Origin of the sequence: Ruegeria sp. HKCCA5839, assembly GCF_013035585.1 — a bacterium.
Classification (GTDB): domain Bacteria; phylum Pseudomonadota; class Alphaproteobacteria; order Rhodobacterales; family Rhodobacteraceae; genus Ruegeria.
In genome coordinates this window covers 1-57184 of the sequence record NZ_WQIE01000002.1, presented here as the reverse complement: position 1 = coordinate 57184, position 57184 = coordinate 1, and the positions used below count along the sequence as shown (strand labels likewise).

Sequence of the window (57184 nt, the reverse complement as noted above, 5' to 3'; positions counted from 1 at the left end):
CCTGGTCGGCGGCCCGATCATCGGAGCGGTTTTGTCCGATGCCGCCCTGTTCGGCAGTTTTGCGACCTTGAAAACCCCGTTCTACGGCGCCTTTGTGCTGGTATTGATCGCAATCTTTTTGGTGATGACATTCTTCAAGGACACGCGGACCCAGCGCGAACCTTTTGTCTTCCGTCCGCGCGATATCACCGATAGCCTGATCGCCGTGCGGGGCCATCCCATGGTTCTGAAAATCCTGCCGGTCTATTCGTTCTTCATGATCGCAAATGTCACCTTCTATGTCTTTGTGGACAACTTCCTGACCAGCGCCTTTGGATATGGCGTGATCGGTGGCAGCATGGCGATGGTGGTGATCGGGTTTGCGCTGGCATTCTCGAGCACGTTCCTCGTCAAACCCGCGCAAGAGCGGTTCAGCAAACACGCAATCATTCATACCGCACTGATCGTGATGATCGTGTGCGGTCTGGCCTTCGCGTTCAGCCCCAGTGGCTTGATCAGCTATGTGCCGGTCTTTTTCTTCTATTTCCTGTTCGGTGTCGCCTATCCAACGATGCTGGGCCTGTTCTCCTCGAGCGTCAGCGAGGCAGATCAGGGCTGGGTCATGGGCGTGACCACTGCCGTCTTCTGTCTGGCAGGTGGCGTCATGTCATTGATCGGTGGCGGGTTGATGAGCATCGATATCCGCGTGCCCTATTACATCGTGGTGCTCGCCGCGATCTTTGGCCTGATCGGGATGCACCGCCGCTGGAAAGGGAAAGAGATCAAGGCGCTGTTAGCCTGATATCGTCTCAACCGTCAGATTGCCGTTGGTGTAAACGCAGATCTCTGCGGCAATTGCCATGGCCTCACGTGCCACCTGTTCGGCTGACTTGTCGCTGTCCATCATCGCGCGGGCCGCAGCGAGGGCAAAGTTACCACCCGAACCGATGGCCGCTACATTGTGCTCTGGCTCAAGAACATCCCCTGCCCCGGTAATCACCAGCAGGTCAGAGCCGTCCGTGACGATCAGCATCGCCTCAAGCTTTTGCAGGTACTTGTCGGTGCGCCAGTCCTTGGCCAGCTCGACCGAGGCGCGGGCCAGTTGGCCGGGTGTCGCCTCAAGCTTGGCCTCCAGTCGTTCCAGCAGGGTGAATGCATCAGCTGTCGACCCGGCAAACCCGGCAACCACTTCAAACCCGCCCGGCGACAGGCGGCGGACCTTGCGCGCCGTGCCCTTGATCACGGTCTGGCCCAGGCTGACCTGACCGTCACCGGCGATGACCACGTGGCCGTCTTTTTTGACACCGATGATCGTGGTGCCGTGCCAACCGGGAAAGTCGTTCTCTGCCATAAAAGCCTCCGTACTGTCTGCGCCCCTATATGGGCCGGGTAAGTGTTTGGTGCAACTGTTCTTAAATCGCCCAAAAGATATGCACGCAGTGCAATACGGGCCTGCTGGAGTAGCAATTGTAAGACTCGGCACGGGGTCCTACATGAGGCTCACAACCGACACAGGGTCGGCTGTTTCAACAGAATAGGAACGCGCAAATGGCCACTATCGCAAAAACCCATGCGCCGCTCGGAGCAGTCAACAACCTGCACGGAGCCGGCTTTTTCACCCAAGTTCTGACCAACATCCTGCGTTGGAATGATGAACGCAACACACGCAAAGCGCTGTCTGCTTTGACCGACGCTCAGCTGGACGACATCGGCTTGTCCCGTGAGGACGTCGCCAAGTTCTGAGCTTTTTCAGACAGAAGATAGAGATCAGCCGCTCCTATGGGCGGCTTTTTCTTTTTCAGCTTTGTTTGTATTTCCCGACCAGGCTGGGCACAAACGCCTCGATCGCGGCCGTGGCAATCACATGTTTGGCTCCTGTAGCCTCATCCGCGACATCCAAGCCGCCTAACACGGCGGTCACTTCGGCCCTGCCCCGCGGCAAATCGGCGGCCACTTGCGCACAATCGACCAGGTCCGGGTTTTGAACACCGATGGTCACGCAAACGCGCATCTCAGAATGGTCGATGCCCAGTTTCGAAAACAATGTGATCGAGGAATGGTGCAAAGCATCCTGAACCGCGCGCCGCGCCGCTTTGGTATAGTCTTGCCCATACAGATCATTGCCTGTGCCCATTTCCAGAATGATGCGCTGTTCACTCATGCCGCAGGCTCCATGTCGAAGGAAACGATCAGGGCTGCATTTGCGATGACCGTAAGTCCATCGCGCCCGGGTTTTTCGATGTCCAGACCGCCTTTGGTGACGGTGATATTGGGCTGGCCATAGGGGAAGATGGCGGGCAACGCACCTGTGTCCACCTGATCGGGCTGCTGCACGCCAATTTCGGCGTCGATGATCATCGCCTCTTTGGGAAAACCAAACAGTTCAGCCATATTGACCGAGTTGTGCCACAGCGCGTCTTTGATCGCCCGCACTGCTGCTTCGGTATAGTCCATGCGCCGCAACGACGTGCCCATCCCAAATTCCACAAGAACCCGCGTTTTTGCCATTGGTTGCTTTATCTCCGCACTAAAAAAGGCGCCCCGATATGAGGCGCCTTTTGGATCAACTGTTACCTCCAGTTCAGATGGATTCTTCGATCCAGCTTTGCAGCGCAGCTTTCGGAGCAGCGCCCGCGCGGTTCGACACCACCTCACCGTCTTTGAAAATGAACAGCGCCGGAATGCCGCGTACACCCATTGCAGCGGCAGAGTTTGGGTTGCTGTCCACGTCGACCTTGGCGATTTTCACCTTGTCGCCATACTCGGCTGCCAGCTCTTCCAGAGCGGGGCCGATCTGTTTACAGGGTCCGCACCATTCGGCCCAGAAATCGACGACCACAGGTACGGTCGCGTTTTTAACCTCGGCGTCGAAGGTGTCATCGGTTACGGCTACGGTCGACATCTCATGTCTCCTGAATGGGATTGGGTTGGGGACAGAACGTAGGTGCGCGGTTTTCCAAGGTCAAGGCATCTCCGACCTGGCCAGCGCATCGCTCACAGTCTCGTGTGGCAACCACATAAGCTGCGCGGTTCGAGTCCATAGGATTGCAGTTCGAATTGTGTGATCGGGATAGATCTGCGACAGCGCCGCAGCATAGGCCCCCATTTGCCGCAAATGACCTTCAGGGCAGGATTCATGGCGATCCGGGACCGTGGCGTTTGATTTGAAGTCGATCACCTGAACCTCTGACCCGGTTACGATCAGGCGGTCGATGATCCCGTGGATGCGGCGACCGTTGATTTCAGCCGTCACCGGGACTTCGGCCAGTGCATTCCCAGCAAAGACAAGCTCCAGATCAGGCGCGGTCAACACGTTTGAAACCTCGGACAACAGCTCTTGCCGCTCGGTCTGTGGCAGGTCCGGCAAAAGCTGCGCGCAGATCTGAGGCCAATCAGCCTGCTCTGCTGTCGGCAAATGCTCAAGCAACAGATGCACCTGCGTTCCGCGCAGTTTGGCAGCCTCTTCATCTTGGCCAGCATCTCCGGACAAAGCTTTTGCGCCACCTAGGTCCGAGGGGCTGAGTGTTTCTAGCGGTGCGATGGCTTTGACCGCGGGGCGCAGGAACAGATCGGGCAATGCTTCGGATGTTTCAGTCGCCGTTTCCACCGTCTTCAGCGGGGGACCATCCCAATCTCCATGCGACAAGCGCTGGATGTCCAATCCGGGAACTTGCGTTGCGCCAGCGCGCGCCATTGCTGCCTCTACTTGCTCATACCAGCTTGTACCATCTTTCCCGACATCGCCTGCTGCGGCCACGATCAACCACTTTTCGGCCCGTGTAAGAGCCACATAGAGCAATCGAAGGCGTTCGTTTTCCTCACGTTCCCGTGCCTCAGCCCGTGCCGCAGCGATCCGCGTCGGTGATTGGTCTGCAGGAACTTTCCAAAACGGCACATCGCCCGATACCATGATCTCGGCATCGCGCGGCGCTTGTCGTTTTCCGGTATCCGGCAGGATCACAATCGGGGCCTCAAGACCCTTAGAGCCATGAACGGTCATCACCCGGATCATGTTCCCGACGCCGCTCATCTGGCGTTTGATCTCAAGATCATCGGTCTGCATCCAGACCAGAAACCCGGTCAGGCTGGGGATATCCGTGCGTTCATAGGCCAAAGCCTGCGACAGCAGCGCGTTGATCCCGTCTTCGGCCTCGGCCCCCAACCGCCCAAGCAGTTTACGCCGCCCGTCATGACGGGTCAGGATGCGTTCGATCAGGTCATAGGGGCGCAAAAAGTCGATTTGACCGCGCAGATCGTTCAACACAGTCATGGTTTCGGGATATTCCTCCCCTCGCCGCCGCAGCGCGGCCCAAAGGAAGGTTTCCTCTCGTCGATGGGCCAGATCGAACAATTGCTGCTCGGACCAGCCAAACAACGGGGATTTCAGCACTGTCGCCAGTGACAGGCTGTCCTCGGGCGTGGCCAGAAAATTCAGCAGCGCGGCCAAATCCTTGACTGCCAGTTCTGCACCCACTTTCAGGCGGTCGGCCCCGGCAATCGGCAAACCGATGGTTTTGCAGGCCCGAATGATCTCGGCAAACAGGTCCGACCTGCGCTGCACAAGGATCAAGAAATCCCCCGGCTGCACCGCGCGCCGTACGAATGTGCCGGGGGCGTCGCCATCATCGGGGATCGTTTCTTTCTGGTCGATCATCGTTTTGATCGAGCACGCGACCTTTTCCGCCAATAGAACCGTATGGTGGCGCGCACTTGGACGGTCGACGGGATCTGTCCAGTCGCTATCCTCTTGGTCTTCGACCTTTTCGATCACCGGCCACAGGTCAACACGACCCGGCAAATCTGCCTTAAACGCCCGATGCAACGCATCCTTGTGAAACCCCGCCTCGGTCTGGTTTTCAAACAGGATATCGACCAGAGATAGGATCGCGCTGGAAGACCGGAAGGAGTATTCCAGCGTTAAATCCCACAATTTAGAGCCTGATTCAGCCAGTTTCCGCCCGAATTCCTGCTGCATCCGGTCAAAGGCCTGCGGATCGGCGCCCTGGAAGGAATAGATCGATTGCTTTTTGTCCCCGACCACAAAAATCGTGCGCTCAACGCCGGACCTGGCCCCTTCCCCGCTGGTGAATTCTTGCGCCAGTTTCTCGATCACGTCCCATTGGTCGGGGCTGGTGTCTTGCGCCTCATCCACCAGAATATGGTCGATGCCACCGTCCAGACGGTACAGTACCCATTCCGCGACCGCCGGATCGTTCAGCACCTGTCGCGCGCGCAGGATCAGATCGTCGAAGTCCAGCCAACCGCGCAATTGCTTGCGCCGCTCGTATTCCGGCAGGAACGCCGCTGCAAAACGGCGCAGAACATAGGTCTTGCGTGCAGCAGAAAAAGCGAGCTCCATTTCTCGCGCGCCTGCTACTCGTTCCATCAAACTGTGAAAACCAACAAGATTGGCACCCAATGCGGCTTGTGCATTCTTGGTAGGAACCGACTTTGTCTTAGCTTCTGGGCGATAGATTTTTTCTTTCTTGTACAGAAACAAAGAGTAGAGCTTTTCAACATCAGTTCTGGTTGGGTTTCTCCAGGATATGATCGACAGTTCATTCGCCAGATCAACCATAGTTTTGGACTGGGATCTGAGAACTTCGCTAACTGAAGAAATCAACTCCACCTCGCCGCCCAGAAAGACCTGATCCAGCAACGCCCGATCGTCGAACCCGTTGGGTAGATCGAACAGCGCCAGAATGTCGGGCCAATCCAGCTCATGGGCGAACAGGTTGCGTTTCTGGGTCACCGCAGCGGTCAGCCCGTCAAACCCGGTATCGGTGACAAACCGTGCGACATCTTCGATCAGGGCTGCGTGGTGGCCTTCGGCAAAATCCTCGATGATCTCTTCGCGCAACAACGCGGCCGCGCGGTCCTCCATCTCGGAAAACTGCGGGCTGACACCGGCCTCAAGCGGGAAACGCCGCAGCAGCGCGGCGCAGAAAGAGTGGATGGTTTGGATTTTCAGCCCACCCGGCGTCTCAATCGCGCGCGCAAACAGGGTTCTTGCCTGTGCAAGTCGCTGGGGATCGATCGCACCGGTCACACCCAGTTCGGTCAGTTGCGACGACAGCGCCCCGTCGTCCAGCATCGCCCATTCGCCCAACCGCTTGAACAGACGGTTCTGCATCTCGCTGGCGGCGGCTTTGGTGTAGGTCAGGCACAGAATGTGCTGCGGCTGCACCCCGTCCAACAACAGGCGCGCCACGCGGTCGGTCAGCACGCGGGTCTTGCCCGAGCCCGCATTGGCCGCCAACCAGGTCGAGGCATCAGGCCGCGCTGCCTGAACCTGCCGTTCGGTGGCTTCGTTGCGGGCGCTCATGTCAAATCCTCGGGATAAGTGTCCGAGGTTCGATCCCATTCACCGAACCGCGCAAGATGGTCATAGTCGCCAAAATCGCTGTCCTTATGCAGCATGCGGCGGGATGAAAAGCCTTGATCATGCTCTAAATAGGCGGAAATCAGTTGTTTTAGCTCGGCCAATACCTTATCGGCAGGTTCTTTATCAAAAGGCGCCGGGACCTCTTTGTAGGTTCCGCCCATGCCGATAAAGACCGCCTGAGCAACAGCTGTTGGATCGAACCCATCCAAACCGCCTTGCTCGGCCACGGCGGCCTCAATCAACAGCTGTTTGTCAAATTTCGACTGTTGGCTTTCGGTCGGTGGTGCGCCGGTTTTGTAATCGATGATCCGCATCGCGCCCCGACTGTTGATGTCGATCCTGTCGGCGCGTCCAACCAGCGTGAAGTCCAAAGGATTGAGCTTCAGATTCATCCGTGCCTCAAACGCGACCGGGCCGCCGTCGCTCCGACGCGCGGTTTCGGCGCGCAGGAAATCCTCGGCTATCCGTTCAAGACGAGCCAGCCACAATTTCCGCGCCGTGGGCCAGGCGACATGCGTATCCAACAGGTCTGAGGCACGTTTCAAGAAGTTCTCACGGCTCAGCAGCGCCGCATCAAAAACGCTGTCTTTAACGAAATGTTCCAGAATCTCATGAATGACGATGCCGCGCAGCAATGCGTCGGGCGCCTGCACCAAAGGATCCAAAGGCCGAAGCCGTAGCACATGTTTGGCGTAGATCGCGTAAGGGTCGCGGATCAGGCGTTTGATTTCCGTCACGCTCAGCTGTCGGGGGCGGGCTGCAACCGGGGGGCGGGGCGAGGGGCGCGGTGCGGGGTCAATCTCTGGCGCCTCTTCCAAGATTTCGGACCACCGCAGCCATGTTCGCCCACGCGCACGCATGTCTTCCAGCGCCTTGTCACCGTTTTGCGCGGGCAGCCCGCTGAGCAGGTTTGTCAGACGGTTCAACCAGCGCGAGGGAACAGTTTCGGCGTCGTCTGACCGCGCGGCGCGGGTCAGCCAGACCTCTGGCGCGCCGATGGCTTGCTGGAAATCATGGGCGGACAGGCCGATCCGACGTTCGGGCAGCAACAGACCGGCCTTATCGCGCATCTGTCGGTTCAACCACGGGTCGGGCGCTGGGGCTTCGGGCCAACTGCCCTCGTTCAACCCGCCCAGAATCAGCAGGTCAGCGCCGTGGACACGCGCTTCGAGCGTGCCCCAGATCATGATATGCGGATGTGGGGCGTCGCGGTCGCGAACTTCTTCTGCCGCCAGCAAAGCACCCAGAAGGTCGGCAAAGTCATGGGCAGTCATCGCGCCACCATGCTGCGCCTCATCTGACAAGCTGGTCAAAACCTTAAGCGCCTTTTGACCTGTGTTCTTGTCCCACAATGTACCGGTTTCTGCCGAAGGCCCGGCCGAGATCGCTTCTGCCAAAATGCGCAGGCGCGTTACCCATTCTGCCAGTAGGAGCGTGCCAGAGATATGCTGGTCGCAAAACTGATCCGCCACCCATTGCGCCCAGTCGCCCGCCTGTTCCTGCCGCGCGGCAAAGGCCAGCAGGCTTTCGCGATCCGGGAAGGGCGGACCGTTGCGGCGCAGGTCCAGTTCGAGGTCGCGGGTGTGCAACAGATGCGCTCCGCGCGCGTCACCGTCATGACAAAGCGGGTGTTTGAGCAAGGTCAACAGCGCCTCGGCATCCAGACGGCGGGCAAACAAGCCCGCCACATGGCGCAGAAACCGACCCGGGGGCGACAGCTGCAAGGGCAGGCCCGCGCTGTCATCGGGCAGGATATCCCACCGGTCCAACGCGGCGCTGACCTGACGGGTCAACATTCGGTCTGGCGTGATCAGCGCAGCGGTTTGACCATCTTCGGCGGCTTGACGCAGGCGCAGGGCAATGGCCAGGGCCTCGGCACGCGGCGATTGTGCCTCGACCAGGGTCATGGCGGATGTTGCGGTGTCCAGATCTTGCAGCTTTGGCCCTTCGGACATCCAGGCATCGGTGATCGGGGCAGGGCGAAGCGCCAGCGATACCAACCGGTTGCGCGCGACAGAAGGGGGTGCGTCCTCGGTCCAGCGCGCGATCTGATCTGAGGTCAGATCCAGCACCTGCATGATCTTGCGGAACCGGTATTGCGGGTGATCTTCGCCGGTCAGCGCCTCATCCAATTGATCCCAGACCGCTGCGGGCTGCTCGAAATCGAAGCCCGGCAGGATCAAAGCGCCTTGCGGCAGTTGCGCCACGGCCTGCATCAACATCAAGGTTGTGCCCCGAGACCCGGTTGACCCGGCCAGGATCACCGGGTGCTGTGGGGGAGCCTTGTGCCACCGTTCAATCAGGCTCTCGACAACCCGACGTTGCCGCGCTTGCGCATCCAGAGCGTTGTTATCGGTGGTCAAGAAATGATCCGCGATCCCGATAAAGGCCTGCGCGCGTGCCCAATGGCCCGACATGTCACTGACATCCAACTGCCGGATGGCATCCGCAGACACGCCTTCGCCCTGCATCTCATCAATCAGCGCGGCCAGGCTGTCTGACAGATCAAAGAGTGAGGACCGCGCGGCCAGATCGGGTTGCTGATCAAGCAGTTTCGAGATCAGTTGGGTCAGCTCCAACCGGCGGCGCAGCGCTGGAATGGCCGGGGGCAATTGCGCAAGATCGACGCTTTCCCCCAGATCGGTGACCAGCGACAGGCGCGGCAGCAGCGCCGGTGGCCCCTGATCAAACAGCTCGCGCACGCGTCGCGCCATACGTCTTGTGTTTACGATCACCTGCGCCCGGGCTAAATCTTCTGGCGGCAGCTTGGCCGTACGTGCACGCAGCCCTTCGACCAATGCGCGCGGGAAATCGACGCCCGGAGGCACCGCAAACACGCGCGCTTTGTCGGATGGGCTAAACATCTGCGATCAGGCTTTCGGCCAGAGCGATCCCTTCGGGGCGACCCACATCGCACCACCGACCGGGATATTTGACCGCGCGCAACCGGTCGCGCTGGTGCATCTGGTCCCATAGGCGGTTCAAGGAAAAGGCGGGCTCGTCAAACGCCTCAAGCCCATCGGTCTTGAGGATCTGAGCGCCTCCATAGACAACACCCGGCCCACGGGTAATCCGACCGTCGGGATCCAGGGTGAAATCGCCGGTGCCGCCATGGCCAAGGGTTTGTGCGATGGGGATGCACATCAACAGCGCGTCCATCTGATCAGGGTCCCACGCATCCCTCAGCAGGTGTAGCGGGTTTGGTCCGGCCCAGATCGCATCGGTGTTGAGCGTGTATACAGGATCGCAACCCAGAAAGGGCAGGGCGGCCCGCAGTCCACCACCGGTTTCCAGGATCATGGGCTCTTCCCGCGACAGCAAAACCCCCTTTGGTTCCAGATGGGCGGCAAGCTGATCCGCTTTGTAATGCAGGTTCGCGACTGTGCGGATCGGCTGAACCCCATCGACCAAGTTTAGGGCGTGATCAATGAGCGGACGCCCTGCAACCGGGATCAGCGGTTTGGGCCGATCCGCTGTCAAAGCACCCATCCGGGTGCCGAATCCAGCGGCAAAGAGCATGATGGCTTCGGGATCGGCGCTCATAGTGGTTTCAGTTTGGCCAGGTTTTGCGCAGTGGGCTGCGGTAGAGCCTTGCGCAGGATGTCGGCGACTGGGATCAGTGTGGGATGTTCCAGATTGCGCATCAAATGCGACCAGGTAATCGGGATCAGATCCACATAATGCGGCTTTCCATATTCGGTCGCCAGACGGGCAAAAACGCCCAAAATCCGCAGGTTGCGCTGTACGCCCAGAACCGCATAGGCGGTGCGGAAATCATGGCCGTCCATGCCTGATGCCGAGATATAGCGGTCGATCATGCGCATCTCAATCGCGGTCGAGACGGTTCGGCGGACATCCTGCAACAGAGACATCAGATCATAGGCCGGATGGCCCAGCATCGCGTTCTGGAAATCCAGTAACCCCACCCGCGCCACGCCGTCGCGCTCGGGCAGCCAGATGAGGTTCTCGGCATGGTAGTCGCGCTGTACCACGACCCGTTTTCCGCCGGTTTCGCGGTGCAAGATGTCGGCAAAGCGATGTTCAAACCGTGCCTTGGCGTCAGCTTCAAAACCGCCCGAAATGCCTTGCGCATATTTGGTAAAGCTCAACGCCGCTAATTCTGTCATTAAGGCAGGGTCGTAGCTGTCCAGGGACATGACCGGCTGTTTGTGCAGATGCACCAACACATCTGTTGCGGCCTCATAAAGGGGCGCTTCCAATGCCAGGTCTTTCTCAAGCACGCGGGCAAACAGATCATCGCCCAGGTCTTCAAGCAGAAGAAACCCGTACTGGCTGTCTTCCGCATAGATTTCCGGCGCGCTGAGTCCCACCGATCGGAGGTATTCATCCACCTTCACAAATGGGATCACATCCTCGCCCTTTTCGGGTGGCGCGTCCATAAGTACGGCTGTTTTGCCAGTGTTAGGGTCTGTCAGTCGCTCGTAACGGCGGTTCGAGGCGTCTCCGGCAAGGGGTTCGCGCTTTGCATTGGCCCATGGGGTTTGTGCAATCAGCGCTTCGGCCAGAATGGTTCGGTTGGTCATGGGATGAACTCGAGTTTGCGGGCCCATTTCGGGTCAGTCCATTTTAGGTTCAGATGCCGGATATCTTCGGCCTTTGTATCTGACCGAAAGCTGAGCGTCAGCGCCGAATTCGGGGTTGAATCACCCAGTTTCTCGGGCCATTCGATCAGGCAGATTGATGTTTCAAACGCGTCGATCAGGCCAAGCTCTTCAATTTCTTCGGGTGAACTGAGGCGATAGAGGTCCGAGTGCCAAACTTCACCCAAAGGCGTGTCATATACCTGCACCAGCGTAAAGGTTGGGGATGGCACATCTTCGGGGGTAACCATAAACGATTGGATCAACGCGCGGGCAAAATGGGTTTTGCCGCTGCCAATGGGGCCTTCCAGCAGCAGGGTGTCACCGGGTTTCAGAAACTGACCGATCTGAAGTGCTAGATCGCTCGTGTCTTCGGGTGATTTCAGCAGGATGGTCTTGGGCGCGGTCATGACGCCACAATGAACCTGTGCCAGACCGGCTGCAACCCGGTTCAGGCGCTGATTTTTTCAAGATCACGCTGTCGGATCCGCGCATTGGTGCGCGCAAAACAAATGATCGTGGCCCCGTTCTGCATCGGGCTGATGGTGCAGTTGACCTCTTCGCCTGTCCGCATTTGGAAATTGGCATTCCACTCGGCCCGGTTTTCGCGCGTTTCTATGAACTCGCGGATTTCGCCCAAGATGGGGGTTGCGGCACATTTTTCTTGCCAACTGCGCGTGACATCCAGGATTGTCGTCACCTCGAACCCCGTTTCGTCCAATTCGCCCCAAAGCTGGTGATAGGCATAGTTGGTGAAGGCCAGCGTTCCATCATCAGCAAATACCGCGACCCCATCGGCAAGCTTGTCCAGAATGGATTGAATCAGGTCCATTTCGGACCGGAACCTCCGGGTCAGAGTGATCTCGGCGGTGATGTCTTCGAACAGAAAGGCCACCGCCCCATCAGGATGGGGCCGACCACTGACCGAGTAGACCGAGCCCGAGGGCAGTGTCCAGGTTTCCTGGTAGTTGCCGTCCTGCGCCGCCTCAAGCAGGTCATTCATCTGCCGCCGCCAACTACGATAATTCTTTGGCTCTGGCATCATGTGCTGATCGCGCAGACGGTCGAAAAAGCTGGATAAGCTGGGGCGGCAGCTCAGGAAATCCGGGGGCAGGGTGGTCAGATCGATCAGGGCCGGATTGAACAGAGCCAACTGTCGGTTGCGATCAAAGATCGCCAACCCGATGGACAGCTGGGCAAATGTCTTGGTCATTGTCTGAACGAATTTCCGCTGCGTCGTCTCCGCCTCGACAATGGCGTTTATGTCGACCGCATAAAACAGATGACCCTGTTCATGCGCCACGCTGGTCAGATCGAGCCACAGCTTTGCGTTATGATCGGGTGTTTCAACACTAACCCGCGTTTTTCGCCCTGGCTTGAGGTCGACCCCTTCTTGGGCAAACAGCGGTTTGGTCAGATCGGTGTCTTGCCCGTTGATCTTTCGCGCCAGCCGAACATAAGCGGCGTTGCACCAACTGACCTGTTCCTGGTGGTCCAGCAGCCAGACCGGATAGGGCGCCATATCCATAGCCAACCGGATCGGGTCATTCACATCGCGGCGCACAGGCCCCGGTGCACCGGGAAGATCGCGCAGTCGCACACGAATAACCCCATCAATCCATTCGCAAAAAACCTCGCGGTCGATGGTGCAGTCAATGGCGGACACGACCAGGTTTCCGCGGCTGCGCACGATTTCAGGAACTTCGGGGAAAGCTGGAAAATCACGCCGCAGCAAGCGTCGAAGATCGTCCCAATTACTGACAGTTTCATACCCGGCAAGCGCAATATCAGAGTGGCCGATCAATCGGCTGCCTTCAAACAGAAACACGGGGTCGAACAGGGAATCCGAGGAAACCAGGCCAAAATCGTTGAACTTTGCCGGGCGACGGGGCCTGAGCCACTGCAACGCAAAACAGACGGCAAGGACACTGATAGCAGCCAGAAGGATCCAGTTGGCCATAACATTTCCATCTCAAATTCTTGCCGGCACTGTGCGCGCGAAATGGTTAACGACAGCTTAATTCAGATCTGGAACCGTTGGTTCTCACCGGAGGGAATCGGCGAGTCTCCCTGCTGTGCATCGATCAGCCGACGCGGCCATACGACTTTGACAATCGCACCTCTCCGGTCCTTCTTGTCAGTCAAATTCTGATAGGGATCCGCACCATTTGCGAATTTCAACTCGGCGCCGCTGCGCTCAAGCAAGGTCTTGGCGATAAACAGCCCCAGCCCCATGCCCTCGTATTCCGGTCGCTCCTTGCGGTCCGAGTCCGAGCGGCGCCTGCGCACAAAAGGATCGCCAATTCGGCCCATCATATGCGACGGATATCCCCGCCCGTCATCCATGATGTTCACCGAGATCCAGTTCGGGGTCCATTCCGCCTCAACCCACACGGTTGTGTTGGCAAAATCCACGGCGTTCTGGATCAGGTTGCGCAGCCCATGGATGATCTCGGGCTTTCGCAGGATCGACGGTTGCTGCACATCTCCGTTCTGGCCGGGCCCTTCGTCAAACTCGATCTGTTTACCACGATTCAGGTGCGGTTCGGCGGCCTCGTGAATCACGGTCGACAGCGGTGCCTGCCTCAGGTGCAGATCGTCCTTACCGGCGCGCCCCATATCGCGCAAAATGTCACGGCACCGATCGGCTTGTTCACGGATCAGGGCGGCGTCTTCCTTTAAGTCGGGTTTGTCATCCAATTCTTCGATCAATTCGGAACTGGCCAATTTGATCGTTGCCAATGGTGTTCCCAGCTCATGGGCAGCTGCTGCAACCACACCGCCCAGATCGGTAAGCTTCTGTTCGCGGGCAAGGGCCATATGGGTAGCGGACAGCGCCTCGGACATGGATTGAACTTCGGTGCTGACGCGGTGCGAATAAGCACCCAGAAAGACAATCGCGATGACAATTGCAGACCAGTTTCCAAACAACAGGATCTCTGGCATCTCAAGCACCAACCCCAGCTCGGTCCGCAAGGGCAGGTGAAACTGTGCCAGTAGCGTGCTGAGCACCACCGCCACCGCGCCCACAATCAGGGTCGAGCGTGTGCTCATGACGCTGGCCGAGATGGTCACGGGACCAACAAGCAACAGAGCAAACGGGTTGTTCAAACCACCGGTCAGATACAACAAAAAGGACAGCTGCAGCAGATCGAACAAGACCATCAGGAAGTTTTCGAACTCTGAAAGCCGCTTGTTCTCGGGAAACAGCATGATCGCGGTCAGATTGCCCAGCACCGACACACCGACTGCAAAGTAACACAGGCCCAGCTCCAGCTTTACGTGATAGGTTTGCTGCGCCACGGTGATGGCAGTGATCTGGCCAATGATCGCGACCCAGCGCAGCAAAATCAGCGTGCGCAGCCGGATCCAGCTGCTGCGTTCCTGTCCGCGCCAGAGGCTGGTATTGGAATTTGCCATGCGTCGATTATGTCCTGTTGCAGCGGCTGGGTAACTTGATAGGTGTCTCAGCCGAAACGATCAACAACCCCTTGACCCTGGTACCGCTCATGATCCGCCTCTACGCCATTCTCGCAACCGTTGTTCTGGCCATTGGCATCGGCGCAATGTGGCTGCTGACCAGTGGCACAGGGTCCGACGACAAATTCGCGCAATGCCGCACCAGCCAGATCGCCGGGGGTACCGCAGCCATTGGTGGCCCGTTCGAGCTGTTGAATGCCAAGGGCGAGACTGTCACCGACACCGATGTGATCACCGAGCCAACCCTTGTCTATTTCGGTTACACGTTCTGCCCCGATGTCTGCCCCTTCGACATGTCGCGCAACGTGGATGCGGCTACTCTGCTGAATGAGCGCGGCCAGTCGGTGACACCTTTGTTCATCTCAATTGATCCTGACCGGGACACGCCCGAAGTGGTGGGCGACTATGCGTTCAATCTGGGTGGCAAGACTGTGGCGTTGACAGGGACACCAGAACAGGTTGATGCAGCCAGCAAGGCCTATAAGACTTACTACAAAGCGCATGACAAAAGCGATGAGTACTATCTGGTCGATCATTCAACCTTCACCTACCTGGTGACACCACAAGAAGGCTTTGTCGAATTCTTTGACCGCAACGCCTCGGCCGAGCAGATGGCGGATCAAGTCGCATGTTTCATCGACAAGCTGTAACGCGGTTTGACCTTTGTCATGGCGCTGCTATTACTTTTAGCTAAGCCAAAGGCGTGAAATAGCGGAAAGAATACACATGGCGGACAGCGCGCAACTTGAAATCGGCCCCGACAAATCCCTGCTTTTGGTTGATGATGATGAGCCGTTTCTGCGGCGTCTGGCCAAGGCGATGGAAAAACGCGGGTTCGAGGTAGAAACCGCATCCTCGGTCGCGGCAGGACGTGCGATTTCCACTGCCCGCCCACCGGCCTATGCGGTTGTGGATTTGAGGCTTGAGGATGGCAACGGGCTGGATGTGGTCGAAGTGCTGCGCGAAAAACGCCCTGACAGCCGGGTTGTCGTTCTGACCGGTTATGGCGCGATTGCCACCGCCGTGGCCGCCGTCAAGATCGGCGCGACCGACTACCTGTCAAAACCCGCCGACGCCACCGACATCACCAACGCGCTTCTGGCCAAGGGCGACGAACTGCCCCCACCCCCCGAAAACCCCATGAGCGCCGACCGCGTGCGCTGGGAACACATTCAGCGCGTATATGAGCTGTGCGATCGCAACGTATCCGAGACGGCACGTCGCCTGAATATGCACCGTCGGACGTTACAGAGGATTCTGGCGAAGCGCAGCCCGCGGTGATGGTTGGCGAACTGGGTTTAATCTGAAGCAGAGGATACTCTCTGGGTCTGCTATGCGGACTTTGCAGCTATTCGCACCCAAGCACCTAATGACGACGTTAAGCCCCTTTGCAGCCATTGAATTGATGCCCGGCATCCGGCGCGAGGGCGGCAACCGGATATTCTTTGCAGACGCAAATTGGAGAGCCTTCCTTTCTGCTAAAGCGGTCCAGCAACCGTTTTTTTTTGGCTATGAGGCCTAAGACCACCCTAAAGTTCTACCCCAAACCCATCGCCACCAAGGGCAATAACACACCCGACATGGCTATCGACACACCCATCGGATAGCTGGCTTTTGGTCGCAATGCGAGCCAGCGGCATTCCGGAAATCCAATTATCGAGCGGGTTGTGATCACAAACACCATGCCCACGACCATGGACAGGGTGAAAGTATAAAAGAACAGCAAAAGAAAGTAGCTGGGCACAAACAATATCAGCGCGGCGATAGCCTTTACGTCGCCTCCACCCCACAGGCGCAGCGTGAAACCAATAAAACCAACGACAAATACGCCGACGCCGAAGGCCGCGCGGTATAACGTCTCGTGGAAGGATAGAAACACGGGCGTGGAGAGGACAAAAGCGGCGAGCATAGTCAGCACCAGCCTATTGGATATCTTGAGGTTCTTCAGGTCATTCCATGCCATTGCAGCCAAAAGCGGGGTGATGACGATCAAAGGGACGAACTGCGCGACTTCAGGCGACATTTTTGCTACTCGCAGTCGGCGATTGGCGCTTGACCATCGGGGTCAACAAATCATGGATCAATTCGGCTTGAGAGGATGTTTCTGTTTTGACGTAGATATTGCGAAGATGCGTACGCAGTGTCGAAATTGAAATCGACAACTCGGACAACAAGGCGTTGTTGTTCAGTCCCCGCGCCAGTAACAGGCAAACCCGATACTCCGAGCGACTCAGCCGACAAGGGTTGTCCATAGACAAAATGCTTTTTGGTTCTTTCTTGATAAGCTTTCGGCGTGTGTTCTTCAGCTTCGCTTCGGAAAACCGACCAAGAGATCTTTTCTTCCAGCAATCCGACAGAACAGGGCCCAGAACGCTCAGAATATCTACCAGAGCCGAAGAGACGGGGTGGTTAAAATGCAATTCCAGAAAGTCGGCGACACCATTTTGTCTTTCCAGCAAAATGGATACGGACTCGTAAAATCTGCGGAACTCATAGAACTCTGACAGATGTTCGTATTCGGAAAGGTCATCGAGCTTGCCGAACCAAGCCGACCCGAGTTTGGCCCGGCTCATGTTGTCGCCGCAGATCGCAGGCGCGATGCAGAAGTCGAAGCCGCTGAAACTGTCCGGCGTCTTGTGATTGGCGTCGTAGCTCAGCACTTTTGCCGAATTCTGATTGCCTTGCAGGTCGACCCGGCTGATTGCAACCACTTCGGCATCAATCGCGCGAGCCGTTTCACGCAATGCGTTTAGCAATGGAACTTTCCCCTGAGAGGCCTGGCAAAGGACCGCTACGACTTTAAGAAGTTCTGAAGCCGGTGCCATTGCATCTGGCGCGAAACGATGCGCCGAAAACATACCATTCATACCGTTTAACATTGACCGAAACCCGATCAACCCTTTCGACAAGCGCCCCCACCCGTCGATTGTGTCTCGATTTATTTGTGTGGCCGGACTCCACTTAACTGCTTAAAAGTTTAGCCATATCAGCCTAAGTCGAGCAAAAAAGTTCCGCGACAAGAGCTCTGTTTGTTCTCATTTTGGAAACACGGCCTGTTTGAATACGTTATTGCAGTGGAACTGAGCACGAATTCTACGCCCCAAAGCCCCGGAAGTATCGAATCATCGAAGGTGCGGCGGTGATGATTATCAGCGTCGGCAGCATCAGTGCAGCCAGAACGGCCGACATCTTTACTGGTAACTGATTTGCCAGCTCCTGCGCCCTGGTTTCGCGGGAATCCCGCATTTCCGATGCATAGGTGGTCAGGGCTTCGGACATGCTCGTTCCGTAGCGAATGGATTGCTGGACGACTGTGGCAAATGACTGGATTTCATCAACCCCTGTACGTCGCGCCATGTCAGACAGCGCGGTTGCGCGGGGACGCCCAGCCTGAATCTCGTGCTGTGTGTTCAGAAACTCAAATGCCAGATCAGGGGAGGCCAGCGCGAGTTCGTTTCCGACCCGGGTCATAGCTGCATCAAAGCCCAATCCGGAGTGAAGCGAAATCTGCAACAAGTCGAGGGCATTTGGAAACGCGTCGCGGATACGCTGCTGACGCTCCTTACGGCGATGCTTCAGCCAGGCTGCTGGCAGGAAATATCCGACGGCCGTCAGCACACCGATAAGCTGTATGGCGTTGGCTTTGCTGATGGATTCAAAAACACCTGTAATCGCACTGGGAACGGGAATGCCAGGAGTTCTTGAGGCAACAATAAGCAGACCTAGAATCATCGGCACGAAAATCCCAAGCCATACTCGCGTCAGCGTATAGATCCGCAGGGCATTCCGGCCGGTCAGCCCGGCCTGAATAAGCTGCTCCTCGATCTTGCGCCGCTCAGACTCTTTGCTCGGCAGCGCTGCTTTAAAAAGGCCTTTTGGGGTAGCAATGGTTTCCCGCAACAGTCCACGATCATTGCGGGCCCCATATCTTTGGGCACGCAGATTGGCGATGCGGACAGCCGCAGGATGGCGGCGGCTTAGTGCCGAGGTTACGGCAACGAATACCAGCAACACGCCAAGGCCAAAGATGGTCAGCAGAATTGTTTCGGCTGGAAGACCGAAACGCAACGACATGATTTCCAGCATATGTTCCATAAAACTGCCCTCAGATACGGAAATTGACGAGTTTGTGCAGGATGATTACGTTCGAGACCATCAGAACGACAACCAGCACAGCAAGTTTGATGAATGCGGGATCGTCACTGATATCGGTGTAATATCCCGGTGCGTTGATCGACATTACCCCCATGATCACCAGCGGAATGATCGACAGAAGAAACCCGGACAGGCGCCCTTCTGCGGAAATAGCCTTTATCCGCGCACGCAATGCAATGCGCCGTCTGACAACGGTGGCCAGAACGGACACGATCCGCTCCAGATCGCCACCTGTGCCGTGTTGGATTGCCATGCTTGCCGCCAGGTACTGTGCATCTTCCGAACCGACTCGGTCAGCAAAGTCCTGAACCGCGTCGGGCAATTCGTCGCCAAAACTGATCTGGTCGAAAATGATGCCGAACTCGGTCCCGATAGGGTCTTGCATCTCGTCCGCAACGGCTTTGATCGAGGTGTTGACCGGGTGGCCAATTTTCAGGCCTCGCGCCATTAGCTCTAGCGCATCGGGCAACTGACTGGTCAAAGCTTTTTGGCGTTCAGTCTGTCGCGATTTCACCACCAAAGCAGGCATAAGCACACCTATGATGAGTGCGATCGGGGCCGCCTGCCAGGGCGGCAGAAACATCATACCGACGGTTGCGATCGCCAAGGTGCCAAACAGGCAAAGCAGCACAAAATTCTTAGCTGAAACATGCAGTCCCGCCTGAACTAGTGTATCCGGCAAGTTCCCAAAAAACGGGATCTTCGCAAAAAACCCTGTCTGGGTCTCGGGAAGCAGCAAGGCGAGCCGATCTTCATCAGTAACGCCTTGCCGGACCATGCGCATTCGTCGGTTGCGGGCCTCGGCGTGGTTTTCACCGCGACGGGCAAAGTGGAACACACCGGTAATCAGCATGAACATTCCGACGAAGACGCAAGCCAGCGTCAGATAGTTAAGAAGTTCGGCTGTGTTAATACTGGTCATGCTTCAGCCTCCTGATACTCGGAAAGTCTCGGGTTCGAGATCGACGCCAGCAGCGGTGAGCATGTCATAGCATTTCGGGCGAATCCCGGTGGGAACAAACCGACCAAGCACCTCGCCGCTTTCCGCGCGGCCTTCCTTCTGGAACACGAAGATGTCTTGCATCGTGATGATCTCACCTTCCATCCCGGTTATTTCCGAAATGCTGGTGACGCGGCGCGACCCATCCGCCAACCGCGACAGATGCACAATAAAGTGCAGCCCCGACGCGATCTGGGATCGAATGGCTGCGGCGGGAAATTCGATACCCGTCATCGTGACCATCTGCTCCAAGCGGCCCAATGAATCGCGTGCCGAGTTCGCATGTACAGTCGTCATCGAGCCGTCATGCCCCGTGTTCATGGCCTGAAGCATGTCGAAGGTCTCCGCTCCGCGAACCTCACCGACAATAATCCTGTCGGGGCGCATACGCAGCGCGTTGCGCACCAGATCACGCTGAATGACCTGGCCGTCGCCAGACGGAGATGGCGGGCGTGTTTCCAGTCGCACAACGTGCTCCTGCTGGAGTTGCAGCTCTGCTGCGTCTTCAATGGTGACAACACGCTCGCCATGGTCGATATACGAAGACAGGGCGTTCAACATCGTTGTCTTCCCCGACCCCGTCCCGCCGGCGATCAGAACGTTCAGGCGCGCGTATACCAGCGCTTGCAGGAACCGCGCGGCGGCATCGTTCAGAGCCCCACTTGCGACCAGCTTTTCCATCGTCAGTTTTGACTGCGCGAATTTACGGATTGAAACGCTGGGGCCATCAATCGAACAGGGGCGGATGATTGCGTTGACACGGCTGCCATCTTCCAGCCGGGCATCCACCCAAGGCTGCCGTTCATCGACACGCCGCCCGATCTTGCTGACGATCTTGTCGATAACCCGCAGCAGGTGCTTTTCATCGCGGAACCGCACCGGCACGCGTTCCAGTAGACCCGAGCGTTCGACATAGACCGTCTGATAACCGTTAACCAGAATGTCATTGATCGTTGGATCGGCCAGCAACGGCTCCAATGGGCCAAAACCCAGAATTTCGTCCAGAAGTTCTTCGACGATGCGGTTGAAGTCTTCGGTATTCAGCGGCCTGCCAGTTTGGGACAGAGCACCTCCAACGACCCCGGCGACTTCGCGCCGTAGCACGTCCTTTTCCACCTTTTCTATCACGGAAAGGTTCAACCGTTCCAGCAAAGCCTCGTGCAACGTGCTTTTTAGCTCAAGCCAGTCTGCGAGTTCGGTATCTTCCGTTATAGTGTCTGGCTGAATGTCCTTGGCCATTTGATCAGCATGCTGGTTCAGCTGAATGACTTCGGCCTCATTGGTTCGCCCGGCGCGTGTAAACTTTTCAAACATCCCTTTGACTCCAATTAGGCTGCGTTGTTTTTGAGGTCGGTTTTGCTGACCATGGCTTCATTCATGATTTTCCGACCCATTGTGCGGATCGCCTTCGACAAGGCACAGCTGCCTGAGGCCTGCGATAGCAGTTGACCCCGATCTAGCGCCTGCTTTGCGTGGCGCGCGTCGCTTGGCAGCCAAAAGCCCAATTCGCGTTCCAGCGCCTTTTGGGCCTCGACATGTTGGCTTGACCGGAATGTCGGTTTTGTTTCCTGGCTTATGACGATCTCAACCGGAGGTTCGAGCCGCTCTTTTGAGAAGAATTCAATCAAACGGCAGGCTTGACGCACCGAAGAGACCGAGCTGTCGCCCACCATCAGCATCCGGTCGGACGCGGTCACAACTGCGCCCAGCCAATCGACAAGTACACGAGGCAGATCGATGACGACAAAGTCGAATTCCAAACGCAGAGTCTCGATCAACGCGCTGACCTGTTCGCGTGTCAGAACATCCAGAGGAATGAATTCCTCGGGCGCGCTCAAGACTTCCAAACCGGACGCATGTTGCACCAGAGATTGCTGAAGGAACGTCCGGTCCGGCATGACCCCATCCTGGGCCATTCTCAAAAGCCCGGAAGAAGGCTGCAAGTCCAAGGACGTCGCGACCGTGCCGAATTGCAAATCCAGATCTACGACGGCGACCTTGTTTCGCGTCTTTTTCCGGAAGATGCCGGAATACCCCTGCAACTGGTCGGCCAGGTTGATGGACAACGTCGACGCACCGATGCCACCACGGGCCGGGCATACGCTGATGATCTGTCCCAGCCGCTGCGGTTGCGGCGAGTAAATGGTCGGCAGCAAAGACTTGTCGACCGTCAGACGTTGAATCTGTTCGGCCAGTTCGTCCTGCCCGATGGGATAGGGCAGAATCTCATCCACACCCGATTTGTTCAGCGCACGCGCTTCGGTCAATGAGATGTCACCGTCGCTAAGTGCCAACAAGGTACCGCGCGAACCGGCGCTGCGACGAAGATCGCTGACAGTTTCCAGATCCAATTCGCCTGAAAAGCTGAACACCAGCAGGTCATTGTTACCCATCAGATCACAGGCGCGACCGTTTACCGAAGACAAGGTCCCGGAATGTGTCTCTAGCGAAAGATCGTCGAACCGGTCGACGGCCTGGGCGACTGAATTCTTAATCGCCTCATTGTCAGAGATTAGGGCTAATGATTTTTGCGTCATTCTTCAGCTCCCATGATTAGAAATTCAACCGTTGACTCCGCTGGCGAGGTCTTCACCAGGAAGGGTTGCGCTAAAGTCGGAAAATATTTTGAAGCCCGTTGTCGCGGTGGTCAGCGCATCGGTTTGTGGCGTTGAGCCGCCCAAAACCAGCGCTGCGATCGAACCCAACGGAGAGACGAACCGGAATGGAAGTTCTTCGATTGTCACCGTGACCATCGGTACATAAGGGCCACCCAGGAAATTCATTTCCGGGTCGAACTCGTAAGTGAACGTGACGTTGCTTTCGTCAAAAGTTGCGATGGGATCGTTGGGAACGGCAAACTGAAGCATGTTCCAGATGTCGGTCACGGTGGTCTGCGCCGCTGCATTCGCGGGCGCCGCTCCGGTGCATACGGTTGCGACCGGTTCAACACAAACGCCGGATGCGAAACTGCAATTGGTTCCGAACCGAGGGCCGGTGATATCGGTATAGGTGCCGCGGCTGTTGGTTGTTGGAACACCGCCACATGCGGGTGGCATCACTGCAGCCATCCGAGCGGCGACCTGTGCTGTTTTTTCGGCAGCCACATAGTGGAAGGCCAATCTGCCGAAGTCTATCAGGCCCAGGAAAATCAAAAGGAACAACGGCAGGACAAAGGCAAGCTCAGTGATCGTCGACCCATCTTCCTGACGGCCAAGTCGCGACATTTCGCGGGTTATCTTGTGAATGCGGCGGGTCATGGTCCAAACACCCGGCTGCGATCTGTGATCGTGGTTTGGATCTGCGTCGCTGTCGAGCCTCCGACCAGTTGGAACAGGGGCGTGAATGGCAGATTTGAAATCGTCAGTGACGCGGTCAGTACGGCTACCGGTGTGGGCGAAACGCGGTATTCACCTGCGTTGCCAACGCATTCGAGGGACAGAGAGTCTAGACCTACGGCAATGTCGGTGGTCGAAAGCGACGTCAAAGTGTTTGATACAGCGGCTTGAAAATCGCCGATAGCAGCGCTTGGCGAAGCAGTGCACAGGTCCGACGGGGCGATCCGGCCAACATAACGGGCAGTGTCCCGAACCCCCGTGATCGCATTTTGATAGGACCAGAAAATCCGTCCCCCTTCGACGATTAGCGCAAATGTCACTAACAGGATCGGCAAAAGGATCGCGAATTCGACCAACGCCGCGCCGGACTGGTCATTGCGGAACCGGTTGAGGGTCATTCTGATATGACGGGATGCACCAAACATGATCATTACTCGTAAAGCTGAACCAGATCGTGAACGATGCCGCCGACTCCGGCTCCGCCAACGCCGTCCGATACGGTCTGAATGACTTCACCATAGATGACCGCGTTGGCACCGGTGCTGCCGGATTCAGAGGGGCGGATCAGAAACATCTCTATGAAACTGGTGACCGGAATCGTACCCGATCCGCCGTTAAGCTCGTCTGCAAACGTTGCGCAATCGATACCGGCGACGGTGATGACACGGCGCGTAGGATCAGCACGACCGGTAGAAGGCGGTTGGCATGAAGGCATGCTGCTTTCAGCTTTACCACCGGCGTTCAGGATAGCTTCCAGAGCGGCCTGGTTGGTGACCTCAGCATTGTAGATGTCATAGCGGGTGCCACCAGTCGGGAACCATGACGGAATACCGGTTGGGACAGGGCCGCTGAAATCTGCGCCATAGTTGATCGTCAGGTATTCGTTAAGACCAGTAGTGAACACGCCGTTGCCGATACGAGGCGTCGGGCAAGTGCCGCTGGCAAAACAATCGTCAAGCGGCAGCCCAACGGTCGCGGCCGGATCAAGGATCCCGTTCGCATCATAAGTGGGCGACTGCTGGCTGGTGCAGTTGTTTCCGTTACCTGCTGTGATCCAACCGTCCAGGACATGCGGAGAAGAGGCGAAATTGTCGACGTCGTAGCGCGAGCCGTTGCGGAACTGCTTGGCGCTGGATTCAAACCGGTCGAAACGTGTGTTAAAGCCAGCCACCATGTTGCCCACGCTCAGACCCGGTCTGGTTTCAACGCCTCTTTGGCTGAAGCACATGGAAACAGCGCGCGATGCGGCCAGAGCACAAGAATCTTCCTGACCGTTTGGTGCAGGTTCGCAGGCACCAGACGTGTCGATGGCCAGAGTCTGATTAGAAGACAGAAAACCAAAATTTCCGGGCCCCCAATGGCCATTGCCGCCCTGACTTACCATCCTAACCAACTGGCCTTCGGTCAGATCGAGGCTAGGTTGCGGCAGGCAAATGAACATAGGGGTGATGTCGCAGGCCATCAGGGTGAACCCTGCCACAGCCTCGGCATTGACGCTCGAGAAGGGCTGCGCATTGCCCAACAAAGCCGCCGCTGCCGCTGCGAGCGGAGTACCGACCTCGTGCGTATCGACGGTCACCCGAACGAATGCAGCTTTCGGTCCGCTGGCCGGATCGGTCGAATCCAGCAGTTGCGCGGGTTGAGCGGGATCAGTCGCAGTTGTCGGCGGGTTTTCGTAAAACCGCAGCTGGTAATCCGTAGCGCCTGACAACAGCTGATCCTTGTTCCGAACGCCAAAGCTTTGACGGTCGCGGATCATGTTCGCAGCCGCATTTGTGGCGCGGGTGATTGAATCCGGGCGAGCATCGAGTTCCCCCGCAGCCGCAAGGGCAACATTGTCCGCAAAGCTCTGCAATTCCGACTGAGTGGTGGTCACCCGACCAATGTCGAATGCAAGGGCGGCCATTCCGATCATGACCGACAGGGCCACCGCGACAAAGACCAGGATCGCGCCGTCTTCGGAGCTACGGAATTGACGTATGAATTGCGCGAGGGACACGGTCGAAACCTTCCTTGGTCGATTCAGTTGATGACGGATTCTGTCACTTCGGTGCCGCGGCGGACCCGGATTATCGTTTTGCGCACCGGTTCTTTGATGTCCTGCGCAACAACCGGTTCATCAATCAGAAGATCGTTCAGCCGCGTCATGGTCAGCGCCTTGTCTTCTGTGTCATCAATGGACCGCAAGGTCAGGCTCAGCCGACCGGCACGCTGCGCCAGAGCAAGGCGCTGTACTTGATCCGGGGTAACAGCAACAGTGACCGTACGCGCAACAACGGGTTGGTCGGTCTGTTCGTCAGATTCCTGATCAACACCAATGACTCTGATGTTTTGCAAAATGGTGACGGCGTGCATGTCTCTTTTTTCGCCAGTGGTCATTACCACATCGACCCGATCACCCGGGGTGACAAAGCCTCCAACGGCGGTTTCGGCATCAACTTCAATGGCCATGGCGCGATGATCTGCACCCAGCGTCTGAACGATGGTGACCTTTTCACCAAAGTCGGAAACCTTGTTGTTCAGGATCAGTTCACCCTGAGCAATTGCGCGACGGGCGCGACGGGACGGCATGCTGGCCGCCGCAATCAGGTTGTCGTAATCTGTAAAGACGCCCACGGGTAAAGCACCACGGGGCCAGTCAATGGTCGTCAACGCGCCGGGCTCGATTTCTTCGCCAAACGAAATATCGCGCGATGCAACGACCACGCTCACCATCTCGCTCTCGGCCTCGACATTTGCGGACTGTGTATCGAATTGAATGTAATCCCGAGCGACGTAAACGGACCCTCCGGCTACGACAAGGCCCGTCAATGCTGTGAAAATGGCAGAGAGTCTCATCTGGTGCTCCTTCAGCTATTTCCTGGCGTTTATCGAATGAACCGATCTGAGCGGTTGCACTTTGCCAGCGGATCAAGAAAATATTCCGGGACGATAAGCACGCGGGGCTGAGCGCACCGCGTGCTTTGTCTTCGGTCAGTTCATTACATCAGGGTTTCAGCGTCTGTGAACTGAGCGTTAACGTCGTTGCCCAAAGCAGTCAGGGTAGCAACTGCAATCGCCGTGACGATTGTCAGAGCGACGCCATATTCCACAATGGTCGCGCCGTTTTCGTCACGTGCCATGGTCTTCATCATTACATAAAGCTTCAACATCATACTCTCCTAGTTAACTCACTAGTTACTCATGGATGCCGCCCAAATTCGCGGCGTTCTAACCCCCTCCATACCGACGGAGCCTTCCACAAGGTTAGGTCCCGCGTTCAGGGCGCCGCATCCTCCAAACCACGGAGAAATACACGCTTAGATTGAAAGATTTGGCGGTTTGGTCGATTCTTTGTCATGAAATCGCCTGATTCCTTACCGGAATCCGAATGCCTAGAATCGTGATTCTCTCCCAACTGACGGGTCGCCAATTCTGGAGCCAAGCTGCTTTGCTGCACAAATGGGCTGAAGGATTCACCTCATGAATGCAGCATGATAGCTAAGAGATACGACCAGTTGGGCCCGGACGAAGTAGAAGACCGGGAACTGGCCTTCGTGCAATGCCGCATTGAAAACACGAGGATTGCTCTCGATCTGGTTTGACACTGAGGTGGATTGGACACCGCTACCTTAAGGCAAGCGCGACCGTCGCTACAGTTTCAGCGAATCCGCATTCCAAGCGTGTTTGACCCTGAAGGTTTTGTCGGGTTGCCGCTGAGGCAAAACACGGGCTTCGTGGGTATTCACCTACGGCTGAATGGCTTGGACTGTGCAGTGCCTGATTTCTGTACCCTGTGCCGCCGTCAAGGAACGCTGAATGTGAATCTTCAATATCGTGGCGGGAAGCGGCCCGCCGCATCTTCTGATCGACTCAGCGCTTCACTATTTTTCTCTTGCGGCTCGCAGATGTGCGTGTGAAGGACAATCTTTTTGATCGGCAGCCCGAAGTTGATGCGACACGGTCCGACCTCGCTCACCTTTCGAACCTTGCGCGGTCTACGAATGCATTACATCTCGGTCAACTCAAAGAAGCAGGTTTCATCTCTCGGGCCTACGGGAGTTTCAAGCTTATAAAGCCACGCGAGATGCGAATGTCATTGATCGTTGGAGCTGACGCGGTTTCATGACTATTTCTATACAGACGCATTGGGTCTGCAGTCGGTCTTTCCAAAGTCTGCTTGCCCCCGCGTTGCGGTCATTGGGGTATCGCGCAGCATTGGCCAAGCTGGGCTCGAAGCGGTCGATTGACGTCGTTTCACATGCGCAGAACGGGTCAGCCGGACGTTCGTGCGGTACGCGGACAAAGCCGCCACAATAAATTAGCCGAAAACGGGTAATGATCGAATATTGAGTTTATGTGTCGGAATCACATCAAACCTTAACGAAATGGGACCAGCGTCCAGATAAAGTTTGATGGTTTAAGGTGGTCTTCCTAGCGTCGGAGGATGAGAATTTTTGTTCTCATTTACTTGAGGTTGTTCTTGACCACCATTCGAATTGCCCGAGAGGGATGTATGCGGAGGATCGTCTTAACCGTTAGTATGCTTGTTCTGTTGGCTGCCTGCGCTGTCTCAAGACCCTTAGAAGCGTCTCGTGAGCAATTTGCAGCCTCTTCTGCCTATGTTCCCGAGGGACCACCCAAGTTGACGCTATTCACAGTGATCAGCAACAATAGTGAAAGCGGCGGTCACACGGCACTCATGGTGAGCGGATCGCAGCAGGTCATCTTTGACCCCGCAGGCTCGTTCAAGCATTTTGATATAGTAGAGCGCGGTGACGTGCTCTACGGCATGACCCCCGCTTGGGTGGCTGCATATAAAAGCGCCCATGCGCGCAGCACTCATCATATCGTAAGCCAGGAGATTGTTGTTTCCCCCGCTCAGGCAGAACTCGCGCTGGAGTTGGTAACCAACAAGGGCTCTGTATTAGGGGCGTTCTGCGCGCGATCGACATCTTCAATACTACGGCAGATTCCTGGTTTTACGGATGTGGAAGTGACGTTTTTTCCTGTCAATCTGATGAAACAGATTGCCCGGAGGCCTGACGTTATAACGGATCGCTACTACGAAAACGATATTGGCGATGTATCCGATGGTATCGTTAGCCCGCAGGTGACACTGGTGCAGGCTAAGCAACAAGGCGAATGATCGTTTCTGGTTTCATTGAAAGAGCGAGCAGATTTGTCGCCAACGCAGAACTCGTTTTGTATCGTAGATTGAACACATCACGGACCTACCAGATGGAATGGTCAAGAAACGTTTTTCGGAGCTCAGAGCCGTTATTCGTGGAAATCAGGTCATCTAGAGAGAACTTATCAATACGTGATGCCGTGCCACATAAGCTTTCCTCACCTCGACCGGTGGCCGTAGCGTAATCCTCAATCCCTCCATCACCGCTTTATCTGGGCGGCCGAAAAACTTGGTCGCCTCGGCCTCGGAGAACCCGGCGATCTGGGTGGCTTCCATCCAGGCGCTGATCTTGTCAGCTTTCTTGATCTGACGTTTCACTGACTTTGGTACCTCGGCGGGCAGGCCAAAACGGATGTGGATGGCGGCGGCCAGGCGGTCGTCCAGTGCGCCATAGTCGGGGCCGACGGCGGATTTGACCGGTGAGATCATATCGCCGATCACATATTCGGGGGCGTCGTGTAACAAGGCCGCCAGCCGCCATTTAATCGGCGCGTTTGGTGCGATACGGCCAAACAGTTCTTCAACCAATAAGGAGTGTTCGGCCACGGAATAGGCAAAATCTCCGCCCGTTTGCCCGTTCCAACGGGCCACAAAGGCCAGGCCATGCGCGATATCTTCGATCTCGATATCCACCGGGGTTGGGTCCAGCAGATCCAGCCGGCGGCCCGATAACATTCGTTGCCACGCCCTGGGTTGTGTTGCCATTATACCATGCCCTTCAAGTGCCCCCGCGCGGATCGCGCAATTTTGTGCTAAGATTTACCTATTCGGATCACCCGCTGCCAACGATTTCTTGAGCTTTCGTGCTTTGAATCGATCCAAGGTGGTCCCGACATAGACATCAAGGGGGGCGCCAAGCCCTTCGTGGTGTGCCCCTCTCGAACCGTAAACGCGTATCGAAAGGAGCAAGTTATGTTTAAGCGTTTGTTTGGAATTGCCCTGGCCTTTGGAATGGCTGCCACAGCCCCGCCTGCCTTTGCACAGCAGAATTGCGCACAGCGGGATCAGGTGATCGCCAAGTTGCAGGACAGTTACTCGGAACAGCTGGCCTTTGGAGGATTGCAGAAATCGCGCGGGGCGCAATCGGTGATGGAGGTTTGGACCTCTGAGGAAACGGGAAGTTATACCGTTTTGGTGACCCACGCGAATGGGATCAGCTGCATTGTTTCGGTTGGCACCGATTTTTTCGAAGCCATACCCAAAATCAAGGTAGAAGGCACACCAAGCTGATATTGGCAACATAAGTTCCCGTTTCCGGCCATCTGCGTTGCCACGTCCCGAAAGGGATGCTAGGGGCAAACCGGATTAACCTTTACCGGAATGGAGTACCTGATGGCCGGGGACTATATCGTCAAAGACATTTCACTGGCCGAGTTCGGCCGTAAAGAACTTGATATCGCTGAAACCGAAATGCCGGGCCTGATGGCGTTGCGCGCAGAGTACGGTGAAAGCAAGCCTTTGTCAGGCGCGCGGATCGTTGGATCCCTGCACATGACCATCCAGACCGCTGTTCTGATTGAAACATTGGTCGCGCTGGGCGCGGATGTGCGCTGGGCGTCCTGTAACATCTTCTCAACCCAGGATCACGCAGCGGCTGCGATTGCAGCCGCAGGTATCCCGGTCTTTGCCATCAAGGGTCAGACGCTGGAAGAGCATTGGGATTATCTGGACAAATCCTTCCTGTTCGACGACGGCCCGAACATGATCCTGGACGATGGTGGCGACGCCACGCTCTATATCTTGCTGGGCGCACGGGCCGAGGCGGGTGAGGACATCATCCCTGTTCCGGGCTCGGAAGAGGAAGAGGTGATCAAGAAGCAGATCGCCAAGCGTATGGCTGCCAGCCCCGGTTGGTTCACCAAGATGCGCGACCAGATCCAGGGCGTGTCCGAAGAAACCACAACCGGTGTGAACCGTCTGTATCAGCTGGTGAAAGACGGCCATCTGCCGTTCCCGGCGATCAACGTGAATGACTCGGTGACCAAGTCGAAGTTCGACAACAAATACGGCTGTAAGGAATCGCTGGTCGACGGTATCCGCCGCGCCACCGACACGATGATGGCCGGTAAAGTTGCTGTGGTCTGCGGCTATGGAGACGTAGGCAAAGGCTCTGCCGCGTCGCTGCGCGGTGCCGGTGCCCGAGTGAAAGTGACCGAAGTGGACCCGATTTGTGCGCTGCAAGCTGCGATGGACGGGTTCGAGGTCACGCTGCTGGAGGATGAGGTCGACAGCGCCGATATCTTTATCACCACCACAGGCAACAAGGACGTGATCCGCATCGAGCATATGCGCGCGATGAAGGACATGGCCATCGTCGGCAACATTGGTCACTTCGACAACGAAATTCAGGTGGCTAGCCTGAAGAACCACAAATGGACCAACATCAAGGAGCAGGTGGACATGATCGAGATGCCTTCGGGCAACCGTATCATCCTGCTGTCCGAAGGCCGCCTGCTGAACCTGGGCAACGCCACAGGTCACCCGTCTTTTGTGATGTCGGCCTCGTTTACCAACCAGGTTCTGGCGCAGATCGAACTGTTCACCAAAGGCGATCAGTACGAAAACAAGGTCTATATCCTGCCCAAACATCTGGATGAAAAGGTTGCCCGCCTGCATCTGGACCGCATTGGTGTGAAACTGACCCAGATGGACAGCGATCAGGCGGCTTACATCGGTGTGAAGCCGGAAGGTCCGTACAAGCCGGAACACTACCGCTATTAAGCCTGTTCCAGCATGAATGAACGCCCAAGACGCCGCCGAATTCTGATTTTGGCGGCGTCTTTTGTTTTCCGACTTGCGGTTGTTGCCATCCTGTTGGGCGGCGGTGGATGGTGGCTGTTGGCGCATCCGGAAACGCCGGTGCCAGCCCATTGGAATCCGCTACGCCCTTTGTCGGTGACCGCGCCCGTCACGCCGATCACAAAGTACCAGTTGAACCGCGCGCTGGCGGATGAGGCGCAATGCCGAGCCTCGCTGTCGGACGCAGGCGTTGTGTTTGACGCGATGGAGGACCTGGTTGTTGATGAAAACTGCGGCATCTCAGGTCGAGGGTTGCTGTCAAATCTGATGACCTCACGCATTGCTCCGGTGGAAACCAGTTGTACCACCACCCTGCGCCTTACCATGTGGGAGCACCATGTGGTGCAACCTGCGGCGCGCGAGATTTTGGACACTGAAATCACGCGGCTGAGGCATTTGGGCAGCTATAACTGTCGTCGCATGCGTACCGCCCAGGGTGAAAACAGCGGATGGAGCAGCCATGCCCGAGCTGATGCGATCGATATCATTGGCGTGGACACTGCCGATGGGCGCAGTCTGACGCTGTTGCAAGACTGGCCCGGCGACACCCCGGAATCCGCATTTCTAAGGCGCATTTGGAAAGGGGGCTGCAGCTGGTTTCGCGTTGTTCTTGGCCCTGATTTCAACCGGTTGCATGCTGATCACTTCCACCTGCAGGGTCCGGGTTGGGGATATTGCAGATAGCCTATCCAGCAGGATTTTGCTTGAGTCTGTCCAAGGGGGAGGATTCGCGGATTTTTTTCCTTTTGGGAATTTCACGATCACGGATAGGCTTCGCGCCATCGGCGAAGACATCCGCCTAATTGGGATTAAGGAGACTGGGACATGGGCAAGCGCGACGAACTGATCGCAAAATACGCAGAAGATCTGAAAGACAAATGTGGGATGGACCCCGATATGGACCTGCTGACCAAGGTTACAATCGGTTGCGGTCCGGCGATCTATGACGCGGATGCGGCCACAGTTGCCGCCAGCCAGGACTCCGAGTTGGAAACGGTCAAGAACAACTTTCTGATCAAGAAACTTGGATTGGCAGATGGCCCCGAGTTGATGGAAGGCATCAACAAGGCGATGGAAACCTACGGCATGTCCGAGCGCAATAAATATCGCGCCGTTGTCTACTACATGCTCACCAAGCATTTCGGCAAAGAATCCGTCTACAGCTGATTTTCTGCTCGGTACTGGACGCCCGTCGTAATTCGGCGGGCGCTTTGCATTTGATTTGTAATTTAAAGACTTAGCCTTTGAAATTCTGCGCTCAAATGGGCTAGGTTCAGTTCGTGACCAGTACGGTCAGAACCAGATATTTCCATACGCGTGTGGTGAGTAGGGAGCACGCGGGGGTAGGGAAGGTTCTGATCCGTCAGGGCCTTCCCTTTCATTTACCGAAACTCGTTCACCAGCCGGGTGACGAATTGTTCGATGCTGCGGGACGGGTTGCGTGTGCGTCCTCCGCCCTGACCTTCCAGATAGACTTCGATATGCCCTGGCTGCGTCTTTGACGCTGCATTGGTGAAGTCGCGCGCGATTCCCCCCAGTGCTTCTGCAGCAAGCCCGGCCCGTTCGGCGTCAGCTTGATGATAGAACCGCACCTGTGTCTGTTTCACGGAATATCCGACCAGTGCGGACGCGACGATTTCGGCTTGTCCACCTTTGAGCGCGTCCAACGCGTCTGCGCTTATGTCCGATGACACTCCAGCAGGTACAAACACGGAAACCGCGACGTCAATGACGGGCTTTGGTGGTTCGGGAACAGACAAATCCGGACCTTGCTGGGAATCCTCGGTTGACGAATAGGCCGGTTCATCAATGGACATGACCAAGGCCTCTATCGCGGCTTGCATTTCGGGTTCCGGAATAACCGGTGTTGCAAGTTGCGGGAAGCCTTCAGGTGGCTGGTCCAGTTCCAAGTTTGGGGCCGGTAAAGTCGCGTCAGACTTTTCGACAGAAAGTGCGATCTCTGGAGTATCATCATCCAGCGGATCGACACCTGTAGCGGAAGGGTTCTTCGGTTCCAAAACCGAAGTCTGAATTGCGGAAACGTGGGCGATTGCAGCCGGTGATTCCACTACCGATTCTCGGGAATCGACCGCGCTAAGCTCTTGGGATTCGGCCCATCCCGCGATGAGTTTCGTTGCGGACCATTGCAGGAACGCACCGCACAAAACCGCACCCAAGACGATCAATGACATACGGTTGATCGCCCAAGTTTTCGCTTTTGTAGCGACCTGATCAGCATGGGCATATTTGTAGACAACACGTTCAAGCCGCGAGCTTCTGCGAGCGGGCGCAGACTGCTCTTCAAGCGGCTCGCTCAGGAATTCAGTTTTATTTTCAGAGGTTTGCGATACATCTGCCTGTGCCAAGGCTTCGGCGCGTTGTTGGCGCGCGATCTCTAACCGCGCCTCCCAGCTTTTGGAGGTCAGTTCGGCAACAATCTCTTCCGTTGCTTCAACGCTGTCTTGATCGTCAGACACAGGTTTACGCTTTCGAAATGACCAACACGCACTCGAACACCACAGAAAGATTCGCGGTCACGCAAACAAAAGCCCACAAACCCCCACCAGGCGTAGCTTGTGGAAACATAGCATTTTTAAGAGCTTTTGAGAAGAAATGCCCGGATCGGGCAGGTTGAAGTCAGTCTGGTTTGGTGTCACCCAGCGCGCAAACCACCTGCCATTCCTGATCAGTCACCGGTTGCACAGACAGCCGAGAGTTCTTGACCAGCACCATCTCGGCCAGCCGTTCATCTGCCTTGATCTGATCCAGGGTCACTGGCTTCTCAAAGGCGCGCACGGCCTTGATATCGACGCATTCCCAGCGGTCATCATCTGTGGTGCTGTCGGGATGCGCCTCGGCACAGACCTCAACGATGCCAACCACCGCTTTTTCCGTCTGAGAGTGATAAAAGAATCCTCGATCACCGACCGCCATCTGCCGCATGAAGTTGCGGGCCTGATAGTTGCGCACACCGTCCCATTCTTCGCCGGTCTCACCCTTGGCCACCTGCTGGTCCCAGCTCCAGGTTGATGGCTCGGATTTGAACAACCAATAGGCCATCAGCCAACGACCTTCTTCCAGGGGATCAACTCGACCGATTGGAACAATCCGGCTTTGGCATAGGGGTCATTGTCGGCCCAGGCCTGCGCGGCGGCCAGATCCGCGACGTCGAGAATGATCAAAGAGCCGATCATGGCGTCGCCGTCCAGCAACGGCCCGGCCTGCGAGACAACACCCGTTTCCTCGATATAGGCCAGGTGCGCCGCACGATTGTCCAGCCGGGTTTGCAGCGCGCCGTCTTTGTCGCGCGCGATCAGGGCGATCAGCATGTTATTCCTCCTTCAGGGGTCGATTGAGCAGCCATTGGATGGCTTCAGCGACACTGTATGCGCCACTGCTGAGTTCCGCCACAGTTGTCGTGATCGGCATGTCCAGACCTTCGGCTTTGGCGATCTCGGCCACGGCCTTGGCGGTGGCCACACCTTCGACGGTTGTGTTGATGTCAAACGCTTCGCCACGACCCAGCGCCAGACCAAAGCGGTAGTTCCGCGACAGCTCGGAAGAGCAGGTCAGAACCATGTCTCCCAACCCCGACAAACCCATCAGGGTTTCAACCCGCGCACCGCGTAAAAGCGCAAAACGCTGCATCTCGGCAAAACCACGGGTCATCAGGGCCGCGCGTGCGCTTTCACCCATTCCGTCGCCGATACAAGCGCCGCACCCGATGGCCATAACGTTCTTGAGTGCTCCACCCAGTTCGGCACCTACAGTGTCTGTTGTGCGATAAAGGCGCAGGTTAGCGGTGGTCAGTTCGGATTGCAGCGCTGTGCACAGAGCGTTATCGGCGCATGCGAGTGTCAGCGCAGTGGGCAATCCGCGGGCAATGTCATCGGCAAAGCTGGGGCCGGTCAAAAGCGCAGGACGCGCCGTCGGGATTGCGTCGGAAATCACCGCTATCGGTCCAAGCCCGGTCGATAGTTCTATCCCCTTACAGCAGGCGACTAGAGTTTTTTCGGCCAAAACCTGGGCATGATCCTGCAAAGCGGCGCGTAACCTCTGCATAGGGACCGAGACGAGCAGCGTATCGCTTTCAGCCGCAAAGGCGATGCCAGATGTCACGGTGATCCCGTCCGGCAACGTGACATCCGGAAGCCGCGCAGCGTTCTTGCGCCCGTCCTGCATCATCAGGGCGTGTTCGGGGTCGCGCGCCCACAAGGTCACCGGCCCATTCCGGGCCAGTGAAATCGCCAGAGCTGTACCAAACGCACCTGCGCCCAGAACCGACACGCTCATGCTTTGGCCCCCTTTTTGCCGCTGCCAAGCATCGCCGGGCTGGTCTGATCCAAAGGCCAACGCGGCCGCGCGGTCAGATCCAGACCGTCGCGTGCACCATTGCGAAATCGTTCAAGCCCCGCATAGGCGATCATGGCAGCGTTATCAGTACACAGCGCCAGTGGAGGTGCCGTAAATCGAGTGCCTTTTTCACTGCAAATAGTCTCTAACGCGTCGCGAATGGCCGAATTGGCCGCCACACCGCCCGCGACCGCAATCACTGGTTCAGTTGGGTCATACTCCAGATACAGATCAATCGCGCGCCTCGTTTTCTCGGCCAGAGTGTCCACGACCGCTTGCTGAAACCCGGCACAAAGATCGGCGCGGTCCTGACGGGTCAGGCCGCCCTTTTCCGCAACGATCTGATCACGCATCCGCAACAACGCCGTCTTCAGCCCTGAGAAAGACAGATCACAACCGGGCCTGTCCAGCAGCGGACGGGGAAAACGAAACCTCTTGGGATCGCCTGACCGTGCCTCGGCCTCGACCGAAGGCCCGCCGGGTTGTGGCAGGCCCAACAGGCGCGCGGTTTTGTCAAAGGCCTCTCCGGGCGCGTCGTCGATGGTGCCGCCCAGTCGGGTAAATTCCTCGGGACTATACGCAACCAGATATTGGCAGTGCCCGCCCGAGACCAATAACATCAGGTAAGGAAACGCGATCCCGTCGGTCAGACGCGGTGTCAGGGCGTGGCCTGCCAAATGGTTCACTCCGACCAAGGGCAGGCCGGTGGCTGCACTGATCCCCTTGGCGCACATAACGCCCGACATCACGCCGCCAATCAGGCCCGGGCCTGCGGTGACCGCAATGGCGTCCATATCCTGCAAGGACAGGCCCGCGGTCTCCAAGGCCTGTATCACGCAAGTGTCCAGCTTTTCGGCATGGGCCCGGGCCGCAATTTCGGGGACAACACCGCCAAAGGCGCTGTGTAGTTCGGTCTGCCCATAGACAATCGAAGACAGGATCTGCACCGGTTCACCGTCAGATTGGCGCACCACGGCGGCAGCGGTGTCATCGCAGCTGCTCTCCAATCCCAAAACGGTAAGTGTTTGCACCATCGGTCCAATCCGTTGCATCATGATTGCACAGCGGGGTATCACCCTGCGTGGACGCAAACAATCCTCAAGGCCAAGGCGCCAGACGTTGTATTTGTTGATGACCCGCCCTCGCGCCGCCTCAACCAGGTTTGTCGCGCAGCTTTCGACACGCACCCGGTCCCGCGTTACGGTCATTCATTCGCCTTTGTTGGAAATCCGACCCTTGAATGTTTCGGTGGATATTTCTGGCACGCAAGGGCTGATCTTTTCCTCGGCCAACGCGGTCAACGCAGCGGTGTCCCTTGGTATTCCGCGTCAGTTTCCGGCCTATTGCGTCGGGCCTTCAACCACGGCGACGGCCCAAGGTGCAGGCTGGAACGCAGTAATGGCCGGGTCTACAGCCGAGGAATTGGTGGCAAGCTTGCTGCAAGACCGCCCCGACAGCCCGCTTTTGCATCTGCGGGGCGAGCATACGCGTGGAAATATCGCCGAGCGTTTGACCGAGCTAGGTCTAACCACGCGCGAGGTACCAATTTATCAACAGCGCCTGCTGCCTCTGACGGTTGAGGCCATTGCGGCGTCACGGGGTCAGATGCCGATCATCGCCCCGATATTCTCACCCCGCACGGCGCGACAATTTGCCGATGTCTGGACGGGGACGGCCCCGCTATGGCTGGCAGCCATCAGCGAAGCGGCCGCCGAGCCGCTTTATTCATTGGACTATGCACGTTTGAAAATCGCAAAACAGCCGACACCCAAGAAAATGCAGAAAGCCGTTAAAAAGCTTGTGAAACATGCGATGCGGGTTGAGGGTGCGCCGGGGGCAGTCTAACTTGTTTCTGTCTGTAGTTCTGGTGTTTTGGGAATCGATAAGGGGAATTTGACAGTGGCCAGGAAAAAGAAATCCGATCAGGACCCTGTAGAAGACCCCAAGGTTGAGATCGATTCCTCCGAGGCTGATGCAGAGTCGACATCGGACGCTGAAAGCCTTGACGCAGACCAGCCAATAGAAGAAGCGACTTCCGAAGCCGAAGCCGAAGCCGAAGCCGAAGCCGAAGCCGAAGCCGAAGCCGAAGCCGAAGCCGAAGCCGAAGCCGAAGCCGAAGCGGCGGCTGAAGTGACCGAAGCAGCTCAGGTCGAAGAAAAGATCGTCGAACGCACGGTTGAAAAGCGGGGTGGGTTTGTTCCGGCGCTCCTTGGTGGTGCCGTGGCTGCTGCGGTTGGGCTTTGGGCCGGCAGCAGCGGGCTGATCTCATCAAGCGGAGCGGACAACTCCGAAGCATTGACGACGTTGGAAGCCAAGCTGACGGACCAAGCGACGCAGATCGAGAATTTGACCAAAGCCCTGGCTGACGGACCGGATACATCCGCTTTGACCGGCCAGATCACAGCGTTGAGCGACAAGCTTGCACCGATTGAAACCGATGTGGGTTCGGTAAAGTCCAGCCTCGAAGCGCTGAGTGGTCAGATCGACCCGCTTGCCGACCGCCTGGCCGAACTGGAAAAGCGCCCGATCACAGAAGGGGCCTCTGCGGAAGCTGTGGCGGCTTATGAGGCAGAGCTGAAGAAGCTTCAGGACTCGCTGGCTACCCAACGCGCTGAGGTTGAGAAAATGGTCTCGGACGCGCAAGCGCTTGAGGCAAAGGCTGCTGCCGAAGCGCGCGCGGCCACAAACACGGCCATTCTGACCCGACTGCAGGGGCGGTTGGACTCAGGCCAAAGCTACGAAGATCTTGTGACTGAGTTGCAGGCCGGTGGTCTGACTGTTCCGGATGCACTGACCACATCTGCCCAAAGCGGCGTAGCCACGTTGGCCGCGTTGCGGACATCGTTCGAACCCGCTGCACGTACTGCTCTGGCGAATGCGCGCGACGCGGACAAGGGCACCGGGCTCGTCGCGTTTCTGCAGCGCCAGACGGGGGCGCGATCTGTTACACCGCAGGACGGTGATGACCCGGATGCGATCCTGTCTCGTGCTCAGGCCGCTTTGGCGGGCGGCGATATCGAAACCGCACTGACCGAGCTCAAAGCCCTGCCGGATGCGGCAAAGGCTGCGCTGTCAGATTGGGAGAAAAACGCCCAGACCCGTCTATCCGCGCTGGATGCCGCGCAGGCGCTTGGCGCCAGCGTAAACTCGAATTGAAGGACCTGCCATGCTGTGGTCATTGTTAAAGATCCTTGTTTTTGTTGCGATTATCGGCCTTCTGGCTGTTGGCGCCGGGTTCCTTATGGAAACCAGCGGCGGGGTTCAGATCACCGTCGCGGGCACTGAATATACGCTCAGCCCGTTGCAATCGGTCATTGCGCTGGGCGTGTTGGTGGTTCTGGTCTGGTTGTTCTTCAAACTGCTCAGCCTGTTGATCGCCACATTGAAATTCCTCAACGGTGATGAAACCGCTTTGTCGCGCTATTTCGATCGCAACCGCGAGCAAAAGGGCTATCAAGCGCTGGCCGATGGGCTGATGGCATTAGCCTCGGGCGAAGGGCGTGCGGCCATGGCCAAAGCGAACCGCGCCGAAAAACTGCTGAACAAACCGGAACTGACCAACCTTCTGGTGGCGCAAGCAGCGGAAATGACCGGTGACACAAAAAAGGCGTCTGAAACCTATAAGAAACTGGTGACCAATAATGCGACGCGTTTTGTTGGTGTGCGCGGCATCATGAAACAGAAGCTGGCCGAAGGCGACGACGATACCGCCCGCAAACTGGCCGAGAAAGCTCTGTCCCTGAAACCGCGCCACGAGGAAACGCAGGACGTTCTGTTGAACCTGCAGACCAAGGCGCAGGATTGGGCGGGTGCGCGCTCGACCCTGACGGCAAAGCTAAAAGCAGGGTATTTGCCGCGCGATGTGTTCAAGCGACGCGATGCGGTCCTGGCCTTGTCCGAGGCCAAAGACCTGTTGGATGAAGATGCCACGCTTGAGCAGCAGGAACGCGCGATTGAGGCCAACCGCCTGTCGCCGGATCTGGTGCCAGCGGCTGCGATGGCCGCGCGCGCGCATATCAAAAAGGGCAAGGCCCGCGCCGCGACCAAGATCCTGAAAAAAGCATGGGAGGTTCAGCCGCATCCAGAGCTGGCCCATGCCTTTGCCGAGATCGAACCCGACGAAACCCCGCATCAGAGGATCAAGCGCTTTACCGCTCTGACCCGTGTGCATCCTGAAAATATGGAAACCCGTCTGATCCTGGCCGAGCTGAACATCGTCGCCGAAGACTTCCCCGAAGCGCGTCGCGCGCTGGGAGATGTGGTGGAAAACAAGGGTGATGCCCGCGCGTTCACCCTGATGGCCGCCATTGAACGGGGTGAGGGCGCATCGGATGCCGTTGTGCAGGGTTGGCTGGCCCGCGCCCTGAACGCGCCACGCGGTCCGCAATGGGTTTGCGACAATTGCCATGACATTCAGGCCGAATGGGCACCCGTCTGCCCGAATTGCGGCAGTTTCGATACGCTCAGCTGGCAAACACCGCAAACCCCCGAGATCGCCAGCGCGACCGGTGTTCACATGCTGCCGCTGATCGTTGGCGCGCTGGAGGACAAGACCGAAGCCGAGGAAACGGAAGAGGTTGACGACGCGATCGAGGTTGAGGCTGACCCGGTGGAAGAAACGGTCGAAGGTGCTGTCGAAGACAGCACCGAGCCAGCGGTTGAAAAACAGGCTTGATCAGACTCGTTTCCGGGCCTGATCACTCGTTCCGCGCACCTGTGTAAGTCCATCTGTAGCTTGGTGGGGTCGGTCCTTTGTTCCGGCCCCCTTGCTGCGATTGCTCCCAGGCATGGGCCAGAATCCCGACCGAGCGTGACAGGCAGAAAAGACCCCGGGCAAGCGGCGGGGCAAAGCCAAGTTCAGCATAGATGACAGCCGTGGCGCCGTCGATGTTCATGGGCACGGGTTTGCCCTTTCGACGCATCAGCTCGGCCTCGATATCCGTCGCGATCTTCATGAACCGACCATCGCAGGCCCCGTTGTCCATGGCGTCTTGAACCAGTGCCATCAACCGAGGCGCGCGCGGGTCGGTCGGGGTGTGAAACCGATGCCCGAAACCTGGTAGGATTTTCCCTTGGGTCGAGATCCATTCGTCCAGCGCGTCCCCCAGATCACCAGACCGCTCCTCGACGAAGTGATAGAGCGTGACGGCCTGCTCTCCGGCGCCACCGTGAACATCACCAAGCATATTCACCGCGCTGGCCATCGCATTGTTCAACGGCAGGCCGCAAGTGACAGCCATACGCGCAGTGGCAATGGACGGCGCTTGCGGCCCGTGATCCACAGCCGCAACCAAAGCCGCCTCGAACAGACGGGCCTGTGCTTGTGTCGGTTTGTCACCGCGCACCAGGAACCAGATCATTTCGGCAAAGCTGATATGGCCGATCAGATCCTGAATCGGCTCTCCGCGCAGTGCGATGCGTCCAGGTTCCATGTCGATGATGGAGGTTTGCCACCAGTCCGAGACGTCGCTCATAGGATCCCCTCTTGTTTCAAATCATCGATTTCGGCCTGTGTTAGGCCCAATTCAGACCAGATCGTCGTATTGTCGGCACCCAGATCCGGCGGTGCAGCTTCAGGCATGTTGCGCTGCCCGTCCATAACCACCGGACTGCCGGCAAGACGCATCTTTTCACCGTGAACCGAGACTGTGCCGATCATCCCGCGCCCGGCAAGTTGATCGTCATCCAGCGCATCAGGCACCGACAGGACCTGGCCCGCGGGTACGCCCAGCGCGTTCAACTCAGCCACCCAAGCTTCAGATGGCCGGGTACGCAGCATACCCTCCAACACGTCACGCAGTGCAACCCGGTTCGCCTTGCGGTCTTCACGGGTTGCGAAATCGGGATGGGTCAGCAGATCATCGCGACCCAGATGTGTCGCCAGTGCTTGCCATTGTTCATCGCGATTAGCAGCAATGTTGATCGGCTTGTCAGCGGTCGCAAACGTGCCGGAGGGGGCCGATGTTGTGTTTTCATTGCCATGCGCAGCCGGGCGCACACCTCCGACAAGATAGTTCGACACGACCCATCCCATCGTCGAGATCACTGCCTCGGACATGGCCACGTCCAGAAAAGTACCGCGCGGATTGGCATTCAGGGCAGAGCTGATCGCAAAAGCAGCGGTCAGCCCACCCACCGTATCGGCCAGAGGATAGCCCACACGGTAGGGCGCAGTATCCGGCGCGCCAGTGATCGACATGACACCGCTGATCCCCTGAACGATCTGATCATAGGCCGGATCATCTCGGCGCGGACCGTCCTGACCAAAGCCGCTGATGGCGCAATAGATCAGGCCGGGATTTTCTTTGCGCAGGACGTCATAGCCCAATTCCAACCGGTCCATGACGCCGGGCCTGAAGTTCTCGACCAGCACATCGGCTGTTTGAACTAGCCGCTTGAGCAGCGCTTTGCCTTTCTGGGCCTTTAGATCCAGGGTGACGGATTTCTTATTGGCGTTCTGGGCCAGAAAGCTGATGCCCATACCGGATTTGTTGCGCGCTGGATCGGCCCCCAATACACGCGCCAAGTCTCCTGCTCCGGGCCGTTCTACCTTGATGACTTCGGCCCCCATCAAGGCCAGTTGGTAACAACAATAGGGGCCTGCCAGCACATTGGTCAGGTCAAGAACCCGAACACCAGTAAGCGGATCAGTCGCCATCAGCCACACCAGCGGCACGCGCACGAGCTCGTCGTGCGCGGTAGCTGGGCAGAAGCACCAAGAGCACAGCAACCACAAGCAGGCCCAATGTCATGGGGCGTTCCCAGATAAACGCGATGCCATCATACAACTGCATGGATCTTGCAAAATTGTCCTCCATCATCCCGCCAAGGATGAAGCCGATAAGCAATGGCGCCAGCGGGTAATCGGCAAACTTCAATGCGGTGGCGCAGATTCCGAAACCGACAAGGATCAACAGCTCGGTCGCATTGTTCTGACCGATATAGGCACCCATCAGCGTGAAAAACAAAATGAACGGGATCAGATAGTTACGCGGGATCGCAAGAACCTTGGCGATATAAGGGATCAGCGGAAGATTCAGGATCAGCAAAACCAGGTTGCCAATGAACATCGACATGATGACCGCCCAGAAAATCTGCGGCTCGTCGATCATCAGGCGTGGGCCCGGTGTGACGTTCAGGGCAATCAATGCTCCTAAAAGGATAGCGGTTGTTCCTGAGCCCGGAATTCCCAAAGTCAGCAAAGGAACAAATGAGCCCGTGCAAGCGGCGTTGTTGGCCGTTTCGGGAGCTGCCAGACCTTTGATCGAGCCCTTGCCGAATTCTTCCTGCTCTTCCTTCGGTGCAATGTTGCGTTCGACAGCATAGCCAAGGAAGCTGGCGATTGTTGCGCCCGCTCCGGGTAGAACCCCGATAAAGAAACCCTGCACCGACTGGCGTCCGACAACAGGCGCAATGGCTTTTGCCTCGTCCTTGGTGATCCTAAGATCTTTGATCTCTCCCTCATCCCCTTTCAGATCTTTGGGTTTGAGGACAAGAAACAGCGCCTCTGGCAAGGCGAACATGGCCATCGCCAGGGTGATGAAACCAAAGCCTGACTGCAAGTCCATGATACCCATCGTAAAGCGGGGCAGATTGAACAAGGCGCCTTCGCCAACGGTGGCCATGATCAGACCCAGAATGGTCATGATTATTGCTTTGGCCACTTGGCCCGACCCAGCAAAAGCGGCAATCGCAGATAATCCGACAACCATCAGCGCGAAATATTCGGCCGAGTGAAACAACAGGGCGACTGAAGACAAGGCAGGTGCGAAGACCATCAAGAGAACAGCCCCCAACGTCCCGCCTGCGAAACTTGCGACCGCAGCAACGGTCAGAGCTTTGCCCGCCTTACCCTGACGCGCCATCGGATATCCGTCAAAACTGGAAGCGACGGTACCGGCAACCCCCGGTGCGTTCAGCAGGATGGACGACGTGGACCCGCCAAAGATGGCGCCGTAGTACACCCCTGCCAGCAAGATCAGAGCCGCCGAAGGGTCGCCCATCGAAATCGCCACAGGGATCATGATCGCAATGATCGACATCGGGCCCAGACCGGGCAGCATTCCGATGAACGTGCCGATGAGACACCCGGCAATAACCATAAGCAGGTTCTGAATGGAAAAAGCCGTCTGCAGGCCGATCAGAAGTCCTTCAAGCATGTCAACCTCCGAAAATGCCCGGCAAGGGGCGCATATAGATGCCAAGAACCTCTTGGACCAAATACCAGACAGCACCGGTTGCAATCAGCGCGACAGGCAACATGACATGCCACTTTCGCTCACCCAGAATGAACGAACCGAGTATCAGAAAGGCTGATGTCGAGATCAGGAAGCCGACCGGACGCAAGCAAAGCGCGTAAACAACCATAAGAACAAGCAGCGTGACAGCCTGACCCAGGTGGTAGTCAGCCAACCGGCGATAGTCGATTTCGGCCTCTTTCAACTCGCTTTTTTCAAAGCCCAGAAGGATGATCGTTGATGCAATGATACCGAGAACCGACAGCACTTTGGGGAAGGTGCTGGGCCAAATCGGATTTCGCTGCATGAAGGGAGGCAGAGCACCGTCCATGGTAAACCAAGCCGCGTACCCATATGTCAAACATATGCCCAGTAGAATGAGCGCGATCCAGCGATCCAGCGCCATGGTGTCCCCTCCCCGAAATTCTTGCGGCAGAGCGGAGATCCGCTCTGCCTGGTTGTTGTATTAGAGGAAGCCCAGCTTCTTCATCAGGTCGCTGATTTGCTTTTCCTGATCTTCAAGAAACGCCTCGAAGTCAGCGCCAGAGTTGTGGATGTTTACCCAGCCATTGCGCGAACGTACTTCTTCCCATTCGGGCGTATCGTACATCTTGGTAATGGCCTCTTGGTAGGCAACCAGCTTTTCTTCGGGCAGGCCCGGAGCAGCAAAGAAGCCACGCCAGTTGACGAAGGTGGTATCGATGCCCTGTTCCTTCATGGTCTGTGCATCTGGTGCCGCATCGACACGTTCGTCCGATGTTACGCCGATGATTTTGACTTCACCTTGGTTGGCCAGATCCACGGCTTCGGAGAAACCAGTCGACAGAGCGGCGATTTCACCCGATAGCAGGGCGGCCATTGCCTTACCACCTGCGTCGTAAGGGATGTATTTGACACCCAAAGCATCTTTTCCAGCCGCTTCCATCACCATGGCAGCAACCAGATGGTCCATACCGCCGGGCACAGAACCGCCACCGATGGCTGTTGCGCCGGGATCGGCATCATAGGCTGCCAGCAAATCCGCCATCGAGTTGATCGGGCTGTCTTTTCCGACAACGATGGCAGCGTAATCACCGATCGTGCCCGACACCAGCGTCAGGTCCCGGAAGTTGTGAGGGAAAACACCGGTCAGTGAGCGGATCACAATTGGTGTTGAATTCACCATCAAGGTACCGTGGTTGCTTTCTGCGTTTTCAATCAAAAAGCCGATAGCTTTACCGCCGCCGCCACCCGACATGTTTTCATAAGAAGCGGTGCCTACAAGGCCTGCGTTGGTCAATGCCTCACCGGTACCGCGTGCGGTGCCATCCCAGCCGCCACCGGCGCCACCTGGGATGAGAAAGTGGATGCTATCCACGACCTGGTGCCCGTCCGCCAGAGCGGGGCCACTTAGGCCAAATGCGGCCACAGCTGCGATTAGGGCCCGACGGCCCAGTTTCAATGTTGTCATGATGTCCTCCCATTTGACAATCGGCCGTTTGACGGCTCAGACTGTTGCGATCCTAAACATATGAACCTGACATCAACCTGTCACGGTCGCGAAGATTTCCTGAGGCTTATGAAATTTCTTCTTGTAGAAGATAATCTGGATCTGGCGAACGCCATCACGTCACGCATGCGATTGGATGGTCATGTCGTTGATCATGCAGCGAAATTAGACGATGCCACGGCTTATGCAGAAGTCGAGGAATATGATCTGATCCTACTGGACATCATGCTGCCTGATGGTGACGGAAGAGAGTTCCTGGCACGCCACCGCGCCAGTGATCTAGACACACCGGTCATCGTTTTGACCGCGCGAAGTCAGGTTTCAGATCGAATCGGGTCGCTCGATATGGGGGCAGATGACTACGTCACAAAACCCTTCGATCATGCCGAGCTTGAGGCGCGCTGTCGTGCGGTGTTGCGGCGGAAATCGGGTAATGCGAAATCCAGGATCGAAGTTGGAGGGATCGTTTTCGACCCGGTTGCCGGTCACTTTTCGGTCGGCGGTCGCGACATCTCGCTACGAAACCGCGAGTTAAGGCTGATGGAACTGTTCATAAATGCTCCGGGTCAGGTTTTTTCCAAGCAGAAACTGGCCGATAGGCTGTTCACCTATGATGACAATGTTTCTGACAACGCGATCGAAGTTTACGTCGGGCGGTTGCGAAAACACCTCGAAGCTTCGGACTTGAAGATAACGACCCTACGGGGGTTGGGCTACAGGTTGGATCATGACGGATAGCCCCACTGTCTCTGGGTCGCTAAGAAACCGCCTTGTTTTGACACTGATCGGTGGTGCGGCGATACTGGCAATCCTGCTATTTCTTGCAGTGCGCAGCTATGCAGCGCGTGTAGCCCAGCAAGGTCAGGATAATATTCTGAGTGCCTCTGTAGCTTCGATCCTCGACGCGGCCGCGATCCGGGATGGGCAACTTGAAATCGACATCCCTTATGCGGCGTTTTCAATGCTGACAACACCGTCGGACGATCGCGTGTTCTATGCCATCTATCAGGATGGCGCGTTCATTTCCGGATATGATGAGTTGCAAGTTGACGAACCAGTCGCACAGGCAAATTGGACGTTCCAATCGACGGAAATGCGGGGTGAAAGCATTCGCCAGGTGAATGCGGGGCGAACTTTGGTCGGGCTTGGAAAACAGACTCAGATCGAAGTGGCGCTTGGCCAAACCCAGGACGCGTTGTCCCAAACCATGGATCAGATTTCACGCAATGCCGCGTTTCTGGGAATTGGGTTCTTTCTGTTGGCTGCCTGCCTGTCCTTTTGGGTCGCGTCAACGACCATTGGTCAGCTGAATAAATTGACGACCTCGGTCACCCGCCGGGGGCCGCAGGACCTCAGCCCGTTTCGCAAGCCTGTCCCGCGTGAAATGGCACCGTTGGTGACCTCGTTGAATTCTTTGATGGGGCGGTTGGATCAGTCGCTTGGTCAGTCTGAAGACTTCATCGCCGAAGCAGCCCATCGCGTGCGTACGCCATTGGCGACTGTCAGGTCTTATGCCGAAGCGACGCTTCATCGTGTCGAACGCAAAGAGAATCGCGAAGCGTTGCGGGCCATGGTGCGCGCAATTGACGAAAGCTCTCGTGCGGCTGGGCAATTGCTGGACCACGCCATGATTACGTTTCGTGCCGATCATCTGGAGCGTGAAGACATCGACCTTGTTGTATTGACCAAGGATCTTGTCCAGCGGCTGACACCCATAGCGGAGATGAGAGAGCTCACGTTATCGCTGACCGGAGCGCGGTCTGTACCCTATTCCGGTGATCCGATCCTGTTGCAAAACGCGGTGCGGAATATGATCGATAATGCGTTGAAATACGCCCCTGTGGACAGCACGGTCGTCATAGACGTCAGGGCAGACCCAAATGTTCAGATTAAGGTCAGCGATGCTGGCCCTGGGTTTCCGTCAGAAGAAATCGACATGCTGACAAGACGATTTGAACGCGGGCAGAATGCGACCGGAACAATTGGTTCTGGATTGGGTTTGACCATCGCGCAAGACGTGGCCACCGCACATGGCGGCACATTGGAGTTGTCAAACAAGCCAGAGGGCGGCGCATGCGTTATCTTATCGCTGTAATCCTGCTTCTCTTGCCCCTTTGTGCGTCAGCCGATGATTGGGAAGAGCGTTTTGTGTTCAATGAGGGTGCCGAGGGGCCGCAATTGCGCGTTATTTCCAGCACCGACACCTTGCTTTTTGCTCCTTTTATCGAAGGATTTGTCGCAGAAAACCCCCTGATCAGTGTCGAATACCTGGTGACCGGCTCGGCGGATATCGACCGGCGGGTGCGGGCAAATCCCAGTGCATTCGATGTGATTATCTCAAGCGCAATGGACTTGCAGCTAAAGCTTGCAAATGACGGTTTTGCGCTTCGGCTGGAAGATGTGGAGGTTCCACCATGGACACAATGGCACCATAGCCTTTTCGCCTTTACCTCTGAACCCGCTACGATTGTTATCAATCGTTCTGCTTTCGAAGGACGCGCGTTACCTGAAACCCGTCAGGACTTGATCGAAGCGATGCGCGAACGGCCTGACATGTTTCGCGGCAAAATCGGAACATATGATGTTCGAGAATCGGGTTTGGGTTATCTATTTGCTACACAGGATTCTCGTGTCTCGGAAACCTATTGGCGCTTGATGGAAATCATGGGGGGTCTGCGAGTTAAGCTTTATTGCTGCTCGGGCGACATGATTTCAGATCTTGTGGAGGGTAAGATTCACGTCGCGTATAATGTGCTTGGCAGCTATGCGAGCGCGCAGGCCGAAGGGCAGGATGCCCTGGAAGTCATTCTGCCGTCAGATTTTCAAACAACCATGATGCGGACGGTGATGGTTTCCAGTGCGACCCAATCAGTTCAGGCCGCTCAGCAGTTCTTGCGGTATCTTGTTTCGGACAGACCAAATGAGTCCACCACTCAATCGCCCCTTCCTTTGCTGGTTGCGGAGGACACTGTGAGCGAACAGGAAACCATTGGTCTGAACCCTGCCCTGTTGACGTTTCTGGATAGCCTGAAGAGGAAAAAGTTCATCTCAGCCTGGGAAAACGCCGTCATTCAATAGTTGCGTGCCTTTGTCCTTGGCTCTCAGATTGTCGTGCTGTGATCGGTTTGCTAACGTCACGCTTGCGTCAGGGAGGAAGCGCAAACGCGATGCTGGATTATTCGCATAACGGCTGGCTTGTGGCGGCCTCGTTGGCGGTGGCGCTGATGGCCGGATTTACCGGCCTTTACCTGACCCATGGCGCCTCCAAGTTAGAGCCGCAACGGCGCAAGCTTGTGGTCGCATTGGCAGCGGTCATTCTGGGTGGCGGCATCTGGTCGATGCATTTTGTCGCCATGCTGGGCCTGCAATTGCCGATCCTGTTCTACTATGACGCGCTGATCACGCTGATATCGGCCTTGGTTGCGATCTTGATGGTTGGGTTGGCATTGCTTGTTCTGCATTTCCGGCCGCGCACGTCGCAGACGATTATTGGATCGGGGATCATTGTCGGGTTGGGCATTGTGGTGATGCACTATATCGGCATGGCCGGAATGCAGCTCTGCCGCCCTGTCTACAACTTGCTTGATGTCGCTTTGTCGACACTGGCCTCGGTGATCCTGTCTGTGGCGGCCATCTGGGTGGCATATGGCAATCGAACTCAGCGTAATATCTTGCTGGGGACGATCTGTTTCGGGTTGGCCGTGTTCTCGATGCATTTCGTGGCAACGGGACTGACCGATTTTGTCGCCACCGGCAGCGCGGGTGGGGCGGGTCCAGCGTTGGACAATCAGATTCTGGCAATGGGCGTTACGGTTTCGGTTTTTTTGATCTGCGGTGCCTTTCTGTTGACCGGTATTTCGTTCATCGAACCCAAAGAGCAGCCTAGCCTAGAACCCGTGCCGAAACCGGCGACCTTTCGCGCGGGTGTACCGTTTGAGCGGGAAGGGCAGACCTTTTTCACCGAACCTGCCAGTATTGCCGCCATCCGGGCCGAGGGGCACTACACCGTTCTCTACATGGGATCTGAAAAACTATTTTGTCCCTGGTCGATCACCGAGGCGGCGACCCGTTTGAAACCGGACGGGTTCCTGCGCGCGCATCGCAGTTATCTGGTCAATCCCAAACACGTCTCTAGCTTTGAGCGGCACAAGGACAATGGCACCTGCTATTTCGACGGGGTTGATGCGTTGGCCAAGGTGCCTGTCAGCCGATCACGCCTGACGGATATTCGCGAAGCGCTGGGCCTCTGATCGCAGCTCGTGCAGCTTATTCGCATTTCGTGAAACAAGCTGCGCGCCCGGTTTCTGCCTGCTGGATCGCCCACGCGCGTCATCCTTTCCTTGTTCCAGGTCCCCCAAGGCATATCGCTAGGACCCAGGGAGGAAAACATGATACCAGCCGGTTTTGAGTATCACCGGCCAGGCGACATCGCCTCGGCCATCGGCATTCTACAGGAACACGGAGATGAGGCGCGCGTGCTTGCGGGTGGGCACAGCCTGATCCCGATGATGAAGCTGCGCATGGCTGAGATGGGCCATCTGGTCGATTTGCAAGCCATTGAAGAACTGAAGGGCATCGAGGTCGGAGCCGACACGGTGTCATTGGGTTCGATGGTTACGCAGCATGAGTTGATCACCCATGACGGGCTGGCCTCGGCGATCCCGCTGATCCGCGAGGCCGCGTTGCAGATCGCCGATCCGCAGGTCCGCTATGTCGGCACTGTAGGGGGCAATGTGGCCAATGGTGATCCGGGCAACGACATGCCGGGGCTTATGCAATGCCTGAACGCCACGTTTGATCTCTCTGGCCCCGATGGCAATCGCAGCGTCGCGGCGCGCGACTTTTATGAGGCCGCATATTTCACTGCGCGTGAGGATGAAGAGATCCTGACCCGCATTCATATCCCCGTGCCTGGCGCAGGTGTCGGGCAGGCCTATGAAAAGCAAAAGCGCAAGATCGGAGATTATGCCACTGCCGCGGCTGCGGTGATGGTCGGCAATGGCACGGCCTCGGTCGCGATGACCAATCTTGCCGATACGCCGGTCTGGTCCGAGGGTGCCAGCACGGCGCTCGCAAGTGGCGATGTCGAGGGCTGCGTTGCCGCAATGCTCGACGCGATTGACCCGGTGGCTGACAATCGCGGTCCCGTCGAATTCAAGAAACACGTGGCCGCCGTGATGCTGCGCCGCGCCATCGACCGTGCGCAAAGCCGCGCGGGTTGAGGGGAGGAACAACAAATGTCGAAAATGCACGTCAAACTCACCGTGAACGGCAAGCCGGTCGAAGGTCTGGCCGAGCCGCGCACGTTGTTGATCCATTTCCTGCGGGAAGATCTGAAAATCACCGGGCCTCATATCGGCTGCGAAACCAGCCATTGCGGGGCTTGCACCGTGGATATCGACGGCAAGTCGGTCAAATCCTGCACCACTTTTGTGGCACAGGTGAACGGAGCCGATGTCACCACCGTCGAAGGCCTGACCAACGAGGACGGGAGCCTGGGTGTCATTCAGGAAATGTTCCGTGAACATCACGGGTTGCAATGTGGCTTTTGCACGCCGGGCATGATCACCCGCGCGCATCGCCTGCTGCAGGAAAACCCGAACCCGACCGAGGAAGACATCCGTTTTGGCATGGCCGGGAACCTTTGCCGCTGTACCGGCTATCAGAACATCGTCAAGGCGATCTCGGCCTCGGCGGATATGTTGAATGCTCAGAAGGAGGCCGCGGAATGAACGACCAGACCATGACCCCCGAAGAACGCGCCGCCAACCTCAAAGGCATGGGCAGTTCGCGCAAGCGCGTTGAAGATGTGCGGTTTACCCAGGGCAAAGGTAACTATGTAGATGACATCAAGCTGGACGGGATGTTGTTTGGCGACTTTGTCCGCTCGCCCTATGCCCATGCCCGCGTGGTGAGTGTAAATAAAGAGGCGGCGCTGGCGCTGCCCGGTGTGATCGCGGTGTTGACGGCCGAAGACCTGTCGCCGCTGGGCCTGCACTGGATGCCGACGCTGGCCGGTGACAAACAGATGGTGCTGGCCGATGGAAAAGTGCTGTTTCAGGGTCAGGAGGTCGCCTATGTCGTGGCCGAAGACCGTTATATCGCTGCGGATGCGGTGGAACTCGTCGAAGTCGAGTACGAGGAACTGCCGGTTCTGACCGACCCTTTCGAGGCGCTGAAATCGGATGTGGTCCTACGCGAAGACCTGGAAGGTCAGACCGAAGGCGCGCATGGCCCCCGAAAGCACCACAACCACATCTTTACCTGGGAACAGGGTGACAAAGACGCGACCGAGGCAGTTCTGGCCGAGGCCGACGTGGTGGCCGAAGAGATGGTCTATTACCACCGGACCCATCCGTGCCCGCTGGAAACCTGCGGCTGCGTGGCCAGTATGGACAAGGTGACCGGCAAGCTGACGCTTTACGGAACCTTTCAAGCGCCGCACGCGATCCGCACTGTTGTCTCGCTGATCTCGGGCGTGGCTGAACACAATATCCGTGTGATCAGCCCCGATATCGGCGGCGGGTTCGGCAATAAGGTGGGGGCCTATGCGGGCTATGTTTGCTCGGTTGTGGCTTCGATCGTCACCGGCAAGCCTGTGAAATGGGTTGAGGACCGGATGGAAAACCTGATGTCCACCGCCTTTGCCCGCGACTACTGGATGCAGGGCAAGATCGCGGCCACGAAGGACGGCAAGATCACCGGTTTGTGGTGCCATACCACGGCGGATCATGGCGGCTTTGACGCCTGTGCCGACCCGACCAAATTCCCGGCGGGGTTCATGAATATCTGCACCGGGTCCTACGACATCCCGACCGCTTATCTGGCTGTCGATGGGGTCTATACCAACAAGGCACCGGGCGGGGTAGCCTATCGCTGTTCCTTCCGGGTGACCGAGGCAGCCTATTTCATCGAACGCATGATCGAGGTACTGGCCATCAAGTTGAACATGGACGCGGCAGAGCTGCGCCGGATCAACTTCATCAAGGCCGATCAGTTCCCGTACCAATCTGCGCTGGGCTGGGAATATGACTCGGGCGATTACCACACGGCCTGGGACAAAGCGCTGAAAGCTGTGGACTATGACGGTCTGCGCGCCGAACAGGCGCAGCGGATCGAGGAGTTCAAAGCCGGTAAGACCCGTAAGCTGCTGGGGATTGGCCTGACGCATTTCACCGAAATCGTCGGGGCCGGGCCAGTTAAGAACTGCGATATCCTTGGGCTGGGCATGTTCGACAGCTGCGAAATCCGTATCCACCCAACCGGCTCTGCAATCGCGCGGTTGGGGACGATCAGCCAAGGTCAGGGCCATGCCACGACCTTCGCCCAGATCATCGCCAGCGAGATTGGCCTGCCCGCTGATGACATCACGCTGGAAGAGGGCGACACGGATACCGCGCCATACGGTCTTGGGACCTATGGGTCCCGGTCCACGCCTGTGGCGGGTGCGGCAACGGCGATGGCCGCGCGCAAGATCCGCGCCAAGGCGCAGATGATCGCGGCCTATCTGCTTGAGGTTCATGACGACGATGTCGAATGGGATGTGGATCGCTTTGCCGTCAAAGGCGCGCCCGAGCGGTTCAAGACCATGAAAGAGATCGCCTTTGCAGCCTATAACCAGGCCATCCCGGGGCTGGAACCAGGGTTGGAGGCTGTCAGCTATTACGACCCGCCGAATATGACCTATCCGTTCGGGGCCTATATCTGTGTCATGGAGATTGACGTGGATACCGGCGAGTGGGACGTCCAGCAGTTCTATGCACTGGATGATTGCGGCACGCGGATCAATCCGATGATCATCGAAGGGCAGGTGCATGGCGGTGTGACCGAAGCGTTGGCTATCGCGATGGGGCAAGAGATTGCCTATGACGAGATGGGCAATGTCAAAACCGGGACGTTGATGGACTTTTTCCTGCCAACAGCCTGGGAGACACCAAACTACACCACCGATCACACGGTAACGCCGTCGCCGCATCACCCGATCGGGGCCAAGGGCGTGGGTGAGAGTCCCAATGTGGGCGGTGTTCCCGCGTTCTCGAATGCTGTGCATGACGCGTTCCGGCCGTTTGGGTTGGTGCAAAGCCATATGCCGCATGATCATTGGCGGATCTGGAAGATCGCCAACGGGCTGGGGTTGCATGGGTGAATGGGTTCGGACCGGCTGGCGCCGGTCCGACCGGACGGAGGGGGTTCTACCCCCTCCGAACCTCCCCCGGGATATTTTTGGCCAGATGAAGATGGGATCCTGGTTGTGACTTTGATGGAAGTGCAAAACGGATTGGCCGAACAGGGCTATGTCGCTGACGATCGCTTGGCGATGGCGCTGCATCTGGCGCGGGCCTTGGGGCGGCCTTTGTTGCTTGAGGGGCCTGCGGGCGTCGGCAAGACCGAGGTGGCCAAGGCGATGGCGGCGTGGTCTGAAACACAGCTGATCCGGTTGCAATGCTACGAGGGGCTGGATGCCAGCCACGCCATCTATGAGTGGAATTATCAACGGCAGCTGCTGGCGATCCGGGCGCGCGAGGCGGATGGTGGTGTTGGGGAAGCGCAGTTGTTTTCTGATGAATACCTGCTGAAACGCCCTTTGTTAGAGGCTATCTCGCAAGACACATCTCCGGTTTTGCTGATTGATGAGATTGATCGGGCGGATGAGGAGTTTGAGGCTTATCTGCTGGAAATCCTCTCTGAGTATCAGATCACGATCCCTGAGCTGGGGACGATCAAAGCGCGGTCGCGGCCGGTGGTGATCCTGACCGCAAACGGCACGCGGGATCTGTCGGACGCATTGCGGCGTAGATGTTTGTACAGCTTTCTGGATTATCCATCGCGCGAGACGGAATTGGCGATCCTGCGGGCGCGGATGCCCGAGGTCGAGGGGCTGTTGGCACGGCAGATCGTCGGCGTTGTGCAGGCCCTGCGCAGCGAAGATTTGGAGAAAACGCCGGGCATAGCCGAGATGTTGGATTGGGCGGCGGCTCTGTCCGGATTGGGTGTCAACGATATGGCGCAATCGCGCGAGGCAGTGCAGGCTACTCTGGTCTGTCTGCTCAAGACGGCGGCGGACTATGACGCCGCCCCGCCCGAGGTGATGGACCGGCTGATCGGGAAGGTAGCGTGATGCAGGTGACGCGCTTTCCGGCTCGCGCGGCGGGTCTGGCCGACCGGATGGCGGGGTTTATCGCCCATCTGCGGATGAACGGGATGCGTGTGGGCCCGGCGGAAACCGGGGATGCGCTGGCGGCGTTGGCCGCGACCGAGGCAACCGATGCGGCGCAGGCGCGACAAGCCTTGTGCGTTTTGTTGGCCGGGGATGCCGAGGACTGGCGGCGGTTTGATGAACTGTTCGATGCTTATTGGTTCAATGCGGGCAAGCAACGGCAGGGCACGGTTCAGTCGTCTCATGTGCGGGTGCAATCGGCAAAGCCGATGATTTGGGAAGGATTGAACCAAGACACGGACAATACCCAGACGGGCTCTGATCAGGCGGCCACCATTCCCGATCCGGGTGATGGAGAAGGTGAAGGAACGAATGGGCGGTTGATGGCGACCCAAACAGCCAACCTGTCGCGCCGGGATCTGCGCGAGTTGATGGATGAACAGTCTCTGAAACAGGCGGAACAGGCGGCTATGGCGCTTGCGCGGGCGATGCGCGACCGCCGTTCGCGTCGGCGCAAACAGGCGCTGCGAGGTCCCGCTCTAGACATGCGGCGGATACAGCGGGCCAGTCTGGCGCGTGGAGGAGAGCCGTTGGACCTTTATCGCCGTGCGCGGCCGCCCCGTCCCATGCGGATTGTGGCGCTGTGCGATGTCAGCGGGTCGATGTCCGTTTATGCGCGGGTGTTTCTTGCTTTCCTCAAAGGGTTGATCGGTAGTGGAGCCGAGGCGGATGCCTATCTCTTCCACACACGGTTGATGCGGGTCACGGATGCTTTGCGCGACCATGACACGCTGCGCGCCGCTGGGCGGTTGTCGCTGATGGCCGAGGGGTTTGGTGGTGGCACCGATATCTCGGGCAGTCTGGACAGTTTTCTAAACGGCTATGGCGCGCGCGCTCTGAACGGGCGCACCATCGTTCTGATCCTGTCGGATGGCTATTGCAGTTCAGACCCCGAAGCGCTGGGCGCGGTTCTGGCGCGCATTCAGCGCAAGGCGCGACGGGTCGTCTGGCTCAACCCGCTGAAAGGATGGCAGAACTACGAACCCATAGCTGCGGCCATGCAGGCAGCGCTGCCTCATCTGGATGCCCATCTGCCGGCAAATACTCTGGACGCATTGGCCGCGCTTGAGCCTGAATTTCGGAAACTGTGAAGGAACTAGCCTATGCCCGGTTTTGACATTTTCGATACCATCGACACGCTGCGGGAAAAGGGTCAGGCTTTCTGCGTGGCTACGGTGTTGCGGACGGCGGATGCGACCTCGGCCAAAGCGGGGGCCAAAGCAGCGATCACGCGGGATGGCCAGATACTGGGGCATCTGGGTGGCGCTTGCGTGCAACGGGCGGTGCGGGTTTCGGCCCAGCAGGCGCTGGCAGAAGGCGCACCCCGGATGATCCGGGTGAAACCGTCAAGCAAGGTGGTGACCATGGCAGACCCGGATGATGTGCATATGTTCAACAGTGGCTGTCCGTCTGGCGGTACGGTCGATCTGCTGGTCGAGCCTTACCAGCACGCGCATCGGCTGGTCTTGTTTGGGGACACGCCGATCGCCAAGGCGCTGGCGGCTCATGCGGCGCTTGCCGGATTCAGGGTCTGTGTCGCGCAAGGCACCGAATGGTCCTCGGATTACCTCGCGTTTGACGCAGTGGACGTGGCCTCCCTGGGAATTGAAGCACGCGACTTCGTGGTCGTCGCGTCACAAGGCCATGCAGACGCTGCGGCATTGCAAACCGCCTTGGAATCTCCGGCGCGTCGGGTGTCGATGGTGGCAAGCCACCGCAAGGCAAAGGTTCTGGGCGACAAGCTGATCGCAAAGGGTATGGCCGCAGAGCGGGTTTCGCAACTGAAGGCGCCTGCCGGGTTGGACATTCGCGCGGTCGATCCACACGAAATCGCCTTGTCGATCCTCGCCGAGATCATCCGTTGGCGGAACACGGATAGCGAAAGGGAGGTGTCAGATGATGAAAAACTTGCTTGAATGGGTGCGCAAACTGTGGCCAGAACGCCCGGAACAATCTGCAGAAGACGCCACGCAAGAGGCACTTCGTGTCTATCCAAGATGCTGTTGAACAAAGGAAAGTCGAATGGAACTGAGTGACGAAATTCGGATCACCGCCCCGCGTGACGTTGTCTATGAAGCGCTGAACAACCCAGAGATATTGCGCGAGTGTATCCCAGGTTGTGAGGAACTCACACAATCCGAGCCCAATCATCTGGAAGCCAAGGTTGTTCTGAAAATCGGCCCGGTCAAAGCGAAATTCGCCGGTGAGGTCACGCTGGACACAACCAACGCGCCGGACGGGTTTTCTTTGATGGGCGAGGGCAAAGGTGGTGCGGCTGGGTTCGCCAAAGGCGGTGCAGACGTTACCCTGACCGAAGATGGTGACGAAACCATCCTCGCCTACACTGCGAAGGTCGATGTCGGCGGAAAGATCGCTCAACTCGGCAGCCGCTTGATTGCGGGAACGGCCAAAAAGCTGTCGGGCAAGTTCTTTACAAAGTTTGGTGAGATCGTGTCGGAACAGGCTGTTGGCTGACGGGGAATAGGGGTCGGTGCAGAATACCCTGCTGCGCTGTCACACGATGGCGCAGTATTCGAAATCAAAAAACGTAAGTTCTTGGGTTTGGGGATTAGGTGTCTAAGAGAGACAGCTAATTCCTGTTCCACCAGGTGTCATGGTTTTGTTTAGCGTAGCATCTTCAGTGACTTAACTATTCTACTGCATTCCACTCTTCCCCAGAATCTACTATTTATCGAGGGTGGATTGAGAGGTGGGTTAATGCCTCGTCCTTTGAGCAGGCACAGCGCATAATATCAAAGGAAGCAAGTTACACCACTTAAGGGATTTTGCGTTGGATGCATTCGAAAGCCGAAAGGCCGAACTCAAACGCGAGGGCAAGGCTGGGCGCTGGTAAACGTCAGGTACATCACGTTCAGAAAGGCAAAGACCCCCGAAGGGCGCAAACGTCAATCTCAGGGCGATTAGGCCTCACCGATCTGAGCGCATTCGCCTGATGGTACTGTCCCTATAACGGCAACGAATGC

General features: G+C 57.3%; 57 protein-coding genes and 1 pseudogene (1 of these 58 cut by a window edge). 25 read left to right on the top strand and 33 right to left on the bottom strand.

The window, feature by feature from the left end:
* A protein-coding gene (locus GOV38_RS05850) for an MFS transporter (protein ID WP_171097374.1) crosses the window boundary here: on the top strand, positions 1–781 show its 3' portion. 461 nt of this gene lie to the left of the window's left edge; only the last 781 of its 1242 coding nucleotides appear in the window; its start codon lies off the left edge, out of view; the stop codon is at positions 779–781.
* On the opposite strand, the gene hslV is transcribed toward GOV38_RS05850, so the two are convergent.
* Complete coding sequence (gene hslV, locus GOV38_RS05845) at positions 773–1330, bottom strand: ATP-dependent protease subunit HslV (protein WP_171208422.1); 558 nt, start codon at positions 1328–1330, stop codon at positions 773–775. The two genes, GOV38_RS05850 and hslV, sit on opposite strands and share 9 nt — an antisense overlap.
* A gap of 197 nt (positions 1331–1527) precedes the next feature.
* Here hslV and GOV38_RS05840 point away from each other — a divergent pair, with 197 nt between their 5' ends.
* Positions 1528–1722 carry a DUF1127 domain-containing protein gene (locus GOV38_RS05840; protein ID WP_171097370.1) on the top strand — a complete coding sequence of 65 codons (195 nt, stop codon included), beginning with the start codon at positions 1528–1530 and terminating at the stop codon, positions 1720–1722.
* 55 nt (positions 1723–1777) lie between these two features.
* Here the strand turns inward: GOV38_RS05840 and GOV38_RS05835 are convergent, their stop codons facing one another.
* The 10 genes from GOV38_RS05835 to regB form a co-directional block, all read right to left on the bottom strand.
* A complete protein-coding gene (locus GOV38_RS05835) occupies positions 1778–2140 on the bottom strand; it encodes a Lin0512 family protein (RefSeq protein WP_171136647.1) in 363 nt (120 codons plus the stop codon).
* Positions 2137–2487 (bottom strand): Lin0512 family protein, encoded by a 351-nt coding sequence (locus GOV38_RS05830; protein WP_171208421.1) that lies wholly within the window; start codon positions 2485–2487, stop codon positions 2137–2139. The genes GOV38_RS05835 and GOV38_RS05830 overlap by 4 nt, the downstream gene beginning before the upstream one ends.
* Positions 2488–2560: 73 nt before the next feature.
* Positions 2561–2881: a thioredoxin gene (gene trxA, locus GOV38_RS05825; RefSeq protein WP_171208420.1), complete on the bottom strand. Its 321-nt coding sequence runs from the start codon at positions 2879–2881 to the stop codon at positions 2561–2563.
* A gap of 60 nt (positions 2882–2941) precedes the next feature.
* On the bottom strand, positions 2942–6304 hold the full coding sequence (gene addA, locus GOV38_RS05820; RefSeq protein ID WP_171208419.1) for a double-strand break repair helicase AddA: 3363 nt from the start codon (positions 6302–6304) through the stop codon (positions 2942–2944).
* Positions 6301–9228 (bottom strand): double-strand break repair protein AddB, encoded by a 2928-nt coding sequence (addB, locus tag GOV38_RS05815; RefSeq protein ID WP_171212975.1) that lies wholly within the window; start codon positions 9226–9228, stop codon positions 6301–6303. Before addB ends, addA begins: the two co-directional genes overlap by 4 nt.
* Positions 9221–9907, bottom strand: coding sequence for a nucleotidyltransferase family protein (locus GOV38_RS05810; RefSeq protein ID WP_171208417.1), 687 nt, complete (start codon positions 9905–9907; stop codon positions 9221–9223). The genes addB and GOV38_RS05810 overlap by 8 nt, the downstream gene beginning before the upstream one ends.
* Positions 9904–10908 (bottom strand): aminoglycoside phosphotransferase family protein, encoded by a 1005-nt coding sequence (locus GOV38_RS05805; RefSeq protein WP_171208416.1) that lies wholly within the window; start codon positions 10906–10908, stop codon positions 9904–9906. The genes GOV38_RS05810 and GOV38_RS05805 overlap by 4 nt, the downstream gene beginning before the upstream one ends.
* Complete coding sequence (gene tsaE, locus GOV38_RS05800; protein WP_171208415.1) at positions 10905–11375, bottom strand: tRNA (adenosine(37)-N6)-threonylcarbamoyltransferase complex ATPase subunit type 1 TsaE; 471 nt, start codon at positions 11373–11375, stop codon at positions 10905–10907. Before tsaE ends, GOV38_RS05805 begins: the two co-directional genes overlap by 4 nt.
* Positions 11376–11416: 41 nt before the next feature.
* Positions 11417–12925 carry a PAS-domain containing protein gene (locus GOV38_RS05795; protein ID WP_171208414.1) on the bottom strand — a complete coding sequence of 503 codons (1509 nt, stop codon included), beginning with the start codon at positions 12923–12925 and terminating at the stop codon, positions 11417–11419.
* A gap of 62 nt (positions 12926–12987) precedes the next feature.
* Positions 12988–14385: a sensor histidine kinase RegB gene (gene regB, locus GOV38_RS05790; protein ID WP_171208413.1), complete on the bottom strand. Its 1398-nt coding sequence runs from the start codon at positions 14383–14385 to the stop codon at positions 12988–12990.
* 89 nt (positions 14386–14474) lie between these two features.
* On the opposite strand from regB, the gene GOV38_RS05785 reads away from it, so the two are divergent.
* Both GOV38_RS05785 and GOV38_RS05780 read left to right on the top strand, forming a co-directional pair.
* Positions 14475–15095, top strand: a complete 621-nt coding sequence (locus GOV38_RS05785; protein ID WP_171097349.1) for an SCO family protein — start codon at positions 14475–14477, stop codon at positions 15093–15095.
* Between the two features lie 76 nt (positions 15096–15171).
* A complete protein-coding gene (locus GOV38_RS05780; protein WP_171097347.1) occupies positions 15172–15726 on the top strand; it encodes an ActR/PrrA/RegA family redox response regulator transcription factor in 555 nt (184 codons plus the stop codon).
* Between the two features lie 256 nt (positions 15727–15982).
* Here the strand turns inward: GOV38_RS05780 and GOV38_RS05775 are convergent, their stop codons facing one another.
* The 11 genes from GOV38_RS05775 to GOV38_RS05725 all read right to left on the bottom strand — a co-directional run bounded on the left by GOV38_RS05775 (position 15983) and on the right by GOV38_RS05725 (position 26087).
* On the bottom strand, positions 15983–16468 hold the full coding sequence (locus GOV38_RS05775; protein WP_171208412.1) for a prepilin peptidase: 486 nt from the start codon (positions 16466–16468) through the stop codon (positions 15983–15985).
* On the bottom strand, positions 16458–17201 hold the full coding sequence (locus tag GOV38_RS05770) for a LuxR family transcriptional regulator (protein WP_217352066.1): 744 nt from the start codon (positions 17199–17201) through the stop codon (positions 16458–16460). Before GOV38_RS05770 ends, GOV38_RS05775 begins: the two co-directional genes overlap by 11 nt.
* 337 nt (positions 17202–17538) lie before the next feature.
* Entirely contained in the window at positions 17539–18540 is a 1002-nt protein-coding gene (locus tag GOV38_RS05765; RefSeq protein ID WP_171097757.1) for a type II secretion system F family protein, read from the bottom strand.
* A 10-nt stretch (positions 18541–18550) separates the two neighbouring features.
* On the bottom strand, positions 18551–19522 hold the full coding sequence (locus GOV38_RS05760) for a type II secretion system F family protein (RefSeq protein ID WP_171097755.1): 972 nt from the start codon (positions 19520–19522) through the stop codon (positions 18551–18553).
* Positions 19523–19525: 3 nt separating this feature from the next.
* Complete coding sequence (locus GOV38_RS05755) at positions 19526–20914, bottom strand: CpaF family protein (protein ID WP_171208410.1); 1389 nt, start codon at positions 20912–20914, stop codon at positions 19526–19528.
* A gap of 14 nt (positions 20915–20928) precedes the next feature.
* A complete protein-coding gene (locus tag GOV38_RS05750; RefSeq protein ID WP_171097751.1) occupies positions 20929–22137 on the bottom strand; it encodes an AAA family ATPase in 1209 nt (402 codons plus the stop codon).
* A 24-nt stretch (positions 22138–22161) separates the two neighbouring features.
* The gene (locus GOV38_RS05745) at positions 22162–22857 is read right to left on the bottom strand and encodes a TadE/TadG family type IV pilus assembly protein (RefSeq protein WP_171208409.1); all 696 of its coding nucleotides are present in this window, start codon (positions 22855–22857) and stop codon (positions 22162–22164) included.
* Positions 22854–23360, bottom strand: coding sequence for a TadE/TadG family type IV pilus assembly protein (locus tag GOV38_RS05740; RefSeq protein ID WP_171097747.1), 507 nt, complete (start codon positions 23358–23360; stop codon positions 22854–22856). Before GOV38_RS05740 ends, GOV38_RS05745 begins: the two co-directional genes overlap by 4 nt.
* Positions 23361–23365: 5 nt before the next feature.
* Positions 23366–24934, bottom strand: coding sequence for a Tad domain-containing protein (locus GOV38_RS05735; protein ID WP_171208408.1), 1569 nt, complete (start codon positions 24932–24934; stop codon positions 23366–23368).
* Positions 24935–24957: 23 nt separating this feature from the next.
* Positions 24958–25773 carry a Flp pilus assembly protein CpaB gene (gene cpaB, locus GOV38_RS05730; RefSeq protein ID WP_171208407.1) on the bottom strand — a complete coding sequence of 272 codons (816 nt, stop codon included), beginning with the start codon at positions 25771–25773 and terminating at the stop codon, positions 24958–24960.
* Positions 25774–25916: 143 nt separating this feature from the next.
* Positions 25917–26087 (bottom strand): Flp family type IVb pilin, encoded by a 171-nt coding sequence (locus GOV38_RS05725; RefSeq protein ID WP_171097742.1) that lies wholly within the window; start codon positions 26085–26087, stop codon positions 25917–25919.
* Between the two features lie 397 nt (positions 26088–26484).
* On the opposite strand from GOV38_RS05725, the pseudogene GOV38_RS05720 reads away from it, so the two are divergent.
* The 3 genes and pseudogenes from GOV38_RS05720 to GOV38_RS05710 all read left to right on the top strand — a co-directional run.
* Positions 26485–26790, top strand: a pseudogene (locus tag GOV38_RS05720) (transposase); the annotation flags it as partial.
* Between the two features lie 34 nt (positions 26791–26824).
* Positions 26825–27043 carry a hypothetical protein gene (locus GOV38_RS22535; RefSeq protein ID WP_171208405.1) on the top strand — a complete coding sequence of 73 codons (219 nt, stop codon included), beginning with the start codon at positions 26825–26827 and terminating at the stop codon, positions 27041–27043.
* Between the two features lie 516 nt (positions 27044–27559).
* Complete coding sequence (locus GOV38_RS05710) at positions 27560–28063, top strand: hypothetical protein (protein WP_371808506.1); 504 nt, start codon at positions 27560–27562, stop codon at positions 28061–28063.
* A gap of 153 nt (positions 28064–28216) precedes the next feature.
* Here GOV38_RS05710 and GOV38_RS05705 read toward each other — a convergent pair whose 3' ends face one another.
* A complete protein-coding gene (locus tag GOV38_RS05705; protein ID WP_171097334.1) occupies positions 28217–28810 on the bottom strand; it encodes an HD domain-containing protein in 594 nt (197 codons plus the stop codon).
* A gap of 207 nt (positions 28811–29017) precedes the next feature.
* On the opposite strand from GOV38_RS05705, the gene GOV38_RS05700 reads away from it, so the two are divergent.
* The 4 genes from GOV38_RS05700 (at position 29018) to GOV38_RS05685 (ending at position 32071) form a co-directional block, all read left to right on the top strand.
* Complete coding sequence (locus GOV38_RS05700) at positions 29018–29335, top strand: hypothetical protein (RefSeq protein WP_171097331.1); 318 nt, start codon at positions 29018–29020, stop codon at positions 29333–29335.
* Between the two features lie 102 nt (positions 29336–29437).
* A complete protein-coding gene (gene ahcY / locus GOV38_RS05695; protein WP_171133818.1) occupies positions 29438–30826 on the top strand; it encodes an adenosylhomocysteinase in 1389 nt (462 codons plus the stop codon).
* A gap of 12 nt (positions 30827–30838) precedes the next feature.
* Positions 30839–31588, top strand: a complete 750-nt coding sequence (locus GOV38_RS05690; protein WP_171208403.1) for an extensin family protein — start codon at positions 30839–30841, stop codon at positions 31586–31588.
* A gap of 141 nt (positions 31589–31729) precedes the next feature.
* Entirely contained in the window at positions 31730–32071 is a 342-nt protein-coding gene (locus GOV38_RS05685; protein ID WP_171097326.1) for a DUF2853 family protein, read from the top strand.
* Positions 32072–32286: 215 nt separating this feature from the next.
* Here the strand turns inward: GOV38_RS05685 and GOV38_RS05680 are convergent, their stop codons facing one another.
* The 5 genes from GOV38_RS05680 to tsaD all read right to left on the bottom strand — a co-directional run bounded on the left by GOV38_RS05680 (position 32287) and on the right by tsaD (position 36291).
* On the bottom strand, positions 32287–33381 hold the full coding sequence (locus tag GOV38_RS05680; protein ID WP_171208402.1) for a hypothetical protein: 1095 nt from the start codon (positions 33379–33381) through the stop codon (positions 32287–32289).
* Between the two features lie 160 nt (positions 33382–33541).
* Complete coding sequence (locus GOV38_RS05675) at positions 33542–33964, bottom strand: EVE domain-containing protein (protein ID WP_171133821.1); 423 nt, start codon at positions 33962–33964, stop codon at positions 33542–33544.
* Entirely contained in the window at positions 33964–34233 is a 270-nt protein-coding gene (locus GOV38_RS05670; RefSeq protein ID WP_171208401.1) for a YciI family protein, read from the bottom strand. Before GOV38_RS05670 ends, GOV38_RS05675 begins: the two co-directional genes overlap by 1 nt.
* A 1-nt stretch (position 34234) precedes the next feature.
* Positions 34235–35197 carry an NAD(P)H-dependent glycerol-3-phosphate dehydrogenase gene (locus tag GOV38_RS05665; RefSeq protein ID WP_171208400.1) on the bottom strand — a complete coding sequence of 321 codons (963 nt, stop codon included), beginning with the start codon at positions 35195–35197 and terminating at the stop codon, positions 34235–34237.
* A complete protein-coding gene (gene tsaD, locus GOV38_RS05660; RefSeq protein WP_171208399.1) occupies positions 35194–36291 on the bottom strand; it encodes a tRNA (adenosine(37)-N6)-threonylcarbamoyltransferase complex transferase subunit TsaD in 1098 nt (365 codons plus the stop codon). The genes GOV38_RS05665 and tsaD overlap by 4 nt, the downstream gene beginning before the upstream one ends.
* 202 nt (positions 36292–36493) lie before the next feature.
* Here tsaD and GOV38_RS05655 point away from each other — a divergent pair, with 202 nt between their 5' ends.
* Genes GOV38_RS05655 through GOV38_RS05645 form a run of 3 tightly spaced genes read left to right on the top strand, consistent with a single transcriptional unit; the run spans position 36494 to position 39932 of the window.
* Positions 36494–37102: a uroporphyrinogen-III synthase gene (locus tag GOV38_RS05655; RefSeq protein WP_254430501.1), complete on the top strand. Its 609-nt coding sequence runs from the start codon at positions 36494–36496 to the stop codon at positions 37100–37102.
* Positions 37103–37156: 54 nt separating this feature from the next.
* Complete coding sequence (locus GOV38_RS22190) at positions 37157–38413, top strand: COG4223 family protein (protein ID WP_254453164.1); 1257 nt, start codon at positions 37157–37159, stop codon at positions 38411–38413.
* A 10-nt stretch (positions 38414–38423) separates the two neighbouring features.
* Entirely contained in the window at positions 38424–39932 is a 1509-nt protein-coding gene (locus tag GOV38_RS05645; protein ID WP_171208396.1) for a heme biosynthesis protein HemY, read from the top strand.
* Between the two features lie 22 nt (positions 39933–39954).
* Here GOV38_RS05645 and GOV38_RS05640 read toward each other — a convergent pair whose 3' ends face one another.
* Genes GOV38_RS05640 through GOV38_RS05620 form a run of 5 tightly spaced genes read right to left on the bottom strand, consistent with a single transcriptional unit; the run spans position 39955 to position 44944 of the window.
* Positions 39955–40731: a citryl-CoA lyase gene (locus tag GOV38_RS05640; protein ID WP_171208395.1), complete on the bottom strand. Its 777-nt coding sequence runs from the start codon at positions 40729–40731 to the stop codon at positions 39955–39957.
* Positions 40728–41915, bottom strand: a complete 1188-nt coding sequence (locus GOV38_RS05635; RefSeq protein ID WP_171208394.1) for a CaiB/BaiF CoA-transferase family protein — start codon at positions 41913–41915, stop codon at positions 40728–40730. Before GOV38_RS05635 ends, GOV38_RS05640 begins: the two co-directional genes overlap by 4 nt.
* Positions 41905–43416: a tripartite tricarboxylate transporter permease gene (locus GOV38_RS05630; RefSeq protein ID WP_171133830.1), complete on the bottom strand. Its 1512-nt coding sequence runs from the start codon at positions 43414–43416 to the stop codon at positions 41905–41907. The genes GOV38_RS05635 and GOV38_RS05630 overlap by 11 nt, the downstream gene beginning before the upstream one ends.
* 1 nt (position 43417) lies before the next feature.
* Positions 43418–43900: a tripartite tricarboxylate transporter TctB family protein gene (locus GOV38_RS05625; RefSeq protein WP_171208393.1), complete on the bottom strand. Its 483-nt coding sequence runs from the start codon at positions 43898–43900 to the stop codon at positions 43418–43420.
* 60 nt (positions 43901–43960) lie between these two features.
* The gene (locus GOV38_RS05620) at positions 43961–44944 is read right to left on the bottom strand and encodes a tripartite tricarboxylate transporter substrate binding protein (protein ID WP_171208392.1); all 984 of its coding nucleotides are present in this window, start codon (positions 44942–44944) and stop codon (positions 43961–43963) included.
* A 108-nt stretch (positions 44945–45052) separates the two neighbouring features.
* Between GOV38_RS05620 and GOV38_RS05615 the strand changes: the two genes are divergently transcribed.
* The 11 genes from GOV38_RS05615 to GOV38_RS05565 all read left to right on the top strand — a co-directional run bounded on the left by GOV38_RS05615 (position 45053) and on the right by GOV38_RS05565 (position 56675).
* Positions 45053–45721: a response regulator transcription factor gene (locus GOV38_RS05615; protein WP_171098112.1), complete on the top strand. Its 669-nt coding sequence runs from the start codon at positions 45053–45055 to the stop codon at positions 45719–45721.
* Positions 45711–47078 carry a sensor histidine kinase gene (locus tag GOV38_RS05610; RefSeq protein WP_171208391.1) on the top strand — a complete coding sequence of 456 codons (1368 nt, stop codon included), beginning with the start codon at positions 45711–45713 and terminating at the stop codon, positions 47076–47078. The genes GOV38_RS05615 and GOV38_RS05610 overlap by 11 nt, the downstream gene beginning before the upstream one ends.
* Complete coding sequence (locus tag GOV38_RS05605) at positions 47057–48061, top strand: ABC transporter substrate-binding protein (protein ID WP_171133834.1); 1005 nt, start codon at positions 47057–47059, stop codon at positions 48059–48061. Before GOV38_RS05610 ends, GOV38_RS05605 begins: the two co-directional genes overlap by 22 nt.
* Positions 48062–48150: 89 nt before the next feature.
* Positions 48151–49233, top strand: coding sequence for an MHYT domain-containing protein (locus GOV38_RS05600; protein ID WP_171208390.1), 1083 nt, complete (start codon positions 48151–48153; stop codon positions 49231–49233).
* Positions 49234–49371: 138 nt separating this feature from the next.
* Positions 49372–50205, top strand: coding sequence for a xanthine dehydrogenase family protein subunit M (locus tag GOV38_RS05595; protein WP_171208389.1), 834 nt, complete (start codon positions 49372–49374; stop codon positions 50203–50205).
* Positions 50206–50220: 15 nt separating this feature from the next.
* Complete coding sequence (locus tag GOV38_RS05590; RefSeq protein WP_171208388.1) at positions 50221–50715, top strand: (2Fe-2S)-binding protein; 495 nt, start codon at positions 50221–50223, stop codon at positions 50713–50715.
* Positions 50712–53129 (top strand): aerobic carbon-monoxide dehydrogenase large subunit, encoded by a 2418-nt coding sequence (locus tag GOV38_RS05585; RefSeq protein ID WP_171208387.1) that lies wholly within the window; start codon positions 50712–50714, stop codon positions 53127–53129. Before GOV38_RS05590 ends, GOV38_RS05585 begins: the two co-directional genes overlap by 4 nt.
* A 114-nt stretch (positions 53130–53243) precedes the next feature.
* Positions 53244–54101, top strand: coding sequence for a MoxR family ATPase (locus GOV38_RS05580; RefSeq protein ID WP_171208739.1), 858 nt, complete (start codon positions 53244–53246; stop codon positions 54099–54101).
* Complete coding sequence (locus GOV38_RS05575) at positions 54101–55291, top strand: VWA domain-containing protein (protein WP_171208386.1); 1191 nt, start codon at positions 54101–54103, stop codon at positions 55289–55291. The genes GOV38_RS05580 and GOV38_RS05575 overlap by 1 nt, the downstream gene beginning before the upstream one ends.
* Positions 55292–55303: 12 nt before the next feature.
* A complete protein-coding gene (locus tag GOV38_RS05570; RefSeq protein ID WP_171208385.1) occupies positions 55304–56116 on the top strand; it encodes an XdhC family protein in 813 nt (270 codons plus the stop codon).
* A gap of 106 nt (positions 56117–56222) precedes the next feature.
* The gene (locus GOV38_RS05565; RefSeq protein ID WP_171097285.1) at positions 56223–56675 is read left to right on the top strand and encodes a carbon monoxide dehydrogenase subunit G; all 453 of its coding nucleotides are present in this window, start codon (positions 56223–56225) and stop codon (positions 56673–56675) included.
* Positions 56676–57184 lie beyond the last annotated feature (509 nt).

Coding starts and splice junctions, on each gene's coding strand:
- hslV (WP_171208422.1), bottom strand. CDS start 1,330: ATGGCAGAGAACGACTTTCCCGGTTGGCACGGCACCACGATCATCGGT.
- GOV38_RS05840 (WP_171097370.1), top strand. CDS start 1,528: ATGGCCACTATCGCAAAAACCCATGCGCCGCTCGGAGCAGTCAACAAC.
- GOV38_RS05835 (WP_171136647.1), bottom strand. CDS start 2,140: ATGAGTGAACAGCGCATCATTCTGGAAATGGGCACAGGCAATGATCTG.
- GOV38_RS05830 (WP_171208421.1), bottom strand. CDS start 2,487: ATGGCAAAAACGCGGGTTCTTGTGGAATTTGGGATGGGCACGTCGTTG.
- trxA (WP_171208420.1), bottom strand. CDS start 2,881: ATGTCGACCGTAGCCGTAACCGATGACACCTTCGACGCCGAGGTTAAA.
- addA (WP_171208419.1), bottom strand. CDS start 6,304: ATGAGCGCCCGCAACGAAGCCACCGAACGGCAGGTTCAGGCAGCGCGG.
- addB (WP_171212975.1), bottom strand. CDS start 9,228: ATGTTTAGCCCATCCGACAAAGCGCGCGTGTTTGCGGTGCCTCCGGGC.
- GOV38_RS05810 (WP_171208417.1), bottom strand. CDS start 9,907: ATGAGCGCCGATCCCGAAGCCATCATGCTCTTTGCCGCTGGATTCGGC.
- GOV38_RS05805 (WP_171208416.1), bottom strand. CDS start 10,908: ATGACCAACCGAACCATTCTGGCCGAAGCGCTGATTGCACAAACCCCA.
- tsaE (WP_171208415.1), bottom strand. CDS start 11,375: ATGACCGCGCCCAAGACCATCCTGCTGAAATCACCCGAAGACACGAGC.
- GOV38_RS05795 (WP_171208414.1), bottom strand. CDS start 12,925: ATGGCCAACTGGATCCTTCTGGCTGCTATCAGTGTCCTTGCCGTCTGT.
- regB (WP_171208413.1), bottom strand. CDS start 14,385: ATGGCAAATTCCAATACCAGCCTCTGGCGCGGACAGGAACGCAGCAGC.
- GOV38_RS05785 (WP_171097349.1), top strand. CDS start 14,475: ATGATCCGCCTCTACGCCATTCTCGCAACCGTTGTTCTGGCCATTGGC.
- GOV38_RS05780 (WP_171097347.1), top strand. CDS start 15,172: ATGGCGGACAGCGCGCAACTTGAAATCGGCCCCGACAAATCCCTGCTT.
- GOV38_RS05775 (WP_171208412.1), bottom strand. CDS start 16,468: ATGTCGCCTGAAGTCGCGCAGTTCGTCCCTTTGATCGTCATCACCCCG.
- GOV38_RS05765 (WP_171097757.1), bottom strand. CDS start 18,540: ATGGAACATATGCTGGAAATCATGTCGTTGCGTTTCGGTCTTCCAGCC.
- GOV38_RS05760 (WP_171097755.1), bottom strand. CDS start 19,522: ATGACCAGTATTAACACAGCCGAACTTCTTAACTATCTGACGCTGGCT.
- GOV38_RS05755 (WP_171208410.1), bottom strand. CDS start 20,914: ATGTTTGAAAAGTTTACACGCGCCGGGCGAACCAATGAGGCCGAAGTC.
- GOV38_RS05750 (WP_171097751.1), bottom strand. CDS start 22,137: ATGACGCAAAAATCATTAGCCCTAATCTCTGACAATGAGGCGATTAAG.
- GOV38_RS05745 (WP_171208409.1), bottom strand. CDS start 22,857: ATGACCCGCCGCATTCACAAGATAACCCGCGAAATGTCGCGACTTGGC.
- GOV38_RS05740 (WP_171097747.1), bottom strand. CDS start 23,360: ATGTTTGGTGCATCCCGTCATATCAGAATGACCCTCAACCGGTTCCGC.
- cpaB (WP_171208407.1), bottom strand. CDS start 25,773: ATGAGACTCTCTGCCATTTTCACAGCATTGACGGGCCTTGTCGTAGCC.
- GOV38_RS05725 (WP_171097742.1), bottom strand. CDS start 26,087: ATGTTGAAGCTTTATGTAATGATGAAGACCATGGCACGTGACGAAAAC.
- GOV38_RS05705 (WP_171097334.1), bottom strand. CDS start 28,810: ATGGCAACACAACCCAGGGCGTGGCAACGAATGTTATCGGGCCGCCGG.
- GOV38_RS05700 (WP_171097331.1), top strand. CDS start 29,018: ATGTTTAAGCGTTTGTTTGGAATTGCCCTGGCCTTTGGAATGGCTGCC.
- ahcY (WP_171133818.1), top strand. CDS start 29,438: ATGGCCGGGGACTATATCGTCAAAGACATTTCACTGGCCGAGTTCGGC.
- GOV38_RS05690 (WP_171208403.1), top strand. CDS start 30,839: ATGAATGAACGCCCAAGACGCCGCCGAATTCTGATTTTGGCGGCGTCT.
- GOV38_RS05685 (WP_171097326.1), top strand. CDS start 31,730: ATGGGCAAGCGCGACGAACTGATCGCAAAATACGCAGAAGATCTGAAA.
- GOV38_RS05675 (WP_171133821.1), bottom strand. CDS start 33,964: ATGGCCTATTGGTTGTTCAAATCCGAGCCATCAACCTGGAGCTGGGAC.
- GOV38_RS05670 (WP_171208401.1), bottom strand. CDS start 34,233: ATGCTGATCGCCCTGATCGCGCGCGACAAAGACGGCGCGCTGCAAACC.
- GOV38_RS05665 (WP_171208400.1), bottom strand. CDS start 35,197: ATGAGCGTGTCGGTTCTGGGCGCAGGTGCGTTTGGTACAGCTCTGGCG.
- tsaD (WP_171208399.1), bottom strand. CDS start 36,291: ATGGTGCAAACACTTACCGTTTTGGGATTGGAGAGCAGCTGCGATGAC.
- GOV38_RS05645 (WP_171208396.1), top strand. CDS start 38,424: ATGCTGTGGTCATTGTTAAAGATCCTTGTTTTTGTTGCGATTATCGGC.
- GOV38_RS05640 (WP_171208395.1), bottom strand. CDS start 40,731: ATGAGCGACGTCTCGGACTGGTGGCAAACCTCCATCATCGACATGGAA.
- GOV38_RS05635 (WP_171208394.1), bottom strand. CDS start 41,915: ATGGCGACTGATCCGCTTACTGGTGTTCGGGTTCTTGACCTGACCAAT.
- GOV38_RS05630 (WP_171133830.1), bottom strand. CDS start 43,416: ATGCTTGAAGGACTTCTGATCGGCCTGCAGACGGCTTTTTCCATTCAG.
- GOV38_RS05625 (WP_171208393.1), bottom strand. CDS start 43,900: ATGGCGCTGGATCGCTGGATCGCGCTCATTCTACTGGGCATATGTTTG.
- GOV38_RS05620 (WP_171208392.1), bottom strand. CDS start 44,944: ATGACAACATTGAAACTGGGCCGTCGGGCCCTAATCGCAGCTGTGGCC.
- GOV38_RS05615 (WP_171098112.1), top strand. CDS start 45,053: ATGAAATTTCTTCTTGTAGAAGATAATCTGGATCTGGCGAACGCCATC.
- GOV38_RS05610 (WP_171208391.1), top strand. CDS start 45,711: ATGACGGATAGCCCCACTGTCTCTGGGTCGCTAAGAAACCGCCTTGTT.
- GOV38_RS05605 (WP_171133834.1), top strand. CDS start 47,057: ATGCGTTATCTTATCGCTGTAATCCTGCTTCTCTTGCCCCTTTGTGCG.
- GOV38_RS05600 (WP_171208390.1), top strand. CDS start 48,151: ATGCTGGATTATTCGCATAACGGCTGGCTTGTGGCGGCCTCGTTGGCG.
- GOV38_RS05595 (WP_171208389.1), top strand. CDS start 49,372: ATGATACCAGCCGGTTTTGAGTATCACCGGCCAGGCGACATCGCCTCG.
- GOV38_RS05590 (WP_171208388.1), top strand. CDS start 50,221: ATGTCGAAAATGCACGTCAAACTCACCGTGAACGGCAAGCCGGTCGAA.
- GOV38_RS05585 (WP_171208387.1), top strand. CDS start 50,712: ATGAACGACCAGACCATGACCCCCGAAGAACGCGCCGCCAACCTCAAA.
- GOV38_RS05580 (WP_171208739.1), top strand. CDS start 53,244: ATGGAAGTGCAAAACGGATTGGCCGAACAGGGCTATGTCGCTGACGAT.
- GOV38_RS05575 (WP_171208386.1), top strand. CDS start 54,101: ATGCAGGTGACGCGCTTTCCGGCTCGCGCGGCGGGTCTGGCCGACCGG.
- GOV38_RS05570 (WP_171208385.1), top strand. CDS start 55,304: ATGCCCGGTTTTGACATTTTCGATACCATCGACACGCTGCGGGAAAAG.
- GOV38_RS05565 (WP_171097285.1), top strand. CDS start 56,223: ATGGAACTGAGTGACGAAATTCGGATCACCGCCCCGCGTGACGTTGTC.